This is a genomic window from Eisenibacter elegans DSM 3317, from assembly GCF_000430505.1.
Classification (GTDB): domain Bacteria; phylum Bacteroidota; class Bacteroidia; order Cytophagales; family Microscillaceae; genus Eisenibacter; species Eisenibacter elegans.
This window is the reverse complement of sequence record NZ_KE387153.1, coordinates 465,227-513,199: the sequence shown is the minus strand read 5'-3', so window position 1 is coordinate 513,199 and position 47,973 is coordinate 465,227. Positions and strand designations below refer to the sequence as shown.

The following is a 47,973-nucleotide window of genomic DNA, read 5'->3' as shown; positions in this document are numbered from 1 at the left end:
CAACGCCCCTAAGCGGACTGAACCCACGGTTCAACAAACCGACATAGCACGTCGCTCGGAGCCAGTCATTGTACCAACAACGGCTACCGAAACCTACACAGACCTGCGTATAGTTGCATATGAAGATAGAGGCTGGCTCGTGAATTGTGATTATAAAACAGGGCAAAAAATCAAGACCAAACAAAAGGCAAACATCACAAAAAAAATCAACTTCCACACTTTGCGGCATAGCTTTGCAACACACTTGCACGAAGCCGGAACAGATATCGGTATCATCCAAGAACTTTTAGGACATAGTAGCTCTAAAACTACCGAACGATATACACACGTAAGCCACCGAACCATCCAAAGAGCTAAAAAACCCCTTGGATACACTCATGAATTTGAACAATGCGAACTAAAGTTCGTATAAGTAAATGTTATATGCAACCCTTCCAAAACACTTCGACCTAAAATGAACACATCGACAAAGCGAATAGAAAATGACAAATCTTTCGACACGAATCTGAAGTTTATTGACGAAATAAGCTCTCAAAATAAATTTAAAGTCGAGCTTGTTAAAGATAGAGAAATTGACACTTTTCTAATAAGGGAAAAAGAAGCATTTCTCCTTCAAATTAATGCAAGGTTTATAGAAGATGAAGATAACAATTATGAACTATCATTTATTTTCAATGAAATCACTTATAAAACGAAAAAAATCGGAAGTACATCAAAACACACAAATTTTAAAGCAGACAAATCTGTAAATTTTGAAACTACAATCGAGTTAAACAGATTTCAGTCAGAAAACTTTGAACAATACGGATTTTATAAAACATACTTTCAAACCGAATTAAAAGAAATAAACACATTCCATAGAGAGTTTGAAACGGTTACACATCAAAGACAAGGTACTGAATATTTCTATGACTGCATTCGGATAAGTCTTAATGAAAAGGAATATGACGTAACCCAACTAAAACATAACGACAAAGGTTTTTATGTTTTTGAATGTTTACAAGAACAGAGCTACGATGAATTTTCAAAGGTCTGTTTTTCTATTCAACAAGCAATCGGGTTCATAAACAAATTAATGGTAGGTGGAGAAAAATTTACATTTGATGATAAAGGAAACTGTTGCTACTCAAACTATATTGGACCTACGCTGAAAGGAATGTATAGCCCAATCACAGCAAATCCCTATTCTTACCCAGATATTGAAAAGGATGTTGCTGACTATTATTCGAATAATCTGACAAGAATAACGTTAGCTAATTTTTCAAGCCTTGTTTATAAAATACATACTGAACCTGAATTTTCTGCATCAATTTTAGTCATATTGGAAGCTACTTCTATTAGGTCGTTACTGATAATCCCAAGTTCATTTGCCATTATTATAGAACAACTTTCTAAACATTTAAGTATTGAAGAAACCGGACTTGAAAAACCAATTGACGATAGAAATTTAGCATGCAAAATAATTGACGAATTACACAAAGTCATTGATGATAATGCCGAGACATTGAGCGAAACCAATTTATTAAAATTAAAAAGGCGACTTAAAGAAATCAATAAACCTATTAACAAAAAACATTTAACTAATAATGAAAAATTAACTCGTCCGTTTGAACAGCTTGGAATACGTTTAACTTTACACGACATTACTATAATAGAGCATAGAAATGATTTACTTCACGGAAACATATTGCTTGATAATGAAAAAATTAAAGACGAAGAAAAAACGAATCTCTATTTGACTTATGTTTCAGCAAAACTCTTTACATTGATAAGTAAACTAATTCTAAAAAGCATTGGATATGATGGATATGTTTATAACCAGGCGAAGTATTTAGAAAAACATATGAATATTAAAACTGACGAAGAATACTTTGAAAAAATCTAATAGGGCTGCATATAACAGCAGTTTGGCAAAAGCGGGGGTTTAGTGCTAAATTGAATATTCAGTTTTCAAATGAAGTTTAGTTATAAATTGAAAGTTAGTGCTTCAAAGTCCGCCACTTCACCAAGCCGCAAACCGTCAATCTGTCTAAAAACTCATTAAAATACGCTGTACCAAGGCGATACAAGCTCGTACTCGTAGCGAGACACCTGTTGGGTGTGAATACTTTGAAAAACACAAAATATCTTTGCTGTAAGTGGTTTAAAATTAGCCACAAAAGCCCAAAGGAGCTAAGTCTAAACTTTCTACAAAAAGGTCTATGCGCCGCACCACATTGTCGGGCGAAATGAGTGCTTCCAGCGGATCTGTGAGGCTGTAAGTAACCCTGTTTTTACCTATAATAAATTTCATTCCCTAAGCTATGGATTTTTCTTGGCTTTTTGCTATCTTCACAAGAGTTGGTTTTTGGACAGACTGCCGTCCCCACCTATACAATTTTAATCTTATCATTTAGAAGTTTCTCCAAAAGCTGTCAAGTCTTAAAGAAATCTTGCTTCAAAATTTGGAATCTTCAATAAAAAAGCATTACTTCAATGAAAGTTAAAAAATCATGCGATATTTTATCAAAATAGACCTTTCAGGCATCCAGTCCTTTATTTTCGATGTGCCCTCTAAGGGGGCTGCTAAGCAGCTCAAAGCCCGCTCGGTATATGTACAGGCCATTACAGAAATTGCCCAAAAGTTTTTTGAAGAAAAACTGGGCTCGCTCGAGGTAGTCTATAATGGTGGAGGAAATCTGTTTTTCTACGCCGATACTTCAGAAGAAGTGCTAAAAGAAGCCATTCAGAAGTTTCAGGAGGATTTTCAACAAGAAAATATTTTTCCCATCATTGCTTATTTGGCCTCCGAAGGTAATTTTACAACAGACATGCAACATATTGCCAAAGAAGCCAACAAAGCCAAATTGCAGAAGCCTCTTGCCATACAAGCCTATGTTTATCGACCTTTCAAAGAAGATATTTGGAAGGACTTTACAGAAGAACTTATCAAAAGCAGGGGCTTTGTAATCAGGCAAGCTACGCAAAAAGATTCCCCAAGTCCTTTTAGCAAGGCTGGCTTTTATTTTCAAACTTCTTCCGATGCCTCTCAATTTGAAGAAAAAATCCTCAACAAGCTTCCTGTAAAAAAACAAGGAATCACAGATTTTGATGAAATCGTTCAGCAATCCACAGGCGACCAAAAACTTGCCGCCCTCAAAATAGATGTGGACAACCTCGGGCTGCTTTTCAGAAACAAAAAGCGAGAAAAATACGAGCAAAATTCTCAATATTTGAGTCAATTTTTTGAGGAAGAAATGTATCAAATCCTAAAACTATATATTGAAGAGGCAAGCATCTACCCTGTTTTTGCCGGAGGCGACGACTGCTTCCTTATCGGTGCATGGGACAAAGTATTGGAAGTTGCCTGTGCTATTCAAAAAGAATTCCACGAATTCCAAACTGAAAAGAAACTCAATCTCAGCATTTCGGCAGGTGTGGTAATTGTGCCCGCCAACTTCCCGATGGTACGCCTTGCCGAAGAAGCCGAACACGCTCTGGAACTCGCAAAAAATCATGGAAAAAATAAAATTACGCTTTTTGGCGAGGTACTCACTTGGCAAGACTACCAAAAAGCCAAAGAAATAGCCAAAGAACTTAAAAAACTTATAGAAGAACACAATGCTTCAAGAGCTGTATTGCACCGCATCAAATCGAGCGAAATCGGCTTTACACGTCTCCAAGAACAAGCCCAAACCGGAAAGCTCAACTTCCCCAAAGTACATCGCTTGAAGTATTACTTGAGGAATTTTGGGGATAACCAAGTAAGAGAATGTATGGAAAAGCTGTTCAAAGAGTATGAAGATGCTCTTTTACAGACTTTTATGAAAAAAGAAAAAGCCCTTAACCCGATGGTGTTTCCCGTAGCGGCACGCTGGGCAGAATTATTCACAAAATCAACAAAAGAACAAGAAGAAAGCATAAACTCTTAATCTTAAACAAAAAATCGTATGAAAGGAGAGAAAAATCATCAAAAAGATAGCAATAGCAATCCAAAAGGAGATTTCAGAACAAAAACCTTTGCCGAGCTTGCCCAAGAAGCCGATAACTTTTTTAAAAACGGCTTGAAATCCGAACTGCTAAAATTTAAGCAGAGCGATAAAATAGATGCGATTTTTGAGAAAACAGAAGATTTTGTAGAAGAATATGGCAAAGATGTTTCTACCCACCAGCTTCGCAATATTTTCCAAGAAATAAAAAAAGCCAAAGATGTGGCCTCGCTCAAGCTCATTCGCCCCAATCTGGCGTATATTGCTGGTAGGCTTGATAATATAAAAGCGAAAACCTTTGTAGCTTTTCTGGATAGTCTTATCAAAGAGGTAAAAGATGAAACTACCCTCGAAAACTTCAAAGACTTTATGGAGGCAATCGTAGCATATCATAAGTTTTACGGTAGCAAATAAATTCACTGCTTAACAATAAAATGGCTCATAATATGAAATTTTTAGACAAAATTGTGCTAAAGGGTACTATTACCCTCGAAACTGGTATGCACATTGGCGGTGCCAAAACAGCCTTAGATATTGGCGGCTTGGACTTGCCCGTTATCAAAACGCCCAAAGGAGTGCCTTATATTCCCGGTAGCTCGCTCAAAGGGAAGATACGCACACTACTTGCCAAAAAAGAAGGCTCTCCCGACGTAAAAGATGATAGCGATGTACTTCGCAAAATGTTTGGTGGAATTGAGGTAAAAGAACAAAAAAAAGCCCAAGAAATCACACGTCTGATTTTTCGTGATGCCTACTTAGATGTCGAAAAATTCAAACAAGATTTCCCTGAAAAAGAAGTCAAATTAGAAACCGATTTTAGTGAAGTAAAAACAGAGAACAAAATTAACCGTAAAACTGGAAAAGCCGAACATCCACGCACCATTGAGCGAGTACCTGCGGGAGCGGTCTTTCATTTCGAAATTATTTTGGACAAATACGATACTGATAATTCTGATGAGTTTGAGGCAAAACTGAAAGAAGGCTTTGCATTATTAGAAAACGATTACCTCGGTGGCAGCGGCACACGCGGCTACGGCAAAGTAAAAATAAAATGGGAATCATAAATATCGCTTATGCAAGCAGTTATTCTACACTGTGAAAAAAATAGCCGTTTTCATTTCGGAGAAACTACCGAAATCCGAAGCAATACCCTGACAGATACCAGTGTATATATACACTCAGACCTTCTATTTTCGGCTTTCATCAGCCAACTCAGTGTGATAGAGCCTTCTAAGGTAGAAGTTTTTGTTGAGTATTTCACAAAACAGCAAATCGGCATTTCATCGGCTTTTCATTGCTTAGAACATACTTCTTCTAAGCAAAAAATTTTCTTTTTGCCCAAGCCTGTCAGCCTCAACCTTTTTCATCAGGAAGATTTAGACCATAAGAAATTCAAAAAAATACAATTTCTTTCTTGGAAAGTCTGGCAAGAACAACTTTTGCCCAACGAATGGTTTGATGCAAACAAATGCCGTATCATTGACGGGCGTTTCGTGGTGCATCAAAGCGAAATCAACCATGCGGACGAACTGATAGGCTTGTCGGTATTCAAGAAAGAAGATAGCCTGAAAGTACGCAAGCATACTCAAGAAGTAGAAGGCAATTTATACAGCCAAACAGATTTGTTTCTTTTGGGCAACGATTACTTTTCGGTACACTGGTATTTCCTTTGTCAAACGAATTTACCTTCGGAAGATGAAAATCTTTTTTGGAAGGTTTGGGAGTCGCTTATCAAAACAGGCATTGGCGGAGAGCGTAGCACAGGAGCAGGACAAATGGAAAGCTTGACCAAATATAAGGACTTACCCGAATTGTTCTTGCAAAAAGCTTCGCAAGAAGTAGCTCTGAGCCTTATATTTCCAAAAGAGGAAGAAAAAGCAAGTTTGCACTTATACCAAACCAAGCTGCGAGGGGGAATGTTTCTTGCTGAAAATTATCGCCTCAAAGTAGTGCAGGCGGTTTTAGAAGGAGCTATTCATCAAGGCTTACAAGGGCAAATTGTACATTTACATCACCAAGCCTCCGATGGCATACGTCTTCGCAATGGCTTGGCTTTTTCCATTGCTTTGCCCTCAAAATATTCAGTTTATACGATGCAGCCCCTCGGATTTTATAAAATCTAAAGAGTCTATCAACAATTCCTAAGGATTACAAATATGCCGAAGCTCTATTTTTATACAGTTAGCCCCGTTTCCATAAGCACAGGCGAGCGATTTTCACCTTACAGCGATTTTGTCGTAGATGAGGACTGGATGTATTTTTTGTGCCAAGAGCGAATTAAAGAGGCTTTTCTGCAAAGCCCTGATATGGACAACCTCATAGAAGAGTATGTATCGGGCGTGGCTATGGGTACAGACAGCAACAGCAAGCCTTTTGAACTCAAAGACTTTCTCAAAAACCGTCTAAAAATTGATTTTAAGCAGTATAGCTTGCGACGCGTTCCTAAAGGAGCTTCTGTAAATGTAAAAAGGAAAATACATGTTGCAGAAATTATCAAAAACCCTCATTTTCAACCCTATATCCCCGGCAGTTCACTAAAAGGAGCTTTCAAAGGGGCTTTGTTATATTGCTGGCTCATGAATGATCCAAAAGGTGAAAAATGGATAGATGAAATTTGTGGAAAATTGTATGCAAAAAAAGAAGAAAAATATAAAATAAATGAAAATCTCAGTAAACAATATGAAAGCTATGAAATGGCACTCAGCGATAGCCCTCCTTTACTTTCGGAAGCTGTAAAAGTTTATAAAACCATTCGCTTCCATCTGAAAGACAGCAAAAAACAAAGTGGTACTCCTCAATTTGTAGAGGCTATCCAGCCTCATATTAAATTTGAAGCTGAATATCGCTCCGAAAAAATATCGCTTGAAACTTTACTGCAAGCCTTGTCCAAGTACAGCCAAGATGCGAACCAAAGAGATGTAGAACTTCTGAAAGAATATAAAAACACAAATGAAAAATTACTCAATTTTTATACAGAAATAGCAGACAAACCGAAAGGCAGCGAGCATCTTTTCAAAATAGGTTCGGGCAAAGGCTATTTCTTTCAGTCGGTAGGTTTGGCTATTTTCAAGAAAAAAGGACCTGATGTGTTTCGGAAATTTGTAAATGTAAAGGAGTATCTTCCAAGTGCCAAAAAGGTCGATGCAAGTACCTTTCCTATTACCAAAGTTGTAGATGCTGATACGATGACACCTTGGGGCTGGGTGCAGATAAGCGAGCGGACGATTGATAAAGAGGAAGTCGTTTTAGAAAAATGGCAGAAACCAGCAGCACCTACCCCCAAAGAAGTCGTTGCAGAATATTTGAAAGAGGGTACAAAGCTTAAACAAGGTTTGGAGATAGACGCTGTAGTAGTAAAATCGGGCAAACCCAATGAAGTAAAACTAATGCTTTCGAAAGACACAGAGCCTGTTTTTGCTTTGCGTGGTTACAATAGCGAAATCCCCGTGGGAACCATACTCATTTGTCGTATCGCCCAAATCAACAATAAAGGTAAAATATTAGATGTTTCTTTCAGTAAATTTAAAAATTAGAACGTTATGGCAAAGCTACTGATTAGTTTTATTGGTACAGGGCAACTAGACAAAAACAACAACGCCCAAAGGATTTACAAAAAAGCTAATTACCAAATTGAAAATCAACGATATGCAACTTCCTTTGTAGCAAAAGCTCTTTTTGAGCACTTAAAAGCAGACAACTTATACTTGTTGGGAACGGTGAAATCCATGTGGGAAGAAGTGTACAATACATTTTTGGAAAGAGAAAAAATAGATGAAAACTATTGGGTGCAATTAGGGGAATCTGCACAAAAAGCAAATAAAGATACAGATGTTGATGAAGCAAAAGAGCTACTTAAAAAATTAGAAGAGGCTTTACCAAACACATCGAAAATTTTCCTGCTTCGTTATGGACTTAGTGAACAAGAACTTTGGCAAAACTTTCAAATATTCAATGCTGTTTTTCAGCATTTAGAAGATGGTGATGAGATTTTTTTGGATATTACACACGCATTCCGCTCATTACCAATGTTTGCTCTGATGTCTGTTTTTTATTTGCAAGATGTTATTGGAAAGAAAATTAACATAAGAGGTATTTATTATGGAATGTTAGATGTAATGGGAGAAACTGATGGAATAGCCCAAGTAGTAAACCTGCAACCCATTGTAGAAATGAGCCAATGGCTCAAAGCTGGCCAGCAATTCAGTAAGTATGGGATTAGCTACGAAATGCTTCCACTAATTGAAAACGAGCAAGTGAAGAGAAAACTTTCTGAGTTTTCTAATTTTTTACAACTCAACTACATTAATGAGATTGCTTCTCAGGTCAATCAGCTTACTTCCATACAACAATATGTAGAAGCATTAAGCACACCTGCACAATTGGTTATCAAGCCCACCTTAGAAAAATTTACCAAGCATTTCAGAAATAAAAATACGCTTTCTCAAAAGCAGTTGGCTTTGGCTGAGTGGCACTTTCAGAATGCTAATTACGGTTTTGCCTATATCAACTTAGTAGAAGCTATTATTTCGTATGTATGTGAATGTGAAAATATTGATGTCAATGATGAAACGAGCAGAAAGACAGCAAAGGATAAAATACACAAAAAAGATAGATTTGCAAGTCTTTTAGATATTTATAGGCCGGCCAATAATATTCGTAAAAAGATAGCTCACGCAATTCCAAGTAGTTCCGCCAATAAAGAAAATGATATTACTAATTTGCAAGATCATTTAGAAAAGCTCAAAAAAATACTATTAAACCCATGAACCTCTACCTTCTGTTTTCTCACAACCTCACCCCTGAGCAAATACAAGATGCCCAAGAAAACTGGCAGGTGAAGAACTTTGTAGCTTTACCCGAAGATTTACAAGCACTTTGGAGCAATATCCCTCCTGAATTACCATGTTTACATAAACATCTGCAAACTTTGTACGATTGGCTCAAGCAAAATTGTCAAAAAGGCGACTTAATACTCATACAAGGTGATTTTGGGGCTACCTACCTAATGGTGCAATACGCTTGGCAAGCCCAACTTATACCACTCTACAGCACTACCAAACGCAATGTACAAGAACGTATTTTGCCTGACGGCTCAGTACATACAGAGCGATTCTTTGTACACCAAAGATTTCGGATTTATGAAAAAATTGATTAGATTGACCCATAGTTGCTTTTAATCGCACCATTCAGGAATTGAAGTGTACGGACGTTGCATGCAACGTCAATCTGTCTAAAAACTCATTAAAACACGCTGTGCCAAGGCGATACAAGCCCGTAGCGAGACGCATATTGGGTGTGAATACTTTGAAAAACACAAAATTTCTTTCCTATAAGTGGCTTAAATTTAGCCACAAAAGCCCAAAGGAGCTAAGTCTAAACTTTCTACAAAAAGGTCTATGCGCCGCACCACACTGTCAGGAGATACCAGCTCCTCAAGGGGAGCAGTAAGGCTGTAAGTAACCCTGTTTTTACAGAGTATAAATTTCATTCCCTAAGCTATGGATTTTTCTTGGCTTTTTGCTATCTTCACAAGAGTTGGTTTTTGGACAGACTGCCGTTACCGGCAAGGCTAAAAACAGACTGCAAACTAACAGACAGTGAATTAAAATCGTAAATTTGAACGCTGACAAATAATACTCAAAGACAAATGACTTTTGAAGAAAAATACATCAATAAAATTATCAATGGTGACAGCTTGACTGTTATGCGTGAAATGCCCGACAAGTGCTTGGACTTAGTGGTTACTTCGCCCCCTTACAACTTGAAAAATTCGACCGGAAACGGAATGAAAGACGGACGTGGTGGAAAGTGGGCAGGTGCAGCGTTAGTAAACGGTTATAGTCATTATGACGACAATATGCCACACGAAGAATATGCAGAGTGGCAACACAACTGTTTAAAAGAAATGTTTCGACTAATAAAAGATGACGGAGCAATTTTTTACAACCATAAGTGGAGAGTTCAGGACGGTTTACTTCAAGACAGACAAGACATAATTAGAGATTTACCCGTCAGGCAAATCATAATTTGGAAACGCAAAGGCGGTATAAATTTTAACCCGGGTTACTTTTTACCAACTTATGAAGTCATATATCTCATACCAAAACGCAATTTCAAACTTGCACCAAAGGCTAATGCTTATGGCGATGTTTGGGAGTTTACGCAAGAGATGAAAAATGAACACCCCGCACCTTTTCCGGTTGCCCTAATTGACAGGATAATTTCATCTACAACAGCTCAAATCATTTTAGACCCTTTTATGGGAAGTGGAACAACCGCAGTTGTTGCAATGGGACATAAAAGAAATTATATCGGTATTGAGTTATCACCTGATTATTGTGAAATGGCGGAACTTAGAATTGAACGTAATAAAAAACAAAGTGAGTTAATAGGGTTAAGACCCTTAACCTTATTTCAGGAGACAGAATAATGAAAATTTACACGAAAGATAGCTTAATAACTGAGCTTAAAAAAATTGCTGAACAAGGTTGGATAGACAACGCAAGACACGGAAATCACGGTGGTATTGGAAATACACTTGAAGATTTGTTAGGTATCGAAGAAAACAACTTACCAATTCCCAATGCCGCAGAGTGGGAATTAAAAACTCAAAGATTAAATACTTCTTCGCTTACAACACTATTTCATATTGAGCCTTCACCAAGAGCAATAAAATTTGTTCCGCAAGTTTTGTTGCCTAAATATGGTTGGGCACACCAAGAAGCCGGTAAAAAATATCCTGAAAACGAAATGAGTTTTAGGCAAACTATTCACGGACTTTCACCAAGCGACAGGGGATTTCAAGTTGTAATTGACCGAAAAAACAGTAAAGTTTTAATTTCATTTGACAGTAGTAAAGTAGCCGAAAAACACAGTGAGTGACTGAAACAAGTTAAAAGTAGAGTTGGCTTGGGACAGCTTGACCCACAACCTTATTGGGGCTTTGACGACCTATCAAACAAAGCAGGAACAAAATTACTAAACTGTTTTTACGTTCAAGCAGAAGTAAAAAAAGAAGACGACAGAGAATTATACAGATATAGCAAAGTAATGATGTTGCAGAAGTTCAACTTTGATGGCTTCCTAAACCAAATTGAGAAGGGAAACATTTTAGTTGACTTTGACGCAAGAACCAGACACAATCACGGAACAAAATTCAGGATGAGACAAAATTGTTTGCCGGAACTTTACGAAAAAGCGACTGTAATTGTTTGACGACAAAAGAAGCCCAGCCGGTAACAGCGGTTTTGCGTAATGGCGGTTCAGTGCTCCGCAGACGGTTTTGTGGTTAATCAAACATTGGTTCTCCGCATCAACATTTGTGGTGAAAATCGCCAACTTCTTATAGCTGCAAACCGTCAATCTGTCTAAAAACTCATTAAAATACGCTGTACCAAGGCGATACAAGCTCGTAGCGAGATGCACATTGGGTACGAATACTTTGAAAAACACAAAATATCTTTCCTGTAAGTGGTTTAAAATTAGCCACAAAAGAGCAAAAAATAGATTTTTCTTAGCTTTTTGCTATCTTCGCAGAAGTTGGTTTTTGGACAGACTGACGTTATATGCCATTTTGGACGACCACAAATCCGAGACAGATTGAGTATGAATTATAAAGTTGAATACATAACAAGACTTTTCCAAAAGACAAGTAGTAAGGCAATTGAGAATTACTGCTTGACAAGACTATGGCATAGACTAGACAATGACGAAATAAAATTTGTTCCTCAACAGTATGTAAACAGGCATACAGACAAATATGCTCTGACGGACGTTTACTTGCTACAATTTAAAATACATATTGAAGTAAACGAACCAGCACATTACACTTCTCCACACTTCTCCTGACAGAATACAAGCAGACGAGCAACGCAAACAACAAGTTGAAAAAAACACTAGACACAAACTTTATGTAATTGACTGCCGACAAGACCTTTCTCAAATACACAAACAAGTTGACGACATTGTTCAAATCATCAACGTTTCCCTTTTAGAGCAAAAGACAAATGGTGCATTTAAACCTTGGTAACCTGACATAGAAAGAAATCCAGAATTTTGGAAAGTTAAATCAACCATCACCGAAGTTGACGACATTTCATTTAGCAGTATTGAAGACATCTGCAAACTTTTTGAAGCAGACTTTAATAAAACAAAACGGGGCTATTTGCGACTTGGCGGACTTCCCCACCCTAAAAACAATAAATACTTACTTTGGTGGCCATCAGAAAAAGCAAGACAAGGTTGGCTTAACAAATTAAGTGCGGACGACAGAGAAATAACCGAAACACATTCTGACAACGCAAAGAGAACAAAACACTTTAATGACTATTTAAACTCTCAAGAAATGCGAATTGTATTCTTTCACTACAAGGATATTTTAGGACTGACCAGTTACAGATTTAAAGGAGTTTATGCTTACGACAATTTAAAAAGCAACCCTGCAACCGGGACTGTTTGGAAACGAATTAGCAATACACTTAACATTGGACTAAATGACGACTGAAAGAAAAACGCCCTATAACAGCGGTTCAAAACCATTAAATTAAGTCCAAAGCTTGGCACGTGCCTTGAAAGCTTGAAGATATGAGCGCATATACGCACATCACCACCAAAGGCTTTGAGCAAATAAAAAGTCCATTAGATGGCTTGGATATTTGAAAAAAGATGTGTAGTATTGCTTAAGCAACATCTTTGAGCTATTCCTTAAGAAGGCACACACAAAGCAGAAATAAACGCAAGTTTTGTTGGAATAAAAAGGGAGGTTGCGGTTATTTCATGTTGGCGGTCATGCAAAACAACCGATAGAACCAATTTTAATTGTAATTATATATGTTATGTTTTTTCATGCGATAACAAGTAAGACATAAAACTATTAGTCGATGCCATATTGACAGGCTATAAAATGCTGTATTTCATAAAGATAGAACAAAAAATCGTCATAATGACACTGAATGCTATTTTTTCTCTGCCAACACGAGAAATTATAACATAGCATGTAATGCCCTGTTTGTCAATATGTTTTCTAAAAATATGCCTTTTACAAATCCATTGGCATTAAAATTGTAAGTCGATTTTAAAAATTAAATTTTAATTGTTTAACCAATAAAAAAGGAAGTAATTATGGCACTCTTAAGAAGAAGCGATTATTTGCCTGCTTGGGCGAACTTCGTAAACGAGTTTTTCAACAACGATTTGTCTGATTGGTCACAACGCCATTATTCAGACACAAACACAACTTTACCGGCAGTAAACATTAAAGAAAATGCCGATGCTTTCCTAGTTGAGATGGCTGCACCCGGAATGGTTAAAGAGGATTTTAAAGTCGAACTCAACAACGATTTGCTGACCATTTCCTCTGAAAAGAAAAATGAAAACGAAACTAAAGAGGGTGAAACCTATACTCGACGTGAGTACAGTTATCAATCGTTTAGCCGTTCGTTTACTTTGCCGAAAACTATTGACGCAGAAAAAATTTCTGCAAAATACGAAAACGGTGTTTTGAGTTTAGCAATTCCTAAAAAAGAAGAAGCAAAACCAAAACCCGTAAAACAAATTTCAATTTCATAATAGAATAATTTTTAAGATGCATCTGTGGGGCTGTTACCCCCAGATGTATTCTTAAAATTTACCCAAATGTTTAACCATAAATAATTTAAGTTATGAAACTGTTCAAGTGGAATATTTCAGATATAAAACCGAAATTTCCAAATGTTGTGGAAAAAATGTTCGGTAAAAAAATAACCGATGACATATCTCATAACGAAGAAATTGCAACAATTCCATCGGTTAATATAGCAGACGAAAACAAGGCTTTTGAAGTAAGTGTGGCTTTGCCCGGACTTGATAAGAAAGACGTAAAAATCGAAATACAAAACGATTGTTTGATTATTTCATCTGAAAAGAAATACGAAAAAGAAGAAAAAAACAAAAACTGGATGCGTCGCGAATACGGCTATGCTTCGTTCCAACGAATGTTTCAATTGCCCGAAAGCGCCGACCAGGATAAGGTTCAGGCTGAAATGAAAAACGGTGTTCTTTCGATTAAAGTGGCAAAGAAAAAAGACTACATCGAAAACAAAAAACAGATTGCTATTCAATAACCCTTAAAAACTGTAAGATTATGAAAACTAAATGGATAACAATGTTCCTTGCTTTTTCATTAATCTTTTCGGGCTGCAATGGAAAAAAATTAAAAAAAAGATAAAAACAAAAATAATACTGATTCTACCTTAATATCAAGTAACAGGGCTTGTTCATAAAAATTGGGGAAGTACTTCAAAGTACTTAAATTTGTGTTGAAAAAAACGGTAGTGTATAACAAGTAATGCTTTTAGGAAAATTTGTGTAAATTTACAAAAAAACTCATACTTTGATAAATTGCATTTTCCTATGATTACTTGTCCTTCTTGCCAAAGCCAAAATGTGAAACGCAATGGGCATATCCACAATGGAAAACAAAACCATTTGTGTAAAGATTGTGGTCGCCAATTTGTGCTTCATCCGACCCATAAATTGATTTCAGAAAAAGAAAAAGCCTTGATAAACAAGCTTTTATTAGAGAGAATATCTTTAGCAGGCATTGCTCGTGCGGTGGAAGTCTCCGAGCTTTGGCTTCAAAGTTACATCAGTGAGTTATATGCTTCTTGCCCTGAGGATTTGTGTGCTGATTTGCCAGACCAAGCCGCTATGGAGGCTCATTTGGAAGATAAATTTGATAAATATATCTATGAAATCGGGGCTTTAAAAAAAACGCTGCACCGCTTGAGCCTGCAGGTTCATGGGAAGATATTGAGGCATTTGAACAAGATTTAAGTGATGATTTTGAGAGTTTCAAAGAAATCAATGATATTTTGATGAAAAACCTGTACGAAAAAAAAGAAGGCGTTTTGTATGAGTTGTATCGCTTTGAGGCAGATGAGATGTGGAGCTTTGTGGCCAAGAAAGAGAACAAACAATGGATTTGGTTGGTAATGAATACAGCTAATCGACAAATTATAGCCTTTCACGTAGGTGGACGAGGGCAAGAAGATGCCCGGGCTTTATTTGACAAAATACCTGCTATTTTCAAGACCAATGCCACTTTCTTTACAGATTTTTGGAAGGGCTATCATATTTTAGAGCAAGAAAAACATATCGCCGCAGGCAAAGAAAAAGGCTATACCAATCATATAGAAAGATTTAACAATACGCTTAGGCAAAGATGCAGCCGTTTGGTGCGTGAAACATTGTCTTTTTCTAAGAAATTAGACAATCATATCGGGGCTATCAAGTACTTCACTTGCCATTATAACCTCCTTAGAAAAACATTATATTTGTAGGGTCACCATAAAAGACACGACGGTATTGGCATAAGTTAATATAAATCTAGCTCCTTAAACCTATGGCAGCACCCGGAATGGTTCAAGAAATGAGTGATTTTTTGCAGCATTACCCCCCCTTCGACCAGTTGGGAGCAGAAGCGCTGCGTCAACTATCAGCACAGGTCAAGTTGCAGTTTGTTCCCGAAGGCGAACGTTTGTTTGCCCAAGGACAACGGCCCCTGCCCCATTTTTTTGTGGTCAAAAAGGGGAGTATACGCCTCTTACAAGACCAAAGCCGCCTGCTCGACATCTGCGATGAGGGCGATGTATTTGGCATTCGTGCCGTCATCGGTGCCGACGACTACCTAGCCGATGCCCTTGCCGACGAAGACTCGCTCCTGTGCTTGGTGCCCAATGAAGGGTTTCGGGCCATTATCCAACAACACCCGGAGGTGGCCTTGTATATGGCAGCAGGGTTTGCGTCGGGAGTGTCAGTGTTCAAGCCTGAGGCCTTTGCCGAAACCCACAAAGCCCAGCGGGCTTGGCAAAGCAAAACCCGATTTCAGCGGCAGTTCAACCCTGTCGAAACCATCCAAGTTGCGCTACGCCGTACACCCGTTACCTGCGCTCCCCAAACCAGCATCCAAGCCGCTGCCGCCCTGATGAGCCACCACAATGTAGGCTCTATCCTCATCACCGATGACCAAGGGCTGCCCTTGGGTATCCTGACCGACTCAGACCTGAGGCGCAAGGTAGTGGCCAATCCCCAAGCTATCAAGACCGCCGCCGTCAGCACGGTAATGAGCAGCCCCGTGCGTACTGTCAAACCCCAGCTTAGCACCGCAGAGCTGACCCAAGCGATGATGCGTTACAAAATCACCCATCTTTGCGTTACCACAGACGGTACACCGCAGACCGCTGCCTTGGGCATTATCTCACAACGCGATGTATTGACTGCCCAAGGCAGCAGTCCCGCCTTGTTGGTCAAAGAAATGTTACAAACCCAAGAAGTGGCGGCCTTAGCCGCCCTGCGCGACAAGGCCGCCGAGTTAGTCGAAGGATATGTATACCAAGACCTGCCAATGGGCTTTGTCTCTCAGGTGATTACCGAAATCAATGATGTGCTTATCCAACAAGCCATACGCATTGCCCAAACCGAAATGCAAGCCCAAGGGCTGCCCTTGCCCCAGCTCGATTTTTGCTTTTTGGCCTTAGGCAGCGAAGGGCGCAAAGAGCAACTCCTACGCACCGACCAAGACAGCGCTCTCATTTACCAAGACCCACCACCGGAGGAAGCCGAGGCAGTCCACCAGCGTTTTTTGGCCTTGGGGCAGCGGATAGTAGCCATCTTAGAAGCCTGTGGCTTCGAGCGCTGCCGTGCCGATATGATGGCTAGCAACCCCAAATGGTGTGCCTCCGTCAGTCAGTGGCAACAATACTTCAGCCAATGGGTGCTCAGTCCTTCACCGGCAGCAGTGATGCAGACAACCATTTTCTTCGACTTCCGGCCTATTGCCGGAGAGGAGGCCTTGGCCGACCAACTCAAGCAATATATCTTTGCCCTGCTGGATAAACAGGAGGTCTTCCTGAATTTTTTGGCCAAAAATGCCCTCCAAAATCCACCGCCACTGAGCTTCTTCCGCAACTTTATTGTCGAAAAAGGGGGCGATCACAAAGATGCTTTCGATATCAAAGCACGGGCAATGATGCCCCTCACCGATGCAGCCAGAGTACTGACCTACGACCAGCGCCTGCCCGGCTATGGCAGTACCCAAGATCGGTTTTTGTGGATAGCCACACATGTTCCGGCGCTGAAAGATTTGGCCGAAGCCTCTGCGATGGCCTACGAAATCTTGATGCGGATGCGTGCACGGCACGGCTTCGCCCACCAAGATAGTGGGCGGTATATCCATCCCGAAAATCTCAACAAACTCGAACGCCAAACGCTACGCAATATTTTCAAAACCATCGAAAAACTCCAACAAACGCTCGAAAGCCGCTACCGGCTCGCATATTTTGGATAGAGGTAAATGGGATTTACGATTTACGAACTCACAACTCACCAAGGTTTAGTTTGTATTTTTTATGGTTTGTTGTTTGTATTAAGTCAATGTGTATAAGGTGTTTTGGCAATATTAAGATTGCTGTTTTATAAGCCCCCTTTCTGTGGTTATTGCCTTTTTATCTATCCTAATAAATAGGCTTCTGTGTTTATTTGACAGACTTTTGGCTCGTCAAACCAACCCAAATGTGAACCATCACTTTTTATGAAAAACAACACTTCTCACCTTCTTAGGATGCTTGTTATATGGCTCGGCCTTGTTTTTTTGCTTGCCAACACCAAATAATGCGCTTCTTGTGCATAAGTCCAAGCAGTATCAGGGTTGTGTCTCAAATAATAACCCGCCAAATCCAACAACATACGCAAGCGTACTTGGCTGCTGGGATTGTGGCGGAGCTGTTGAGCAGCCTCTGTACTCAAATTCCAATGTGGGTTGTAGGGCAAATCATCCACAATGGGTGCTTCCACGGCTTGGCTGTAGCCTATATGCAGCTGGCAAAACCATATGGTGAAACATAAATAAACAGACCAACGCATAGTACAGGTTAGACATATTACTGTACAAATATCGCTAAAAAGAAAAGGTTGTTTTGGGGGAATAAAGTTATGGAATTGTGATAGAATGTTGGCCTATAGGTTATCTGCAACTGTCTTCAAACCGCTACATATTTTGGAAAAGTAACTCGGAGTTCCAGCTCCGAGACAAGTTGAAGCCTCTGAGCACACCGATGGAATCAAACCCCATCTGATTTATACCATTGAAGTAGCGAGCAACGGGCTGGCAGTAGGGGAGTGCTTGCTGTTAGCGCCCTCAAACCCCGTCTATCAAGCGTCCGTCGCGCATTGTCAGGACTTGGTCTACCAACGGATGTCGGACTACGGCGGGGTCGTGTGTTGTGAGGAGGATGGTCTTGCCCTGCGCCTTGAGGGCTGCAAAAAGTGTCAAAATGGCTTGAGCGTTGGCTTGATCGAGGTGGGCGGTAGGCTCATCGGCAATGAGCAAGCTGGGACTGTTGACCAAGGCGCGGGCAATGGCCACACGTTGCATCTCCCCACCCGATAGACGGCTGACTTCTGCCGCCAACTTGTGGGCGATGTTGGCCTGTTCGGCAGCTTGCTGTACTTGCCGGCGGAGTTCTTTGAGAGAGGGGCGGTTGGGCAAAAGCGGCAAGGCAATATTGGTCTGCACATCCATCCCCTGTACGAGGTTGAAGTGTTGGAAAATCATCCCGATATGGCGGCGGCGAAATTGGGTCAGAAACTTCTCCGACCAGCGCGAAACCTCCTCCCCCATACACTGATAGCGCCCCAAGCTGGGCTTGCTTAGGCAGCCTATCAAGGTCAGCAGAGTGGTTTTACCCGAACCTGAAGCTCCCTGTAATACCGCACAAACACCCGCCGAAAGTTGTAACGACACTTCCTGCACGGCACGCACCTCATTGGGCTGTTGGGCGTTGAAAATCTTGCTTACTTCGCTAAGTTGGATGAGATAGGACATACGGGGGGCATTTATCGTGTGGCGAAGATACAAAAAAACCCGCCAAACGAGTGCCTGACGGGTTTTTGTAATCACAATAGTGCTATGCGCTTATCGAATCATCAAGATTTCGCGGTATTTGGCGAGCGGCCAGTCTTGGTCATCTACCAAAAGTTCGAGTTTGTCTACGTGGTAGCGAATCTCTTCAAAGAAAGCATCCTTAACTTTTTGCTCGTAGGCCAGGGCCATTTCGGCAGTGCTGCCGAGGTTATTGGCAGCTTTGCGGGCTTCGGTCATCTCGTGTACTCCTTTTTGGATGGCGCTGATGTGCTTCGAGATTTGGATGATTGCCTCTTTGACGGTGGCGGTGCTGTCTGTTTCGATGCCTAGTTCTTTCAAGCCTTTGAGGTTTTCGATGAGCTTGTTTTGGTAGGCAATCGCCACAGGGATGATATGGTTGGAGGCCAGATCGCCCATCACCCGCGACTCAATCTGCACTTTCTTGATATAGCTTTCGAGCAATACCTCGTAGCGGGCTTCGGCCTCGGCGTGAGTCATAATATGATGGCGCTCAAACAAGTCTATCGCCTCTGTACTGATTAGGGCCTTGAGGGAAATCGGTGTAGACTTGATATTGGGCAAGCCACGTTTTTCGGCTTCGGCTACCCACTCGTCGGAGTAGTTATCCCCTTCGAATATGATACTTTTAGACTCCTTGATATAGCGGCGCAATACATTGACAATAGCTACCTCACGCTTGTCTACCTTGGTCATCTCTGCTTCTACATCCTGCTTGAAGAGCGTCAGCTGTTCGGCTACAATCAAGTTGAGCACCGTCATCGGAGAGGCACAGTTGGCCGAGCCACCCACAGCACGGAACTCAAACTTGTTGCCCGTAAAGGCAAACGGAGAGGTACGGTTGCGGTCGGTGTTGTCGAGCAAGATAGGGGGAATCTTGTCGATGCCGAGCTTCATATACAGGTTATCGCCTTTTTCTACTTTTACATTGGCGTTTTCTTCTAGCTCTTTGAGGACTGCGCTCAGCTCTTGGCCGATGAATACCGAGATAATCGCCGGAGGTGCTTCGTTAGCGCCGAGGCGGTAGTCGTTGCCGGCAGAGGCAATAGCAGCACGCAAGAGCGGCGCGTGTTGGTGTACCGCTTTGATGGTATTGACAAAAAAGGTCAAGAATTGCAAGTTTTCTTTGGCCTTGCTGCTGGGCCCCAAGAGGTTTTTGCCTGTATTGGTTACCAAAGACCAGTTGTTGTGCTTGCCTGTGCCGTTTAGGCCGGCAAAAGGCTTTTCGTGGAAGAGCACCTTGAAGTTGTGGCGTTCGGCTACCTTTTCCATTACATCCATCAAGAGGCTGTTGTGGTCTACGGCGAGGTTGGCCTCTTCAAAGGTAGGGGCACACTCAAACTGGCTAGGCGCTACTTCGTTGTGGCGGGTACGGATAGGAATACCGAGCTTGACGGCTTCGGTCTCAAAATCAATCATAAAGTTACGCACACGCGAAGGGATAGAGCCGAAGTAATGGTCTTCGAGCTGCTGGCCTTTGGCAGGAGCGTGGCCAAACACCGTACGTCCGGCCATTACCAAGTCAGGGCGGGCAAGGTAGAGCGCCTTGTCGATGAGGAAGTACTCTTGCTCAGGCCCTAGGGTTGCTGATACACGGGTAACATCGCGGTCAAACAACTCGCAAACAGCCGTGGCAGCCTTATCGATTGCAGCCAAAGACTTGAGTAGCGGTGTTTTGTAGTCCAATGATTCACCAGTATAAGACACAAACACGGTAGGGATACAGAGCGTGATGCTGTCTTCGATGACCATCAAAAAGGCCGGAGAGCTGGGGTCCCAAGCCGTATAGCCACGCGCCTCGAAAGTAGCACGCAAGCCGCCACTAGGGAAAGAAGAAGCATCAGGCTCTTGGCGTACCAATGACTTACCGGAGAATTTCTCAATCACCTCCCCATTGCTCTCAATATCAAAGAAGGCATCGTGCTTCTCGGCGGGTGCTCCAGTGAGCGGCTGAAACCAGTGGGTGTAGTGTGTAGCACCTTTGCTCATCGCCCAAGTACGCATCGCAGAGGCTACAGCATCGGCTACTTCGGGGCTGATGATGGCGCCGTTTTCGATTGCTTCGCTAGCTTTCTTAAACATATCGGCGCTGAGGTGTGTACGCATCGCTTCTTTGCCGAAGACATTGACACCAAAATAGTCGGAAACTTTGTCGGAAGGTCTAATGACCTCTATTTTTTGTCGGTTTTGTGCAATTTGTACTGCGCTAAATCGGAGTGTTGTCATAAGAGCAGAGGGGTTAAAAATAGGGAGTTTGATGAGAATAAGTCGTAATTTGAAACAAATATACCCTAAAAAAATAGCCAACTCCAAAAAAGTCAGCTATTTTTTGAGAAATAACACCTCAAATACAAATGGATGCTCCAAATGTACAAAACCAAATAATCTTTGGATAATACAACTGCCAATGGGGTGCTAATCTTCTGGCTTTTGTGGAGCGGTAAAATTCTTGGTCAATTCGTTGAGTGCGCTTACTTTTTGGGCAAAATCTCCTTTGAGGGTATTGCGGTAGGCTTGTAGGTTGTCGAGCAGTTCCTGTACATTATCAGGGATATTGGCTTCCCAATATTCGCGCAGGCGTTTGGCTAAGGTAGGAGATTTGCCATTGGTAGAGATGGCTACCTTGAGGTCTCCCTTCTGTACGACCGAGCCTAGGTAAAGGTCGCAAAGGTCGGGGGTATCGGCTACATTGGTCAAGATGCCGCGCTGGCGGGTAGTTTGTACAATCTCTTGGTGTAGGGAGGGATTGTCCGTAGCAAGGATGACCAACTGCTTGCCCTCTAAGTCGGAGGCTTGGTAGGGGCGTTGGTGGAGGGTAACGGTGGGGTGCTCAGAGGCGAGGCTGCGGACTTCGTCCAGAATCATCGGAGCCACTAGGGTTACCTGCGCCTCCGGACTGTTGCGCAAGAGGGCGCTGAGCTTCTCCAGCCCCACATTACCCCCACCTACCAGCAGGGTTTGGAGCTGGGATAGCTTCAAAAAAACAGGGAATAACTCATTCATTGGGCATATTGGCTAATCAGTAGATACCGAAATGGGGTATCCTGTAAATTATTTTCAGAAACGAAGAAAGACTTATTTTTGGACAAATTTGCTAAAGACTAGCCGCATCCTCGGATAAATTCTATTCTTCGTTTGACTGAAGTAATAGACTACTCCTGAATACAAATGTACAGAGATTTTAAACAACAAAATTTTCCCCTGACCCTGCTCTTAGAGCATAGACCTAATAGACTAAGCATTTTATGATAGATGGTATACAAGCTAAAGTACTGTTTATCAGAGGTTTAGTTTTTTATAATGAAATTCTAATTTTTTTCTAAAAGTCTACTAATGCCTTGCTGTGCCAAGCCTCCATATCTTTGTAGTGTTAACATAATAACAAGATTCGAATACAATTCGAATGATACATTATCGTACCCATACTCATCAACAAACAGGTTCTTCCGAAATATTGGCACAAACCCCTAGTGATAGAGCGGTTTTTGACGGTTTTAACGTCCCCTAAATTACGGAAGAGCCAACAAACAAGTACTACGTCATGCAAAAGTTAAAGTACACGCTACTCGTGTGGCTCCTATGCTTCGGAGTAGCTCAGGCACAAGAAGGCCGCTTACAACAAGACTTGCCTTTTTTCATTGATCCCTCGAAGCGGATGTCCGAGTTTGAGATAGAAGACAAGAAAGAAGGGACTTTTATCACCGGGGTGCCGCGTTTTCAGTTTGACCCCATTCGGGGTTTTGGGATAGGAGGCAATGTTTTTCTGCTAATCAACAAAGACAAAAACGATCCGTTCTTTGAATACACGCCTTATCGTCATAGGGTGAGCGCCGAGTTTTTTATTTTCCAAAATGGCCGTGTGCGTTATGCGCTCAATTATGATGCGCCCTATATCTTCAATACCAAGTGGCGCATGCGGGCTGATGCAGTACTATGGGAAGACCCTGAGGCGCAATATTGGGGCATTGGTCGTAGTTCGTTACAACCCCTACAGTTTACGGACAAGGCCACAGGGCAGCGCCGTATTTTCAGCAATGTAAATGAGTATGAGGCCAATCTCGATGTAGCCACACCTCTAGGCGACGGACGCTTTACCACTGACCGCCATTTCAACCATATGGTTCAGCGGGAGCAGCTCTACAACTTGCTACTGGAGCGAACATTTATGGGAGGTAAAATGCGCACGATGTTTGGCTATGAGGCATTGTTTACGGCTTTTGAGTCGTATGGGGGGCAAATTATCGAGGATGACCTCACGGATGTCGATGGCAACTCCGTCGCACAGGCTACCCACAATCCCACCTTGGTAGACCTCCAAAAAGCAGCAGGGGTGTGGAACCGATTTAACCTAGCGGGTTTTGAAGAAAACTATCAATTTACCAGTATGTTGGCGGCAGCATTTATCTATGACACCCGCGACTTCGAGCCAGACCCAAGCAAGGGGATATTCTTGGAGTATTCACACGAGTACACGGCTCCTTGGCTAGGCTCACAGTTCAACTTCCACAAATTTATGTTCCAAGGCCAAATGATTCATACAGTAGCGCGCTGGCGCAACAACAAGAGCCGCTTGACCTTGGCCGGATTGGCCGCCTTTGGGCATATCTTCGGGGAGCGTATCAACTTTATTGAGATGTGGGACCTTTCGAGCCAGGCTGAAGCCGGAGGCATATTGGTACTCGGCGGCGAACGTTCAGTGCGTGGCTTCCGGGAGGCGCGCTTCTTAGCACCTACAGTGGCCTTGGTCAATCTCGAAGCCCGACTGAAATTCTACGACTTCAAGTTCCTAAAACAACATTTTTCGCTAGGGGTTACGCCATTCTACGATTTTGGCAGTGTATGGGATCGGCCTGCTGATATTGATTTTACACAATGGCGTGGCGCGCCCGGTATGGGAGCACGTATTGGCTGGAATCAATCTACTGTAGTCCGCCTAGATTATGCCCGTAGTCGTGAAGGAGGACAGCTCTTTTTTGGATTTGGACATATCTTCTAAGCGCTTGCCTAAATTTTCAACGCGGCCCAAAAAGCAGTGTTTGGGTGTCGATGAAGAGAATTTTAGACAAGTTCTAAGCCTTGGCCTGCCTTAGGTGCCTTGACAAAGAGTTACCCATTACCCTCATCAAGCATCAAGTACAAGTTGGTACAATGCTTGTGAGGGCATTGATACGGCTACCGCTTAGGCAGGCCTATTTTACCCAAGCCCGGTGTAGAGCGCAATTATTTGGAAGCAAAAGCCAATAACTTGGCCAACATTTATGAGAAACACAGGGTTTTGTGTAAAATTGCATTTAAATCAACAGTCGAATGAGTTCACAACCTGTAGTTCCATACAAAGAACAAGATAAAAGCAAAAAAGTACAAGTGGCCGAAATGTTCAACAACATTTCACACCGATACGATTTTTTAAACCGATTTTTAAGCCTCGGCATCGACCGCTATTGGCGCAAGAAAGCCATCGCAACCCTGAAAGACGCGTCTCCAAAACTTATTTTGGATGTGGCTACCGGGACTGCCGATTTGGCCATTGAAGCCCTGCGCATCAAGCCCGAAAAAGTAATCGGGGTAGATATTTCGGAAGGAATGTTGGCCTACGGCCAGATAAAATTGGAGCGCCGCAAACTGACCGACAAGATAGAACTGCGCTTGGGCGATTCAGAAAAATTACTCTTCCAAGATAATTATTTCGACGCTGTCATCGTTGCATTTGGTGTACGTAATTTTGAAAACCTAGAGCAAGGCCTGCTCGACATACAACGCGTACTCAAGCCTGGCGGCCAGTTGGTCGTGTTGGAATTTTCGCAACCTACTTGGTTTCCGTTCAAACAATTGTACAACTTCTATTTTCACTATATTCTGCCTACCATAGGCCGCCTAGTTTCTAAAGACAGCTCGGCATACACCTACCTACCGGAGTCGGTAAGGGCCTTTCCGGATGGCAAGCGGTTTACGGCCATTTTAGACCAATTATCATACAAAGAATCCACATGCAAAGCACTCACTTTCGGCATCTGCTCCATTTATACGGCCAAAAAATAAGTCTGGCCCTTGTATTGGTTGCCTTCATAGCCACACTATGGCCTAGCCAAGCACAAGCGCAAATGATGGTGCCCAAGAAGAAAAAATATGGCACAACCAACTACCGTAAAAACACTGGCTCGCGCAGCCCTATGGGCGAAAGCCGTTTTAGCTATGGTTTTTATGTAGGGTTGAACAACCACCGTATGCGCTTAGATTATAGCGATGCTTACATAAGCGATGACGGCATCCTGAGCGCCAACCCGCGCTTTGCCCTAGGCTTCAACCTAGGCTTTGTGGGTAATTTGAAACTCAACGAACACTGGGACTTGCGCCTCACCCCGGGTGCTACTTTCTACGAACACCAGATTGACTATCGCTTTGCCCCCAGACCGACAACCTTCCCCGGAGGCGACTCCTTGAGTGGAGCCCAAGTTACTCAAGGTATCGAAACAGTGATGGTAGAGCTGCCCCTATTGATTAAGTTTAAGTCGCTCATTCGCCCCGGAAAAGACGATTGCCAAAGCAAGGCCAGCCCTAAGGGGATGTATATGATTGCCGGGCTGAAGCCGGCTTTCGCAGTGTCCTCTTCCAAAGAAGCTGCTCCTGATTTGCTGCGCGCCGCCCGCTTTGATGTAGCGGTAGAATATGGTTTTGGATTTGACCTTTTCTACCAATTCTTCAAACTCTCGCCGGAGCTACGCTTCTCCCACGGTCTTACCAATATGCTCATCCAAGACAACAACCGTTATAGCACTCCGTTGCGCGGATTGTATGCGCACAATATCTCTTTGATATTTCACTTTGAGGGCAAATAACAAACTCAAAGCCTGCTTTTTAGACTATGAGTCACCCCAGATTTTTTGGGGTGGCTTTTTTGTTGTTTTTGTCTGGACGATAGCCGATGAGAAAGTTTATAGGCATTGTTTTTGGGGAATGTTGGACATACTAGCCTCCTAACCCAACCCTCAACAAAAACCATATGCCCTCATCAATTCTACGTCTATACCCTGTGTTGCTCTTGTTTATGGCTTTGATAGGGAGCAGCTGTAACGCAAATTCCAAAGGTAGTGCAGATACCCAAGGGAGCAAGCATCACAACAACACAAGCTCCAACAACCAAACCCAAGCCAGCCCCGAAGAGCGATACCTCTATGCCGAACTTTCGGCCTATACCCAAAACGAAAGCACCCGACGCTACACCCCTAAGAAAGAACACCCACAGGTAGACTTCCTCACTATCCATACTCAACGTTGTATTGCGTGTACGCGTCTTAAAAACATCAACTACTTCCGAGAAGAGCTGATTTTAGCCCCCAATTTTCGTGATGCATATGTTCGCAACATCGACAATCAGCCCATCTATTTTGCAGCTATGCGTGTTCCCAAACCCTCGCGGAGTAATGACCCGCTCGGGCCGGTGCTGACGGCAGAGTTCACTGGTGGAGAGGGCTTTATTGTCGTACTCACCATCTACCCCAAGAGCCACGAAGTTCGTGCCGAGGATGTTCAGGAACTGCTCGAAAGCCTTGTAGCAGAGGTGCTCAAGCAAGGGATGCGCTAGAACAACAGCGCTTGGCAGAGGCTGCCAAGCGCCCCTGCACTCGGTCGATAGGAAACGCATTTCGTACAGTCCTATTGGCAAAAATCTGCCGAATGTGCTATCTTTGCCAAGATGAAAATACTCTTAGTCGAAGATGATATGCGCGTGTCTTCGCTCATACAGCGAGGCTTAGAAACCGAAGGCTTTGTATTGACCCTAGCCTACGACGGCTTGTCGGCGCAAAAGCTGGCACAAAGCCAAGAGTTTGATTTGGTCATTACAGATGTTATTTTGCCTCAACAAGACGGCATCAGCCTGTGTAAGGCGCTGCGGGCGCTGTTCCCACAACTCCCGATTCTGATGCTGACCGCCTTGGGCACAACCGATGATAAGGTAGAAGGCTTTGATGCCGGAGCAGACGATTACCTCGTCAAACCTTTTGAGATGCGCGAGCTCCTAGCCCGTATCAGGGTCTTGCTCAAGCGCGCTGGTACAAGACCTCAGGGCAGCACACGCCTACAGCTTGCCGACCTAGAGATGAATCTTGATGCCAAGAGCGTCGCCCGAGGCAGCCAACCCATTGACCTCACCCCAAAGGAGTTTAAGCTCCTAGCCTATATGCTTCAAAACGCAGGCAGGGTGCTTTCGCGTAGTGAAATAGCCGAAAAAGTATGGGATACACATTTTGATACCGGAACCAATTTTATCGATGTGTATATCAATTACTTGCGCAAAAAAATAGACAAGCCATTTGATAAAAAACTAATCCATACCAAGGCGGGGATGGGCTTTGTATTGAAAGAAGAAGCATAATCCCGCCTCCTATTCCTTGGTGTATGTTGCCCATTCGCACCCGTTTGGTCCTGCTATTCAGTCTATTGGTTACGCTGCTTTTGGCCTCTTTTGCGCTAGTGCTCAACTATAGTGCTTCCCAAACCCGTGCCCAGACTTTTTTTGAAACAGACATTGCCGTCGCTACCCTGCAAAAGGTTTGTAGCAACAACCGCCAAGTCATCCACGTTGTTGGATAACAACCTAAGAGACTGTATCCGGTTTGAGATTAGTTTTTGGTAAGGTAACTTATTTTCTCAATGTTATCTTAATGTTAATTGTTTGTTAATTTTTTTCATCATACCTTTGCACCTGTCAAACATCCACCAATGTTTTATGGTGCATTCAGTCGCACATATATTTTGTTTAACATAAGGCCGTCGCTTCCTCTTCCTTGAAAAGAGGCTGTTGCGGCCATTTCAAGAAAAGGAGGAACACTATGATGATGCCAATCAGCATTTTTGCACTTCGCCTAGCCATCGCATTTGTCTTGGGTGCGTTGATAGGTTTAGAGCGGCAATACCGCCAAAAAAGCGCAGGGTTGCGTACCAATACCTTGGTCTCAGTAGGCGCTGCGGCCTTTATTTTGTTATCGGTTTCATTGACCGACAATGCCGGCGACCCCTCTCGTGTGGCGGGGCAGATTGTAACGGGTATCGGCTTTTTGGGTGCCGGAGTGATTATGAAAACCGGGATGAACGTACAGGGGCTCAATACTGCCGCCACTATCTGGTGTTCGGCAGCCGTAGGGACGCTGGCCGGTGCAGGGCTGGTTGCCCAAGCCGTGTTGACCGCCGCCGTCATTATGCTGGCGCACCTAGGGCTTCGCCCCATAGGCATTCGTATCAACCGCCTGAATTTCAATCAAGAACAGGCCGAAGATACCGGCATCTATTATTATACCTTCAAGCTGCGCTGCAAAGAAGAGGTCGAAAATCATCTGCGCGCCCTGATGCTTAAACATATCAAGAAAGACAAAAGCTTACAACTCCGTTCCCTCAAAAGTAGTGACAACAGCACCCCGGCCTATGTGTATGTAGAGGCGCAGATTATGTCGGATGGGAACAACGAACAGGCGATGGAAAAGCTAGCCGCCAAACTGACCCTCGAATATGGCGTAACGAGTATTACTTGGGAGGTCAGTGGCCAACAAGACTCCGAAGGATGATAAAACACCCGCAATGAGCACCGCAAGCACGAAGCTCCGGCTTCGTGCTAGGATAGCGTCTATAAACACAACACCGAGTGTTTTTGAAATCCCATGCCGCAATATTACCCCGCCGCCGGAGCCGCAGGGTCGCTTTTCTGAAAATGGCTAGAGGCATGCCGTGGGCATTAACATTACGCATTATACTGTGAGTTGATATACACCTGCGCAAGCTACTGGTGATAGCCCGACCCCGCGCTTGCGCGGGGAAAGCCCCAAAAAAATCGCCACTCCTGCAAAACCATCCCCAAGTTTTTATTTTTGCAACACCGTTACGCTTGGGCGTTATTTATTCCCAAAAGAATTAGTAGTTTTACTGCCTTTAGAGACTACCTACCTTTGCAACGATTCATGATGTACCAACGATTATTCCTCTCGTGGCTCTGTCTTTTTTGGGCGGGCACGGTATTACAAGCCCAAGAGGCGGGCACGAACTGGTTCCGTTCTTCGGCCATCTCTCCTGATGGGCAGACCATCGCCTTTGCCTACCAAGGCGACTTGTTTTTAGTCCCCGCAGCGGGGGGCGATGCCGTGCCGCTGACCCTCCACGAAGCCCATGATTTTATGCCTGTTTGGTCGCCCGATGGGCAATACATCGCCTTTGCCTCTGACCGTTTCGGCAATTTCGACGTATTTGTGATGCCCGCCAAGGGGGGCGCAGCTACCCGTCTGACCTTCCACTCCAACCCAGAGTACCCCTATAGCTTCAGCGCCGATGGACAATACGTGATTTTCGGCGGGCAGCGTCAGGATGCGGTTAGCCACCGACAGTACCCCACCAGCTCACAGCCCGAGCTGTACCAAGTACCCCTCACCGGCGGGCGCGTGTCGCAGGTCTGGACAGTGCCCGCCGAGGACGTTCAGGTCAGCAAAGACGGCAAGAAGATGGTCTACCACGACAAGAAAGGCAGCGAAAACACCTGGCGCAAGTACCACCAGTCGGCCATCACCCGCGACATCTGGCTCTATGAGCAGGGGCAAGAAAAGCATACCCAGTTGACCACCTTTGCCGGCGAAGACCGCAGCCCGCTTTTTGATGTAGACGACCAAAGCATCTACTACCTCAGCGAGGAGAGTGGCTCTTTCAACGTACACCGGCTTGAGCTCAGCAACCCCGGCCAGCGGCAGCAAATCACCCAGTTCAACACGCACCCCGTACGCTACCTCAGCATTGCCCGCAACACGGGCACCCTCTGCTTCAGCTACGATGGCGACCTCTACACCCTTGCCAAGGGGGGGCAGCCGCAGCGGGTAGATATCCGCCTCAACTTTGATAGCAAGCGCAACCAAACCCAAATTGTACCCATTTCGGGCAATGTACGCGAGTTTGCCGTATCGCCCAATGGCAAAGAGATTGCCTATGTGGTGCGTGGGGAGGTTTTTGTATCGACTACTGACGGCAATATGACCAAACGCATCACCAATACGCCCGAACAGGAACGCTTTGTGAGCTTCTCGCCCGATGGCAACAGCCTGCTTTTTGCCCGCGAAGGCCAAAAGGGTTGGCAAATCATTCAGGTACAAAAGACCCGCAAAGAGGAACCTTATTTTTATGCCGCTACCACGCTCAAAGAAGAGCGTTTGGTGAGTGATGCCCCCGATGCATATATGCCTCAATACTCGCCCGATGGTAAGGCGATTGCCTATATCGAAAACCGCCGTTCACTCAAAGTCTATCAGCTGGCCAGCAAAAAAAGCCAGACCTTGCTCAGCCCCGACGAGCTGTTTTATATGGGCGACGGCGACCAATACTTCACTTGGAGTCCTGATAGCCGCTGGATTCTGGCAGAATACCGCCCCGTGATGCACAACGGCGAAGTGGTGTTGTTGGCTGCCGACGGCTCCCAAAAAATGCGCAACCTCACCCAAAGCGGATATGCTGATTTTAGCCCTAAGTGGGTCAATGAGGGCAAACAAATGCTTTGGTTCAGCACCCGCGACGGCTTGCGCAGCTATGCCAACAGTGGCAGCAAACAGGCCGATGCCTATATGCTCTTTTTTGACCAAGCGGCGTGGGACAGGTTTAACCTAAGTAAGGAAGATTTGGCCTTGCTCAAAGAGCTGGAAGAGAAAGAGAAAAAAGAACGCGAACAATCGAAGGACAAAAAAGACAAGAAAGAAGACAAAGACGAGGTCAAACCACTGGTGTTTGACTTTGAAGGTTTGGCAGACCGCAAGGCACGATTGACCGTGCACTCCTCATCGTTAGGAGATGCGGTGCTCTCCAAAGACGGGGAGAAGCTCTTTTACCTCGCTAGGTTTGAGAAAGGGTACAACCTCTGGAGCACCAACCTGCGTACCAAGGAAACCAAGATGGAACTGGCGCTCGATGCGGGCTATGGCAGCCTAGCTTGGGATAAGGAGATGAAAACACTCTTCTTGCTGGCCGATGGGCGTTTGTCCAAAATCAATCCGGAGGGTTTCAAACGCGAAAGCATCAATATCCAAAGTGAGCTCAACCTCGATGTGGCGGCGGAGCGGCGGGTGATGTTTGAGCACGTCTGGAGCCGCAATCAGACGATGTTCTACATCTCCGATATGCACGGCGCCGATTGGGAGGCGCTGGGCAAAGCCTATGGAGCCAAAGTACCGGCCATCGGGTCAGGCTACGATTTTGCCGAGCTGCTCTCCGAAATGCTGGGCGAGCTGAATGTGTCGCACGCAGGGTCAAGCTATATCGCTTCCAGCACCAACGGCGACAACACGGCTTCACTGGGTATTTTGATGGACTATGATTATACCGGCGAGGGTATCCGCATTGCCGAGGTGTTGCGCGGTGGACCACTCGACAAGGCCAACAGCCCCATCAAAGCCGGGATGATCATCGAAACCATCGACGGCGAAACCATTGGCAACAACCAAGATATTGCCAAGTTGCTCAACCGCAAGGCCGGACAGCTAGTCTTGATAGAGGTGGCGCAGCCCGGCAGCAAAAACAAACAACAAATCACCCTCAAACCCATTACCCTAGCCGAAGAAAATCGCCTGCTCTACCGACGTTGGGTTCGCCAAAACCAAGAAGAGGTCGCCCGATTGAGCAATGGCCAACTGGGCTATGTACACATCCCCGGAATGAGCGACGGCCCTTACCGCAATGTGTATGAAGAGGTGATGGGCAAATTCCACGATACCAAGGGCATCATCATCGACACGCGCTTCAACGGTGGCGGCGACCTTGTCGCTGACTTGGCTATGTTCCTCACCGGAGAGCAGTTTTTGGACTATGCCATCGAAAGCCGCTCTGTAGGCTATGAGCCAAACTTCCGCTGGACAAAGCCCTCCGTGGCGATGGTCAATGAAGCCAACTACAGCGATGGGCATTGCTTTGCCTGCGGCTATCAAGACTTGGGCATCGGCAAGATGATCGGGATGCCCGTGCCGGGCACGTGTAGCTTCGCCGGATGGGAGTTGCTGCAAGATGGCGCCACCCGATGGGGCTCGGTACCTGTCAGTGCCAAAAACAAAAAAGGCGAGTGGCTCGAAAACAACCAAACCGTACCCGATATTGTCCTCAAAAACGAACCCCACCGCATCAGCAAAGGACAAGACCAACAGCTGGAGCGTGCTATTGAAGAACTGATGAAGGTGATAAACTAAGAGCGTGCTCACACCACCGGATATTTTTGGAAAAGTATCTCGGAGCTGGAGCTCCGAGATACGCTGAGGTCTCATTGTCTTGTGAATCTTGGTATAAATTTTCAGCGTGGCGCTCAAAAAGTAGTGCTTTGGTATTGAGAAGAGAATTTTAAGCAAGCACTAAACATTCTGTTTTTCTAATACGAACCTTGGAGGCTTTGAACCCTTCAGGGTTTGTGATTATTTACACCCAATCACAATTGGTTTGGGAAATGTTGCCGCTGAAAATCTTGGATAATCAAGAAAATCAAATCCTGTAAACCCTGAAATCAAAAACCTCTTGACATATGTGCTCAGCCTTGGATTGTGTGTATTATTTAAATAGTACAATTTACTACCTTGATGAGATAACTTCTGGCTAGCTTGAGCAGTACTTAAAGAACATGTAAGAGCTTGCTCAAGTTTTTAGCGTTGAACTCATAGCAGCTGATTTTTACGCTGGCACTAGGCCAGAAGTACAGGTCTTATATTTAGCTCGATATAGGGCTTTTTTTTGAATATTTTTAATAATTTAGCAAGGCAAAAAGCGGTATTTTAGAATAGATGAAAAGAATTTTAAAGAGTTACAAGAGCTATTGATTAGTACTTTTTAAAAATTATTCACTATAATTTATATAATTTTATTAAATAATATAAATCGTTATTACTTCCGTTAAAAATAGTACTCTACGAGGTTATTTATTGGATTAATACAACTTGTTAGTCATTCTAAAACGAAAGCGCTACCTTTGCGGCTAGTTAAAAAAGGCTTTGAAGGCCAAATGCTGTAATATCACCCCAAAACACTAATGAATAAGTATTTAAATCTATTCGACTTATCACAAAAAGTAGACTACAAAATCGAAATACTCGCAGGTCTTACCGTTGCGTTGGCATTGGTTCCTGAAGCTGTCGCGTTTGCCTTGATGGCTAATTTATCTCCACTTACAGGCTTGTATGCCGCCTTTATGGTGGGTTTGGTAACTTCTATACTAGGTGGCCGCCCGGGGATGATTTCTGGCGCTACCGGAGCTATCGCCATCGTATTGATTACTTTAGCCAAGTCGCATGGAGTAGAATATATCTTCGCTACTGTGATTTTAGCCGGTTTACTACAGGTAAGTGCTGGCGTTTTACGTTTAGGTAAGTTTATGCGCCTTGTGCCTCACTCAGCAGTGTTTGGCTTTGTCAACGGTTTGGCTATCATTATTTTTATATCCCAATTTGACCAGTTCAAAGATGCTTCTGGTGTTTGGTTGAGAGGAGAAGCACTGTATACTTTTACGGGGATGGTGCTTTTGGCGATGGGCATCATCTGGGGTTTACCCAAGTTGACCAAGGCCATACCCTCATCTTTGGTAGCTATTTTGGTCATCTTTGGGCTTGTAGCGTTGTTGGGTATCAATACCAAAACGGTAGGTGATATTGCCTCCATACAAGGTGGTTTCCCGCCTTTTCATATTCCCCAAGTTCCTTTTACCATCGAAACGCTCATACTCATCTTTCCATATGCCGGCATTATGGCGGGGGTAGGCCTGATTGAGAGCTTACTGACACTCAATATTATAGATGAAATTACCGAAACCCGAGGCCGCAGCAACAAAGAAGCTGTTGCCCAGGGGGTGGCCAATATTCTATCGGGTCTTTTTTCTGGCATGGGTGGTTGTGCAATGATTGGCCAAAGTCTAATCAATATCTCTTCTGGCTCACGCGCTAGGCTCTCAGGCATTGTGGCCGCAGTGATGCTTTTGGTCTTTATCATGTTTGGTGCCAGTTTGGTAGAGCAACTTCCTATGGCAGCCCTTACCGGCGTGATGATTATGGTGGCTATAGGCACTTTTGAGTGGGCGAGTTTACGTACATTCAATAAGATGCCTCGCTCAGACATTTTCGTGATGTTGATGGTTACCTTTGTAACAGTAGTGTTGCATGACTTGGCTATGGCTGTCGTGATTGGGGTGATTATCTCTGCGTTGGTATTTGCTTGGGATAATGCCAAGCGCATCCGAGCACGTAAACACATCGACCAACAGGGTGTAAAACATTACGAAATCTATGGTCCGTTATTTTTTGCTTCTGTGGCCACATTCAATGAAAAATTTGACCCTATTAATGACCCTGAGGAGGTAGTCATCAATTTTGCTGAAAGCCGTGTAGTGGATATGTCAGCCATTGAAGCTCTCAACAAAATCACAGAACGCTATCATAAGGTTGGCAAAAAGGTACAACTCAAGCACTTAAGCCCCGATTGTATGCGTCTGCTCCAAAACGCCGATAAAATCATTGATGTCAATATCGTAGAAGACCCTACCTACAAAGTAATGGTAGATGAATGGTCGTAATTCTATTTTAGGTGGGGGGGGAGATTTACACGCTGCTGTACATTTTTGGAAAAGTATCTCGGAGTTCCAGCTCCGAGATACGCTGAGGTCTCATTATCTTGTGAATCTGGGTATAATTGTGGGATTTGGAAAATGCCCGGTGGTGTGTCAGTGCCTCATGCTTCAGCACCAACGGCGTGTAAGCACCTAATAAATCAACCCAACGCCCAGTTCTACCCGGTCGGCTTCTTGAAAAGAGGCAAAACGGCTACGGTTGTTACGGAATTGATAATTGGCCTTGAAAGCCAAAGAAATGATATCCCTGAGGGGAAATCAAGGACAGATTACTTTGAGATTGTGTCGTGTCTTGTCGAGAGGTTTGCGCCTGAAGACGAAAAAAGCAAAGAAAGACAATGACAAAAGCCACGGTAGGGTTATATAAGAATGGTCGCATAATCCAGTATTGATAAAATTATGTTAATATTTTTCAAATCATCAATCCCTTAGCCCCAACACTTGAGTCGTATCGAGGCATAGGTCTATCATCATCACCATAGAGACTATGGAATTGTGTATAAGGTATTGAAAGTCAGTAACTTATAAATTATGTGGTACGTGCATAGCCGCACCAAAACGCTGGATTACGCTTTTGGGGGAGGAGGAATGATGTCTTGGGGAGGCCCTTGGAAGTCTGGGTTATTGTTGGCAGGATAAAGAAGTTGGTAACCATCTGTTAAGGGAAGTATGCCCCAACAGATATCTGCAAAACAAAAATCTTTGGCCTTTGTTCTTTTACGCTCACCTTCTGCGCCCTCTTGATCAGGAAAAGTATGTTCGTCCATCTCAAACCATACTTCGGCAATCAGTTCCGAAAGGCTTTCAATGTCGTTTTTATAAGAAAAAGTAGGCTTGTTGTGCTCAATAGTATCTTCGGGGTTAGCGCCGCCCAAGATATCTTCTACTTCCACACTAAAATTGAGAAAGTGGATGGCCAACAAAGCCGCCATACAGCGGGTAAAAATACTTTTCCTAGACCACATACTCAATGAGATGTCAGCGCCAATAAGGGTTTTAGAGGGGGGATGATAACCCTCAACAAGATTACTGAAAGTCCTTGATAGTCAAGAAAATAAATCCCTGAGAAGCCTTAAATCAGGCAATTCACCACATACAAAGATACTATTGACAAGCTATTTTAGTAAAAAATAGAGGCTGTAAAAGCATAGCGACGAAATATTGAACAACTAGGTAGAACAATTTGGGTATTCAATTGATTTTTAGCTATATTAGTGTTGTGAGCAGGCGCTCCGATACCTTCTTGATTGTCAAATCAATATTATGGTGTCAAATGTGTGTTCGAGTCTTTCTGTACTATTACATCAGTATTATTTTTGGAAGCTGTTTTAGCGCTCCAGCAAGTATGCTATGGGCACAAGAAAACCATCACGCCCAAGACTACATGGGCTTTGGTTTCAAGCGTAAGGGGGTGCGCTATGCCAATATCGAGTTCAAACAACATAACAACCTGATAGTCCTGCCAGTCCTAGTAGAGGGGCTTCAGGATACGCTCAACTTTGTACTAGATACAGGAGCGGGCTATAGCATCATCACCGATACGTTGTTGGGCAAGCAGCTAAATCTGCCCCATTATCGAGACATTGCCATTGAGGACGATAGCGGCGATACTATCCTAAGAGCTTATGTGTCTAATATCCCACAAATGACCATAGGAGAGGAGATTATTACACGCAGACATAGCCTACTTGTTTTGAGTGAAGATGTACTCTATCTCTCAGAATACGCCGGAGTCAAAATTCACGGCATCTTGGGCTATGACATCTTCAGTCGCTTTATTGTCAAGGTAGACTATCCAAGGAGGCAGGTGGTTTTCTACAACCCCCACTACTACAAACAGCGCAAAGACCGCAAGACAGTGCAAATACCGGTAGAGGTCGTCGGTCTCAAACCCTATGTATCCCTCCCCGTACAAGTAAAATATGATGATAATCAAGCGCATCCACTACGGCTGTTGTTTGATATTGGGGCAGGCCATGCGATTTCGCTCGAAAAAAACACACATCCTACCATTGTAGCGCCCGAAGAAGCTATTAGTTCGTATATAGGTACTGGGATGGGAGGGCTGATTTATGGACAGCTAGGGCGTATTCCAGCAATCAAAGTAGGGCATTATCAACTCGAACAGGTCATCGCTACTTTTCCTGATTCGCTTTCCAAACGGTATAAAAGTATAGACCGCAATGGCAGCATCGGCTACAATTTGCTCAAACGCTTTGACCTAACCATCAATTATGTAAACGAATGGGTGCGCCTACGGCCCAACAAACGATTCAAAGAGCCTTTTAGCTACAATACTAGCGGAATGTATCTTACCGCCGAAGCGCCCGACTATAACCGCTACAAAGTGTCTTACACACAAGTCAACTCCCCGGCTTGGTTGGCAGGCCTACAAGAAGGCGATGAAATCATTACACTTGACAATTTTAAAGCTTCTGACCTAAGGATGAGTGGTATCTACAACCTATTACACAAAAAAGAGGGCAAGGTCGTATCTATCTTTATCAGGCGCGAAGGAGCGTTTTATTATACCGAAATGGCGCTGAATCACCCCTTGCAAATCAAATAAAGGGCTATACCCTGTGTGGTTAAGCATGTGTCAAGAACTCGGGGGGGTAAAATGAGTGTACCCACAACAAAACCTAAAAATGTTCAGTGGGGTGGCATTTTTTCACACCACTGGATATTTCCCAAACCCCACGGTGGGCTAAGGCTCATTCGCTTGCTTCAGAGCTGGAGTTCCGAGCTATTTTTTGAATATCCCCTGAACCTATGCTCAGGGCTGTTGTAAGACTGTTTTTACCCAAAACTTCAGCCGCTGCCAAGCGCCATAGGTGGGGTATTGGCTCCAGCGTGATTGGGTAAACAAGCGCCTGTAGGGCAAGCCCAAGCGAGTCTGTCCGGCGAAATGGCGTAGCCAAATTTGGGCTAGTTGGTGTTCAAAGGCCGGCTCCGGATAGCGTTGCCGGACTTGGTTGGCCTCCCAAAGCAGTGTCAGCCACTCATCGACCGCTTGTAGATGTGCCAAATCGACTAGACCATCGCCCACTATCTGCCGGTGAAGTGCCAACGCTGAGGGGGTGGGAGTCAAGCCCAGCCCCTGCAATTGCCGCTGCCAGATGCGGTCGGTGTGGTGCTGTAATAGAGAGCCATTCTGTGTAGAACTGTTTTGGGCATGTAGCCGCCGATACACCAACACCTCTGTCAAATTATGCAGACGGGTTTGAGTTGAAAGCCGCTCCCATAGGTCGTAGTCTTGTGCTAGGGCAAAAGAAGCATCATAAGCCGGCACAGAAGGCACCAACAAATTGGCACGCATCATCGCGCTGCTGTTGGGAATGGGTGAACCAAACAAGAGCTGCGCGCAAATTGCCTCGTGGCTGTGGTAGGCCGGAAAGGCCAACTTACCTGTGGTGAGGCAGCCCATTCCAGCCCCACAAACACCTACTTCGGGATGTGTGTCAAGAAAACTGACCTGCATTTCGAGCCTTTGTGGCAAGGCTACATCATCACTATCTAGATTGGCCAAATACAGGCCGCCAGCTGCCGCCACGGCGGCATTTCGGGCAAAAGGAATACCTTGGTTTTCGGCAAACTGAATGAGTCGAATTCGGTTGTCTGTTTGTATAAATTTGGCCACTTGGGCGGCTGTGTTGTCCCTCGACCCATCATCGACCACAATCAGCTCCCAGTCCTGAAAGGTTTGCATACGGATGCTCTCGATAGCTTCGACAATGTATGCTTCGCCGTTGTAGGTAGGCATTAATACAGATACTTTAGGCATTGCTTGGTAGTGGTTTGGTAGTAGGTATTTACGATACTTTCCCCAAGGCAGCGGCCTCTTCCAAAATGCTTTGTAAGCGCTCCAGATGCATCTGGAGCGTATAGTGTGTTTGGATATGTTGCCTAGCTGCGTGCCCCATTGTTTGCGCCAAGGTGCGGTTTTGGTAGAGCAAAAGCATTTTCTCGGCCATCACCTCAGCGTCGTGAGGCGTAACCAAAAACCCTGTCTTGCCGTCTATAACAGCCTCTGGAATCCCTGCGGTATTCGTTGCTACCACTGGCAAGGCGGCGGCACCGGCTTCGAGCAGCGCCACCGGCATCCCTTCTTGGTCGTTGTGGTGAGCCGTAATGGAATGCTGGACAACACAAAAGCTGCGTGCCATCCATGCAGCCACCTGCCAATGAGCCGCCACCCCCTCAAACCGCACCGCCTCTGACAAACCCCATTGAGCTGCTAGGTGTTCACACATAGGCCTCAGCGAGCCATCCCCCAAGAACACGAGTCGAGCGTCGGGCACACGCTCATACACCAATCTAAAAGCCCACAGGGTAAGGTAGGGCGCTTTTTTCTCCACAAAACGCCCTATGGCCAGAAAGATAGGAGAACCATAATCGGGTATGACTTGTGCAAAAGAGGGCAGTACTCCATAAGGGTTGTAACAGAGTTTTTGCTTTGGAGCACCCAGGCGCTCCAGCTGGGCTTGCATCGGCTTCGAAACCACGATAATTTTGCAAGCCCCCAGCCACAGCTGCGCATACTGCGCTTGGTTTTGGTGCAAAATGTCTTCCGTGAAGGCATCATATCCGTGAAAATGAACCACCAAGGGGATACCCAATTGTTGGCAGAGGGGGAGTAGTGCAGCCCCTGTAGGCCCATATTGCGCCAGCACTACCTGAATGCGATGTTTTTGCAAATAACGACGTACTGCCCGTACCGTTTCCGGCTCGTTGGGTAGCCATTTGAGTTTGACCAGCAGTTTGCGTAAGAGCCGCTGTCCAATGCTTGGGGAATGTGCCAAAGCGCCTGCCCAAGAGCTGTGTGTAGGCAGGTGTCCGCCATAAAGTGGATGAATACCCCCCGAAAGCCCATTGACTTGCGTTTGGATAAATGTTTCGGAATAAGCCTGCCAATGAGGGCTGACCACGGCCACACGCGGGTTTTGCGACTGATACCAGCGGGCTAGGTGCTGTTGACGCTCACGGATACCGGACAAAACCGGAGATGCTTGTGGCTTTAGCGGTTTGCGGCTGATACAGGCGTGGAGGTAATCATCAGCTTGCCAAATATGTTGATAGGCCACAAACTGTAGCTGTGCACTAAGGGCAGCGGCCATTTCTTCCAGTACGGCCTCGTCAATCACCTCATCTACAGGCTGCAAGCCCTGCGGACGATGTTGCCGCAGCCAAGCCTGATGTATGGCGCTGGGGCAGCTAATCAACATACAGCCACCCTCACTCAACTGTGTATTGAGCCAAGCGTAAAGCTGTGGACGTTGGGCTTGGGGAATGTGTTCGAGTATGTCCAACATCACCACTACATCGGCCTTGGGCATAGGGGGTAACGCCCTTGTTGGTGGTAGAGAGGCTTGCACCAATTGAAGGCGTGGGTGGGGGAATAAGTGTTGGGCTGTTTTTACCAACGTAGGGCTACCTTCGATGCCCCAAACCTTGCCTTGGGACAGGTGCCTGGCAAAACAATAGCTGCTCCAGCCCAATCCACAACCCAAATCCAGCAGGGTGGAGGTGTCGGGAGGAATATAGCGCAACGCAAACCGAATAGCCGCTTCTGCCCGTGGGTTGGCTTGAGCATAGTCGGCCAAGAGCTTGTGTGTCCATTGGTTATAAAAATGTGCAGTATCAACCATCGGTTTTGTTGTTAATAGGAGCGGGCAAAGCTGTCATCACAAATACTGCCGCATCGTGTGGGAAACGCTCACGAGCATCGACCCAAGCTTGTAGGCGCTGGATAGTCCACGCAAAACCACGGTGTAGCCAGCGTGGCAGGCGCGGCATCAGGCCATCTTGAAAAAGCTGCAACCCACTGGCAGTCAGTCCCATTACACAGCGTTCTTCTACTACCTGCCAGCCGTGGTCTTGTAGCAGCTTGCGCAGCCCTGCTTGTGTCCACCGCCAATAGTCTGTAGGATGGGGGTGATACATCCAGTAGCCGTGGGTAGATAAAATCAGGCATCCTCCTTGGCACAACACACGCCGACACTCCTGTAGGTAGGCTACTGGATTGGGAACGTGTTCTAGTACCTGCGAAGAAAGCACCACTGCAACCGAAGCATCAGCCAAGGGCAGGCTCCCGGATTCGCCAACCAACACATCGGCCAAGGGGTTTGGGGGCATATCTGCCCCTACATATTGCCAGCCTTGCGCCTCAACGAGCGGGCGATAGGGTTGTTCTCCACAGCCATAATCCAGTAACTGGCCCCGCGCTGCTTGTTCCCCAGCTTGGACGCTTAGCGCTTCTATCAGCGCTTTGCGCAAGCCCGTCAGTACGTAATAGCGGCTGTGATGACGTGGTGGATTGAGACGTGAGTACGGGGTTTTCAAATTCGTCGAGGGCTATGGGTCAATGATAAGGGTATTTGCAAAGCAGACGTAGGGGGGGATATGGCATCAGGGTTTGACCAACATCCGGCAAGTATAGTCGACCCGATGCCAAAAAACAGGTATTTGGGCAAAATATTCATCTACTGCGCGGCGGCAGCCCTGCCAATGTCCGTAGTCATCGATGATGAGTACTCCTCCCGAAGCCAGCCTTGGATACAAAGTTTCGAGGGCGTGTTTGGTCGAGCTATACCAGTCAGTATCAAGGCGCAACAAGGCTAGTTGTTCGGGAGCTTGGGTAGGCAAGGTTTGTAAAATATCTCCTTCTACCCAGTGTAGAAGGGTGCTGGGATAAGCCGTTTGAGCCAAATTGGCCTGTACCTCTGTCAGCGAAGCCGCCAGCCATCGACCTTGTTCTTTTTGCAGACCTTCTTGGTACAGGGTTGTGGCAGCAATGCCGTCATAGCGGTGTTCATCGGCCAATGGGGAGGGCATGCCACAGAAAGTATCGCAAAGATAAAGCGGGCGCAGCGCCCCTTGGTGTAGGAGGGCATAGGCGATGGCCATCATCGAACCCCCTTTCCAGACACCACACTCCAGCATTGCCCCGGGTATTTGGGCTTTTTCCAGATACCAGACTGCTTCGAGTAGTTGATGCAGCCGTTCTGGAGAAGTCATAGTATAGGGCTGTACCTGCCGGATAAGCTGCCAATGTTGGGTACTGAAGTCGGCATATTGTTGTGAAGCCGGAGTGCTCGGCTGTGCTTCGGGGGGGCGTTTGTTTTTCCAAAAATGGCGAATCATTGTTTTTCAATTTGCCAGTGTGCGTCTTCGGTATAAGTACAGGCCTTGGGCTGCCACGCATAAGGGCGTATTTGCGTACCCATGGTTACTTCAAAGCTACAAATATCTTGCAATACCTCCCACTGTGTACCATTATGCATATCTGATAAGTAAATTTGAAGGCTATAGTGCCCCTGATAAAGGCGTAGCTGTGGGAACTCACAGCTTAAGGTATAATTACCAGCCTGTGTGAAGTGCTGTGATTCGGTATCGAAAAAGCCTACGTGTGCCACCGGAATGTTGTCATGCCGTACGACTTGCACCGATACCGCCCCCTGACGCAAGCCTTGCGGCAGGTGTAGCCCTAGATGTAGGCGCATCGGCTGGCCATTGTGTTGGAGGCCGCCGCCGGGATTGGTCTCCAGATGGGCACTGGTGAACTGAGGGTTAGGCGAGGACACACTAGCCTGATAGCGAGTTTGGCGCGGGCTGAATTGAGCCGTGTAGGCTTGGATGATGGTATCGGCAGTGCCCGACTCTTGTACTCGACCCTCGGCCAACAACAAGGCGCGAGAACAGAGAGTGGCAACGGTATGGAGTTGGTGGCTGACCCAAACGACGGTTTTACCCTCTTGGCTGAGGGATTTTATTTTTTGCTGGCATTGCTGCTGAAAAGCACCGTCGCCCACAGCCAACACTTCGTCTATCAGCAGAATATCGGCGGCTAAATGGGCAGCAACGGCAAAGCCTAAACGCACATACATCCCTGAAGAATAGCGCTTTACGGGGGTGTCGATATGAGCGGATACACCCGAAAAATCAATAATGTCATCTATCCGAGCGCGTATGTCTGCTTTGCGCATTCCCAACACGCCCCCCCGGAGATAAATATTTTCCCGCCCGCTTAGCTCAGGGTGAAAACCCGTGCCTACTTCCAACAAGGCCGCTACTCGACCGCGCACCAAGACCTTGCCCTTGGTGGGGGCGGTGATTTTGGCCAATACCTTCAACAAGGTCGACTTGCCCGCGCCATTAGGCCCCACAATACCCAAGGTCTCGCCTTGATGGATGCTCAAGTTGATGTCTTGCAGCGCCCAAAAAGCTTGGCGACTTGGCGAAGATTTACCCCAAAGAGACAATGCCTCGCGCAATGTTTGCGGCCGTGGGCGACCTTTGTAGTAGCGCTTTGCCAAGTCGGAAGTATGTAATACAACAGTCATCGGGGTAAAGGTATGTAAAATGGGCGTATGAAGTATGGGGTATGGAGTGTATACACGCGACAGGGTATTTTTGGAAAAATAGCTCGCCGCTCCTGCTCAGAGACAAACAGCGGCCTTGCTTGGGGATAAAATGAAAACGTAGGTTTGGGAGGAGACCTTTCAGGTTTTCAAAACCCAAAAGGTCTTCTGCTTTTACAAAGCTCAAAGCATCTTCAGCGCGGATGAGGAGGCTTGTTAGCGGCTGATGATGAGCCCTTGTCGTAGAACTTGACCACTGCCTTGCCAGAGCACTTGGTAAGTGCCCGCCGGCCATGGTGCCACATTGATTTGTGTTTGAGTTTGTCCCTCGGCCAGTAGTCCTTCATAATAAAGCGCCCCCTGTGTGGTGTATACACGGATATAAGCCGGTTGATTGGCCGCAGGGGTGCGGATGTTGAGCAAGGTGTGCGCCGGGTTGGGGTAGAGTTGCAATCCGGTAGGGGCTTCAGGCTCTAGGCTGGTGATGAGGTTACCCACCAATACCTCACGAACTACTGGCGCGCTGTTGCAACCATTGCCTATACTGGCAACAAGGCGTACATCATAGCGCCCTTGTTGGGCATAGGTATGACTGGGGCTGGCCGCTGTACTGCTGTTACCATCGCCAAAATCCCAAGCAAAGCTGTTGGCGGTGGCGCCGGTATAGCGAAACTGTAGGGTAGTCCCTTGGCTACTGGCAACCTCAAAATCAGCGGTTAAGGCAGTACCTACTTGGATACTCCGAACGGGCGCAGTAGCCACACAACCATTTTGATAACTGACCCTGAGGCGAATGTCATAGTTTCCGGCTTGGGCGAACACAAAGCTGGGTTGTCGCTGGGTAGAAGTGCCGACATTGTCAAATTCCCACTGCCAAGCTACGGCAGGGTTGTTTGGGGGGCTGTCGTCGGTGTAGCTGAAAGTAGTACTGCCCAAACGACAGGGACTAGTCGGGTGGATGCTGACCGTGGCGGCATTGGTAATGACAAGCTCTTGTACTTGGGTAGCCGTACAGCCATTGATAGAGCTGACCGTCAGGCGTACTTGATATGTCCCCGGTTGGGTATAGGTATGGGTGCGGTTAGCCGGAGAGCTGGTGGTAGCGCCAATACCGTCGCCAAAGTCCCAAAAGTAAGTATACACACTACCAGAGCCTAGGGTAGTTTGGTTTTGAAATACCAAGGTATTGCCCACACAGCGAATACCCTGCACATCAAAGTTGACCAGTGAAGGGGTTTCTATCATCACTGTCCGCTCTTGGATAGTTTGGCAAGTGGAGGGGCTGGGGTCGGTGGCTGTGAGCCGGACGGTATAGATGCCAGTACTTGTATACGTTTTGCTAGGGCTAAATGCCGTACTGCTAGTGCCATCGCCAAAGTCCCAAAGCCAAGAAGCCGTAATGCCTTCGGCATTGGCGCTGATATTGTTAAATTGGGTCGTTTCTCCAAGGCATTGGTTGCTGAAGGTGAAATTGGCCACTGTGGCAGGCTGTGGGGTGAAGTTTTGGGCCAAGGTCTGTACCAAGCGCCCCTGGCTGTCTAGAATGCGGGCATTGATAGCACGGGTGCCTGAGCTGAGAAAGCGCACCGTAGCGTTGTTAGCCACTGTGCTGGCCACACTGCTGTTGCACTCATTAGGAAAGCGTATGCGCACGAGTTGGTTTTGGTTGTTGGGAGGGTTGTTATCAGCATTGGGGTGTACATTGAGGGCATAGCCGATGTATTCAGAGCCTACCTGTACAAGGCCAAAAGTTGTAGAAGGCCGATTAGCAAGCTGTTCTTGACCTAAAAGACCAAAGTTACCAAAGTTTGTGATAGTGGCGCTAGAGGCGGTAATATTAGCACCCAAATTTGCACGAAAGAACCGTCCGTTGAGACCCAGCAAAAATAGCACATAGTTGTTCCCATCCTGATGCAAACTCAACTCACGCAAGGCATTGGCCATTGTCGGAAAACCACTGCTGATATTGGTACGGGTAGGGTTGGGGTTGCGCAAATCAGCCCCAAAATCTAGACGGTACAGTGCGTTGGTTGCACCATCGGCGCAAAAAAAGGCGTGCCAGTTGCTTCCTATACGCACAAACTCAATATCGCGCCAGATAATCTGAGGAGGAGAGGGGAAGGTTGTTATGTCGAGTGTCGGAGTGCCGCCCAAATCATTGCCAAAACCTAGAATATTGAGACACAAACTATTGATGGTAGTAATGGAGGCATCACGCTGAAAACCCAAGCCAATGACTAAGTATTCAGTACCAGTATAAACGACGGTTACGGCGATATTTTGTTGAAAATTAGGTAAAAAACTCTTTAAATCAGTAGCGGTGGGGGTGTTGGTCAAGCTATTGCCAAAATTGAGCCGTACAATAGAGCCTACAACGGTAGCGGGGAAATTACTCGCTCCATTATTGGCCACAAACCCAAACCAATTGCCATCACTATTGCGCACAATCTTGATTTTGGAGGCTTGATCATAAATACTAGAGCCACCGGGAGGGTTGAGGCGGGTTACGCTAGGGAAGTTGTTGAGGCTGTTGCCAAAGTTGAAGCGTGTCAGACTACCATCATTATACCCAAGGGCAAACCCAAACCAGTTTGTACCATCAAAGACCAGCTCTAGGCTTTCCGGTCGCCATATGCGCACACCCGTTTGGCTGTCGGCAATGATGGGAATGACGAGGTTGGCTGTAGGTGTTTTGAGCAAATCTCCCGTACAAAAATCCCACTCCACACTGGTATTGGCAGGCTGACCAAGTATACTAAAAGTAGTGTTGGCTCCGGCGCAGGGGTCGCTGGGGCTGGCGCTGATGCTTTGCCCGTAGGCCTGATATATTATCAAAAAACAAAAGAATACACTACCAAGAAAACGTGCTGTGAAAACCATAGCTTTTAGTAAATGCGTTGAGTGTAAGAGCGAGGCATATGAAGCTGCTATAGGAGACTTGTGTATTGGTACGCCATAAGGCTTCAAAAGTAACCTTTTTAGGCCGGCTTTGCTAATGAGAGTGGTATCAGCAAAGGCAGAACTGAGGTACAAAGGCTGTAAATAAACTCAAATCTGTGTACCTTTGCAACCTATGCTTTGGAATGAAATCAGAACGTTGTTTTATAAAGAGTTATTACTCGAAGGCAGGGAACGCATTGCCTTGCAAGGGTTGCTACTCTATTTGGTCAGTACGATTATGGTGGTATATATGGGCTTTCAGCTCAAGGCCGCCCAACTAACCCCGGCTACTTGGAATACCCTCTATTGGATAGTAGTGCTCTTTAGCGCAATCAATGCTATTTCCAAAAGCTTTATGCAAGAGCCTGCCGAGCGGCAGTTGTATTACTATACCCTTAGCTCGCCTCAGGGTATTATCTTATCCAAGATGCTCTACAACATCCTGCTGATGTGGGTGGTGGCCTTGTTGGCCTTGGTGATTTTCAGTGTGATGCTAAACAATCCAGTTGCCGATATGCCGCTCTTTGTTGCTTTGGCCTTGTTGGGAAGCCTGAGTTTTGCGACCACATTGACCCTTGTTTCGGGTATTGCCAGCAAAGCCGGCAACAACAGTACTTTGATGGCCGTGTTGAGCTTCCCGATTATCATCCCCTTACTATTGATGGTTGTGGGAGCCTGCAAAAATGCCGTCGATGGCCTCGACCGAAGTACAGTGTATGATGAATTGCTCATTATTGGAGCACTGAACTTGCTGGTCGTTACACTTTCGCTAGTGCTTTTTCCCTACATTTGGCGTAATTGAGCAGGCTGGGCAGGCTATCGGTCCAACTTCATACGATGATAACAATCCCTTTTTGAGCCTTATAAGCAAAAAAAGTATCTTTACAGGCATAACTGCCCGTCAATCAATAACACAAACAAGCTCTTTTTACCAATGAAAAATACAGTCTGTATTATTTTTTGCTATCTTTTTGTGCTGCTAACATCGGTAGCTGTTCTAGCCCAACACAATCCCGACCATAAATCTCCCAAGCTCGTGGTAGGGATCGTGGTAGACCAGATGCGCCCCGAGTTTATGTATCGTTTTGCCGATAAATATACCGAAGGGGGGTTTAAGCGCCTGCTAAAACAGGGCTTCGAGTTTCGCGAAGCGCATTATGACTATATCCCCACCTACACCGGTCCCGGCCATGCTGCCGTATATACCGGCACTACGCCAAAGTACAATGGCATCATTGCCAACAATTGGTACGACCGCCAGCTCGACCGCAGTGTGTATGTGGTGGAAGACACGACCGTGCGCACCGTAGGCAGCAGCTCTGATGCCGGCCTGATGTCGCCCAAAAACCTACTGTCATCGACTGTCAGCGATGAGTTGAGGCTTTTCAACAATGCCCAGTCTAAGGTAATTGGTGTTGCTCTCAAAGACCGTGGGTCTATTTTGCCTGCCGGGCATTTCCCCACAGGTGCCTACTGGTACGATAGCCAAACCGGCCATTGGATTACCAGTACCTACTACGCCGATACACTGCCCCAGTGGGTGCAGGACTTCAACGCCCGCAAGCTCCCCGACCAGTATCTTTCTAAACCTTGGGAGACCCTATTCCCCCTCGAACAATACACTGTAGGCCTGCCCAATGGTGGGGCATACCGACTCCCTTACCGAGGAGCCTCTGCTGCTGACAATAAGTTCCCACATAACCTCCCGGCGCTCAAAGAGCAAAATGGCTACGGATTGCTTTCTACAACACCTTTTGGCAACAGCTTTACCCTTGATTTTGCGATAGCAGCCCTCGAAGCGGAGCAATTGGGCAGAGGGCACCATACTGATATGTTGCTGGTGAGCTTCTCCTCACCCGATTACATCGGCCATCAGTTTGGCATCAACTCCATCGAACTACAGGATAATTATGTGCGCCTCGATCGAGACCTTGCCCGACTCTTCGACTATCTCGACAAACAGGTAGGGATGGAGGAGGTTATTGTATTTTTGACTTCTGACCACGGAGCCGCCCAAACGCCTGCACAGATGCGAGATTTAGGCATCGCTGCCGGAGTATTTAATGGCAGAGCCATGAAAAAACAATTGGATGAGCACCTCAAAAAAACTTTTGGAGAAGGTCGCTGGGTCTTGAGTTATATGAACCAGCAACTATGGTTCAACAAGGTGGCTATGGC

The 47,973-nt window shown here is 45.4% G+C and carries 42 protein-coding genes and 1 pseudogene (1 of these 43 running past the window's edge); 30 read left to right on the top strand and 13 right to left on the bottom strand.

Annotated elements, in window-relative coordinates; all coding sequences use genetic code 11:
* A partial coding sequence (locus tag G499_RS20410) for a tyrosine-type recombinase/integrase (RefSeq protein WP_154658502.1) occupies window positions 1-412 on the top strand: 412 nt, incomplete at its 5' end.
* 42 nt (window positions 413-454) lie between these two features.
* On the top strand, window positions 455-1,885 hold the full coding sequence (locus G499_RS0115905) for a hypothetical protein (protein WP_027000755.1): 1,431 nt from the start codon (window positions 455-457) through the stop codon (window positions 1,883-1,885).
* Between the two features lie 264 nt (window positions 1,886-2,149).
* Here G499_RS0115905 and G499_RS21935 read toward each other — a convergent pair whose 3' ends face one another.
* Window positions 2,150-2,293, bottom strand: coding sequence for a hypothetical protein (locus G499_RS21935; RefSeq protein ID WP_154658501.1), 144 nt, complete (start codon window positions 2,291-2,293; stop codon window positions 2,150-2,152).
* 199 nt (window positions 2,294-2,492) lie between these two features.
* On the opposite strand from G499_RS21935, the gene cas10 reads away from it, so the two are divergent.
* The 7 genes from cas10 to csx20 are packed head-to-tail and all read left to right on the top strand — an operon-like array spanning window position 2,493 to window position 9,123.
* The gene (gene cas10, locus G499_RS20405) at window positions 2,493-3,911 is read left to right on the top strand and encodes a type III-A CRISPR-associated protein Cas10/Csm1 (RefSeq protein ID WP_051296318.1); all 1,419 of its coding nucleotides are present in this window, start codon (window positions 2,493-2,495) and stop codon (window positions 3,909-3,911) included.
* Between the two features lie 18 nt (window positions 3,912-3,929).
* Window positions 3,930-4,382 (top strand): type III-A CRISPR-associated protein Csm2, encoded by a 453-nt coding sequence (csm2, locus tag G499_RS20400; protein WP_051296317.1) that lies wholly within the window; start codon window positions 3,930-3,932, stop codon window positions 4,380-4,382.
* Between the two features lie 32 nt (window positions 4,383-4,414).
* A complete protein-coding gene (gene csm3 / locus G499_RS0115885) occupies window positions 4,415-5,032 on the top strand; it encodes a type III-A CRISPR-associated RAMP protein Csm3 (protein ID WP_027000754.1) in 618 nt (205 codons plus the stop codon).
* Window positions 5,033-5,041: 9 nt separating this feature from the next.
* Window positions 5,042-6,091 (top strand): type III-A CRISPR-associated RAMP protein Csm4, encoded by a 1,050-nt coding sequence (csm4, locus tag G499_RS0115880; protein WP_027000753.1) that lies wholly within the window; start codon window positions 5,042-5,044, stop codon window positions 6,089-6,091.
* 33 nt (window positions 6,092-6,124) lie between these two features.
* Window positions 6,125-7,501, top strand: a complete 1,377-nt coding sequence (gene csm5, locus G499_RS0115875) for a type III-A CRISPR-associated RAMP protein Csm5 (RefSeq protein ID WP_027000752.1) — start codon at window positions 6,125-6,127, stop codon at window positions 7,499-7,501.
* 6 nt (window positions 7,502-7,507) lie between these two features.
* Window positions 7,508-8,734 carry a TIGR02221 family CRISPR-associated protein gene (gene csx2 / locus G499_RS0115870; protein ID WP_027000751.1) on the top strand — a complete coding sequence of 409 codons (1,227 nt, stop codon included), beginning with the start codon at window positions 7,508-7,510 and terminating at the stop codon, window positions 8,732-8,734.
* Window positions 8,731-9,123, top strand: a complete 393-nt coding sequence (csx20, locus tag G499_RS0115865) for a CRISPR-associated protein Csx20 (protein ID WP_035727751.1) — start codon at window positions 8,731-8,733, stop codon at window positions 9,121-9,123. Before csx2 ends, csx20 begins: the two co-directional genes overlap by 4 nt.
* 189 nt (window positions 9,124-9,312) lie before the next feature.
* Here the strand turns inward: csx20 and G499_RS21930 are convergent, their stop codons facing one another.
* Window positions 9,313-9,456: a hypothetical protein gene (locus G499_RS21930; protein ID WP_154658500.1), complete on the bottom strand. Its 144-nt coding sequence runs from the start codon at window positions 9,454-9,456 to the stop codon at window positions 9,313-9,315.
* Between the two features lie 159 nt (window positions 9,457-9,615).
* On the opposite strand from G499_RS21930, the gene G499_RS20395 reads away from it, so the two are divergent.
* The 9 genes and pseudogenes from G499_RS20395 to G499_RS0115810 all read left to right on the top strand — a co-directional run bounded on the left by G499_RS20395 (window position 9,616) and on the right by G499_RS0115810 (window position 17,292).
* The gene (locus G499_RS20395; RefSeq protein WP_051296316.1) at window positions 9,616-10,398 is read left to right on the top strand and encodes a DNA-methyltransferase; all 783 of its coding nucleotides are present in this window, start codon (window positions 9,616-9,618) and stop codon (window positions 10,396-10,398) included.
* Window positions 10,398-11,183: pseudogene (locus tag G499_RS22580) on the top strand (MvaI/BcnI family restriction endonuclease). The gene G499_RS20395 and the pseudogene G499_RS22580 overlap by 1 nt, the downstream one beginning before the upstream one ends.
* Before the next feature lie 390 nt (window positions 11,184-11,573).
* The gene (locus G499_RS22575; protein ID WP_027000749.1) at window positions 11,574-11,816 is read left to right on the top strand and encodes an AbaSI family restriction endonuclease; all 243 of its coding nucleotides are present in this window, start codon (window positions 11,574-11,576) and stop codon (window positions 11,814-11,816) included.
* 187 nt (window positions 11,817-12,003) lie between these two features.
* On the top strand, window positions 12,004-12,471 hold the full coding sequence (locus G499_RS0115840) for a hypothetical protein (RefSeq protein ID WP_161627774.1): 468 nt from the start codon (window positions 12,004-12,006) through the stop codon (window positions 12,469-12,471).
* A gap of 617 nt (window positions 12,472-13,088) precedes the next feature.
* Entirely contained in the window at window positions 13,089-13,535 is a 447-nt protein-coding gene (locus tag G499_RS0115835; RefSeq protein WP_027000747.1) for an Hsp20/alpha crystallin family protein, read from the top strand.
* 92 nt (window positions 13,536-13,627) lie between these two features.
* Window positions 13,628-14,068 (top strand): Hsp20/alpha crystallin family protein, encoded by a 441-nt coding sequence (locus tag G499_RS20385; protein ID WP_035727749.1) that lies wholly within the window; start codon window positions 13,628-13,630, stop codon window positions 14,066-14,068.
* A gap of 289 nt (window positions 14,069-14,357) precedes the next feature.
* On the top strand, window positions 14,358-14,780 hold the full coding sequence (locus G499_RS21585) for an IS1/IS1595 family N-terminal zinc-binding domain-containing protein (RefSeq protein WP_081413844.1): 423 nt from the start codon (window positions 14,358-14,360) through the stop codon (window positions 14,778-14,780).
* Between the two features lie 41 nt (window positions 14,781-14,821).
* A complete protein-coding gene (locus G499_RS0115815; protein ID WP_081413843.1) occupies window positions 14,822-15,286 on the top strand; it encodes an IS1 family transposase in 465 nt (154 codons plus the stop codon).
* 62 nt (window positions 15,287-15,348) lie between these two features.
* Entirely contained in the window at window positions 15,349-17,292 is a 1,944-nt protein-coding gene (locus G499_RS0115810) for a DUF294 nucleotidyltransferase-like domain-containing protein (RefSeq protein WP_027000745.1), read from the top strand.
* Between the two features lie 260 nt (window positions 17,293-17,552).
* Here the strand turns inward: G499_RS0115810 and G499_RS22165 are convergent, their stop codons facing one another.
* The 4 genes from G499_RS22165 to G499_RS0115790 form a co-directional block, all read right to left on the bottom strand.
* Entirely contained in the window at window positions 17,553-17,867 is a 315-nt protein-coding gene (locus G499_RS22165) for a hypothetical protein (protein ID WP_027000744.1), read from the bottom strand.
* Between the two features lie 274 nt (window positions 17,868-18,141).
* A complete protein-coding gene (locus G499_RS0115800; protein ID WP_027000743.1) occupies window positions 18,142-18,828 on the bottom strand; it encodes an ABC transporter ATP-binding protein in 687 nt (228 codons plus the stop codon).
* 90 nt (window positions 18,829-18,918) lie between these two features.
* Entirely contained in the window at window positions 18,919-21,111 is a 2,193-nt protein-coding gene (locus tag G499_RS0115795; RefSeq protein ID WP_027000742.1) for a glutamine synthetase III family protein, read from the bottom strand.
* Between the two features lie 189 nt (window positions 21,112-21,300).
* Window positions 21,301-21,888: a precorrin-2 dehydrogenase/sirohydrochlorin ferrochelatase family protein gene (locus G499_RS0115790; protein ID WP_027000741.1), complete on the bottom strand. Its 588-nt coding sequence runs from the start codon at window positions 21,886-21,888 to the stop codon at window positions 21,301-21,303.
* 538 nt (window positions 21,889-22,426) lie between these two features.
* On the opposite strand from G499_RS0115790, the gene omp85 reads away from it, so the two are divergent.
* The 9 genes from omp85 (at window position 22,427) to G499_RS0115740 (ending at window position 34,441) form a co-directional block, all read left to right on the top strand.
* Window positions 22,427-23,881 carry an Omp85 family outer membrane protein gene (gene omp85, locus G499_RS0115785; protein ID WP_027000740.1) on the top strand — a complete coding sequence of 485 codons (1,455 nt, stop codon included), beginning with the start codon at window positions 22,427-22,429 and terminating at the stop codon, window positions 23,879-23,881.
* Window positions 23,882-24,192: 311 nt separating this feature from the next.
* A complete protein-coding gene (gene ubiE, locus G499_RS0115780; protein ID WP_035727748.1) occupies window positions 24,193-24,924 on the top strand; it encodes a bifunctional demethylmenaquinone methyltransferase/2-methoxy-6-polyprenyl-1,4-benzoquinol methylase UbiE in 732 nt (243 codons plus the stop codon).
* Window positions 24,873-25,721 (top strand): type IX secretion/gliding motility protein PorT/SprT, encoded by an 849-nt coding sequence (porT, locus tag G499_RS0115775; RefSeq protein ID WP_081413842.1) that lies wholly within the window; start codon window positions 24,873-24,875, stop codon window positions 25,719-25,721. The genes ubiE and porT overlap by 52 nt, the downstream gene beginning before the upstream one ends.
* A gap of 164 nt (window positions 25,722-25,885) precedes the next feature.
* Entirely contained in the window at window positions 25,886-26,467 is a 582-nt protein-coding gene (locus G499_RS0115770) for a hypothetical protein (protein ID WP_154658498.1), read from the top strand.
* Window positions 26,468-26,578: 111 nt separating this feature from the next.
* Window positions 26,579-27,259 carry a response regulator transcription factor gene (locus G499_RS0115765; protein ID WP_027000736.1) on the top strand — a complete coding sequence of 227 codons (681 nt, stop codon included), beginning with the start codon at window positions 26,579-26,581 and terminating at the stop codon, window positions 27,257-27,259.
* A 23-nt stretch (window positions 27,260-27,282) separates the two neighbouring features.
* A complete protein-coding gene (locus G499_RS0115760; protein ID WP_027000735.1) occupies window positions 27,283-27,477 on the top strand; it encodes a hypothetical protein in 195 nt (64 codons plus the stop codon).
* 239 nt (window positions 27,478-27,716) lie between these two features.
* Window positions 27,717-28,445 (top strand): MgtC/SapB family protein, encoded by a 729-nt coding sequence (locus tag G499_RS0115755; RefSeq protein ID WP_245576760.1) that lies wholly within the window; start codon window positions 27,717-27,719, stop codon window positions 28,443-28,445.
* Window positions 28,446-28,835: 390 nt separating this feature from the next.
* Entirely contained in the window at window positions 28,836-32,081 is a 3,246-nt protein-coding gene (locus G499_RS0115750) for a S41 family peptidase (protein ID WP_027000733.1), read from the top strand.
* 827 nt (window positions 32,082-32,908) lie between these two features.
* Complete coding sequence (locus tag G499_RS0115740; protein WP_027000732.1) at window positions 32,909-34,441, top strand: SulP family inorganic anion transporter; 1,533 nt, start codon at window positions 32,909-32,911, stop codon at window positions 34,439-34,441.
* Between the two features lie 620 nt (window positions 34,442-35,061).
* On the opposite strand, the gene G499_RS0115730 is transcribed toward G499_RS0115740, so the two are convergent.
* A complete protein-coding gene (locus G499_RS0115730; RefSeq protein ID WP_027000731.1) occupies window positions 35,062-35,460 on the bottom strand; it encodes a hypothetical protein in 399 nt (132 codons plus the stop codon).
* 380 nt (window positions 35,461-35,840) lie between these two features.
* Here G499_RS0115730 and G499_RS0115725 point away from each other — a divergent pair, with 380 nt between their 5' ends.
* A complete protein-coding gene (locus G499_RS0115725) occupies window positions 35,841-37,064 on the top strand; it encodes an aspartyl protease family protein (RefSeq protein WP_027000730.1) in 1,224 nt (407 codons plus the stop codon).
* Window positions 37,065-37,271: 207 nt separating this feature from the next.
* Here the strand turns inward: G499_RS0115725 and G499_RS0115720 are convergent, their stop codons facing one another.
* From G499_RS0115720 to G499_RS0115695, 6 genes are all read right to left on the bottom strand, one after another.
* The gene (locus G499_RS0115720) at window positions 37,272-38,279 is read right to left on the bottom strand and encodes a glycosyltransferase family 2 protein (RefSeq protein ID WP_081413840.1); all 1,008 of its coding nucleotides are present in this window, start codon (window positions 38,277-38,279) and stop codon (window positions 37,272-37,274) included.
* Between the two features lie 28 nt (window positions 38,280-38,307).
* Complete coding sequence (locus G499_RS21300; RefSeq protein WP_051296315.1) at window positions 38,308-40,143, bottom strand: glycosyltransferase; 1,836 nt, start codon at window positions 40,141-40,143, stop codon at window positions 38,308-38,310.
* Window positions 40,136-40,837 (bottom strand): class I SAM-dependent methyltransferase, encoded by a 702-nt coding sequence (locus tag G499_RS20375; RefSeq protein WP_081413839.1) that lies wholly within the window; start codon window positions 40,835-40,837, stop codon window positions 40,136-40,138. The genes G499_RS21300 and G499_RS20375 overlap by 8 nt, the downstream gene beginning before the upstream one ends.
* Before the next feature lie 66 nt (window positions 40,838-40,903).
* Complete coding sequence (locus G499_RS20370; protein ID WP_051296313.1) at window positions 40,904-41,638, bottom strand: TylF/MycF/NovP-related O-methyltransferase; 735 nt, start codon at window positions 41,636-41,638, stop codon at window positions 40,904-40,906.
* Entirely contained in the window at window positions 41,635-42,837 is a 1,203-nt protein-coding gene (locus G499_RS0115700; protein WP_027000727.1) for an ABC transporter ATP-binding protein, read from the bottom strand. The genes G499_RS20370 and G499_RS0115700 overlap by 4 nt, the downstream gene beginning before the upstream one ends.
* Before the next feature lie 234 nt (window positions 42,838-43,071).
* The gene (locus G499_RS0115695; protein ID WP_161627771.1) at window positions 43,072-45,690 is read right to left on the bottom strand and encodes a PKD domain-containing protein; all 2,619 of its coding nucleotides are present in this window, start codon (window positions 45,688-45,690) and stop codon (window positions 43,072-43,074) included.
* A gap of 238 nt (window positions 45,691-45,928) precedes the next feature.
* On the opposite strand from G499_RS0115695, the gene G499_RS0115690 reads away from it, so the two are divergent.
* Window positions 45,929-46,597: a heme exporter protein CcmB gene (locus G499_RS0115690; RefSeq protein WP_027000725.1), complete on the top strand. Its 669-nt coding sequence runs from the start codon at window positions 45,929-45,931 to the stop codon at window positions 46,595-46,597.
* A gap of 132 nt (window positions 46,598-46,729) precedes the next feature.
* A protein-coding gene (pafA, locus tag G499_RS0115685; protein ID WP_027000724.1) for an alkaline phosphatase PafA crosses the window boundary here: on the top strand, window positions 46,730-47,973 show its 5' portion. It continues 418 nt past the right edge of the window; only the first 1,244 of its 1,662 coding nucleotides appear in the window; its start codon is at window positions 46,730-46,732; its stop codon lies off the right edge, out of view.

Coding starts and splice junctions, on each gene's coding strand:
- G499_RS0115905 (WP_027000755.1), top strand. CDS start 455: ATGAACACATCGACAAAGCGAATAGAAAATGACAAATCTTTCGACACG.
- G499_RS21935 (WP_154658501.1), bottom strand. CDS start 2,293: ATGAAATTTATTATAGGTAAAAACAGGGTTACTTACAGCCTCACAGAT.
- cas10 (WP_051296318.1), top strand. CDS start 2,493: ATGCGATATTTTATCAAAATAGACCTTTCAGGCATCCAGTCCTTTATT.
- csm2 (WP_051296317.1), top strand. CDS start 3,930: ATGAAAGGAGAGAAAAATCATCAAAAAGATAGCAATAGCAATCCAAAA.
- csm3 (WP_027000754.1), top strand. CDS start 4,415: ATGAAATTTTTAGACAAAATTGTGCTAAAGGGTACTATTACCCTCGAA.
- csm4 (WP_027000753.1), top strand. CDS start 5,042: ATGCAAGCAGTTATTCTACACTGTGAAAAAAATAGCCGTTTTCATTTC.
- csm5 (WP_027000752.1), top strand. CDS start 6,125: ATGCCGAAGCTCTATTTTTATACAGTTAGCCCCGTTTCCATAAGCACA.
- csx2 (WP_027000751.1), top strand. CDS start 7,508: ATGGCAAAGCTACTGATTAGTTTTATTGGTACAGGGCAACTAGACAAA.
- csx20 (WP_035727751.1), top strand. CDS start 8,731: ATGAACCTCTACCTTCTGTTTTCTCACAACCTCACCCCTGAGCAAATA.
- G499_RS21930 (WP_154658500.1), bottom strand. CDS start 9,456: ATGAAATTTATACTCTGTAAAAACAGGGTTACTTACAGCCTTACTGCT.
- G499_RS20395 (WP_051296316.1), top strand. CDS start 9,616: ATGACTTTTGAAGAAAAATACATCAATAAAATTATCAATGGTGACAGC.
- G499_RS22575 (WP_027000749.1), top strand. CDS start 11,574: ATGAATTATAAAGTTGAATACATAACAAGACTTTTCCAAAAGACAAGT.
- G499_RS0115835 (WP_027000747.1), top strand. CDS start 13,089: ATGGCACTCTTAAGAAGAAGCGATTATTTGCCTGCTTGGGCGAACTTC.
- G499_RS20385 (WP_035727749.1), top strand. CDS start 13,628: ATGAAACTGTTCAAGTGGAATATTTCAGATATAAAACCGAAATTTCCA.
- G499_RS21585 (WP_081413844.1), top strand. CDS start 14,358: ATGATTACTTGTCCTTCTTGCCAAAGCCAAAATGTGAAACGCAATGGG.
- G499_RS0115815 (WP_081413843.1), top strand. CDS start 14,822: ATGAAAAACCTGTACGAAAAAAAAGAAGGCGTTTTGTATGAGTTGTAT.
- G499_RS0115810 (WP_027000745.1), top strand. CDS start 15,349: ATGGCAGCACCCGGAATGGTTCAAGAAATGAGTGATTTTTTGCAGCAT.
- G499_RS22165 (WP_027000744.1), bottom strand. CDS start 17,867: ATGCGTTGGTCTGTTTATTTATGTTTCACCATATGGTTTTGCCAGCTG.
- G499_RS0115800 (WP_027000743.1), bottom strand. CDS start 18,828: ATGTCCTATCTCATCCAACTTAGCGAAGTAAGCAAGATTTTCAACGCC.
- G499_RS0115795 (WP_027000742.1), bottom strand. CDS start 21,111: ATGACAACACTCCGATTTAGCGCAGTACAAATTGCACAAAACCGACAA.
- G499_RS0115790 (WP_027000741.1), bottom strand. CDS start 21,888: ATGAATGAGTTATTCCCTGTTTTTTTGAAGCTATCCCAGCTCCAAACC.
- omp85 (WP_027000740.1), top strand. CDS start 22,427: ATGCAAAAGTTAAAGTACACGCTACTCGTGTGGCTCCTATGCTTCGGA.
- ubiE (WP_035727748.1), top strand. CDS start 24,193: ATGAGTTCACAACCTGTAGTTCCATACAAAGAACAAGATAAAAGCAAA.
- porT (WP_081413842.1), top strand. CDS start 24,873: ATGCAAAGCACTCACTTTCGGCATCTGCTCCATTTATACGGCCAAAAA.
- G499_RS0115770 (WP_154658498.1), top strand. CDS start 25,886: ATGCCCTCATCAATTCTACGTCTATACCCTGTGTTGCTCTTGTTTATG.
- G499_RS0115765 (WP_027000736.1), top strand. CDS start 26,579: ATGAAAATACTCTTAGTCGAAGATGATATGCGCGTGTCTTCGCTCATA.
- G499_RS0115760 (WP_027000735.1), top strand. CDS start 27,283: ATGTTGCCCATTCGCACCCGTTTGGTCCTGCTATTCAGTCTATTGGTT.
- G499_RS0115755 (WP_245576760.1), top strand. CDS start 27,717: ATGATGATGCCAATCAGCATTTTTGCACTTCGCCTAGCCATCGCATTT.
- G499_RS0115750 (WP_027000733.1), top strand. CDS start 28,836: ATGATGTACCAACGATTATTCCTCTCGTGGCTCTGTCTTTTTTGGGCG.
- G499_RS0115740 (WP_027000732.1), top strand. CDS start 32,909: ATGAATAAGTATTTAAATCTATTCGACTTATCACAAAAAGTAGACTAC.
- G499_RS0115730 (WP_027000731.1), bottom strand. CDS start 35,460: ATGTGGTCTAGGAAAAGTATTTTTACCCGCTGTATGGCGGCTTTGTTG.
- G499_RS0115725 (WP_027000730.1), top strand. CDS start 35,841: ATGCTATGGGCACAAGAAAACCATCACGCCCAAGACTACATGGGCTTT.
- G499_RS0115720 (WP_081413840.1), bottom strand. CDS start 38,279: ATGCCTAAAGTATCTGTATTAATGCCTACCTACAACGGCGAAGCATAC.
- G499_RS21300 (WP_051296315.1), bottom strand. CDS start 40,143: ATGGTTGATACTGCACATTTTTATAACCAATGGACACACAAGCTCTTG.
- G499_RS20370 (WP_051296313.1), bottom strand. CDS start 41,638: ATGATTCGCCATTTTTGGAAAAACAAACGCCCCCCCGAAGCACAGCCG.
- G499_RS0115700 (WP_027000727.1), bottom strand. CDS start 42,837: ATGACTGTTGTATTACATACTTCCGACTTGGCAAAGCGCTACTACAAA.
- G499_RS0115690 (WP_027000725.1), top strand. CDS start 45,929: ATGCTTTGGAATGAAATCAGAACGTTGTTTTATAAAGAGTTATTACTC.